The sequence below is a fragment of the Curtobacterium sp. PsM8 genome, assembly GCF_030433875.1.
Taxonomy (GTDB): Bacteria; Actinomycetota; Actinomycetes; order Actinomycetales; family Microbacteriaceae; genus Curtobacterium.
Window position 1 is genome coordinate 1 of record NZ_JARUXD010000007.1, and the last position, 57,671, is coordinate 57,671.

At 72.1% G+C, this 57,671-nt stretch carries 54 protein-coding genes and 1 tRNA gene (1 of these 55 running past the window's edge); 34 read left to right on the forward strand and 21 right to left on the reverse strand.

All coding sequences use genetic code 11. The annotated features are described in order from the left end of the window. On the reverse strand, positions 1-539 hold a 539-nt coding region (locus QCD68_RS02535), incomplete at its 3' end, for a DUF998 domain-containing protein (RefSeq protein WP_301221901.1). Between the two features lie 35 nt (positions 540-574). After that, on the reverse strand, positions 575-1,525 hold the full coding sequence (locus QCD68_RS02540; RefSeq protein WP_301221902.1) for an alpha/beta hydrolase family protein: 951 nt from the start codon (positions 1,523-1,525) through the stop codon (positions 575-577). Positions 1,526-1,630: 105 nt separating this feature from the next. Here QCD68_RS02540 and QCD68_RS02545 point away from each other — a divergent pair, with 105 nt between their 5' ends. Beyond that, positions 1,631-2,233, forward strand: coding sequence for a TetR/AcrR family transcriptional regulator (locus QCD68_RS02545; RefSeq protein ID WP_301221903.1), 603 nt, complete (start codon positions 1,631-1,633; stop codon positions 2,231-2,233). An 18-nt stretch (positions 2,234-2,251) separates the two neighbouring features. On the opposite strand, the gene QCD68_RS02550 is transcribed toward QCD68_RS02545, so the two are convergent. Together QCD68_RS02550 and QCD68_RS02555 are read right to left on the reverse strand one after the other, a co-directional pair. Continuing rightward, a complete protein-coding gene (locus QCD68_RS02550; RefSeq protein ID WP_253467915.1) occupies positions 2,252-2,731 on the reverse strand; it encodes a tetratricopeptide repeat protein in 480 nt (159 codons plus the stop codon). A gap of 67 nt (positions 2,732-2,798) precedes the next feature. After that, the gene (locus QCD68_RS02555; RefSeq protein WP_221850356.1) at positions 2,799-4,463 is read right to left on the reverse strand and encodes an ABC-F family ATP-binding cassette domain-containing protein; all 1,665 of its coding nucleotides are present in this window, start codon (positions 4,461-4,463) and stop codon (positions 2,799-2,801) included. A 102-nt stretch (positions 4,464-4,565) separates the two neighbouring features. On the opposite strand from QCD68_RS02555, the gene QCD68_RS02560 reads away from it, so the two are divergent. After that, a complete protein-coding gene (locus tag QCD68_RS02560; RefSeq protein WP_301221904.1) occupies positions 4,566-5,561 on the forward strand; it encodes an NAD-dependent epimerase/dehydratase family protein in 996 nt (331 codons plus the stop codon). Here QCD68_RS02560 and QCD68_RS02565 read toward each other — a convergent pair. After that, a complete protein-coding gene (locus QCD68_RS02565; RefSeq protein ID WP_301221905.1) occupies positions 5,558-6,319 on the reverse strand; it encodes a hypothetical protein in 762 nt (253 codons plus the stop codon). The genes QCD68_RS02560 and QCD68_RS02565 overlap by 4 nt on opposite strands. A gap of 89 nt (positions 6,320-6,408) precedes the next feature. Between QCD68_RS02565 and QCD68_RS02570 the strand changes: the two genes are divergently transcribed. The 3 genes from QCD68_RS02570 to QCD68_RS02580 are packed head-to-tail and all read left to right on the forward strand — an operon-like array spanning position 6,409 to position 8,738. After that, positions 6,409-7,074 carry a hypothetical protein gene (locus QCD68_RS02570; protein ID WP_301221906.1) on the forward strand — a complete coding sequence of 222 codons (666 nt, stop codon included), beginning with the start codon at positions 6,409-6,411 and terminating at the stop codon, positions 7,072-7,074. Further along, positions 7,074-7,289, forward strand: a complete 216-nt coding sequence (locus QCD68_RS02575; RefSeq protein WP_221850352.1) for a helix-turn-helix domain-containing protein — start codon at positions 7,074-7,076, stop codon at positions 7,287-7,289. The genes QCD68_RS02570 and QCD68_RS02575 overlap by 1 nt, the downstream gene beginning before the upstream one ends. A gap of 9 nt (positions 7,290-7,298) precedes the next feature. Beyond that, positions 7,299-8,738, forward strand: a complete 1,440-nt coding sequence (locus QCD68_RS02580; protein WP_301221907.1) for an amidase — start codon at positions 7,299-7,301, stop codon at positions 8,736-8,738. Between the two features lie 157 nt (positions 8,739-8,895). Here the strand turns inward: QCD68_RS02580 and QCD68_RS02585 are convergent, their stop codons facing one another. The 6 genes from QCD68_RS02585 to QCD68_RS02610 form a co-directional block, all read right to left on the reverse strand. Next, complete coding sequence (locus QCD68_RS02585) at positions 8,896-9,696, reverse strand: ABC transporter ATP-binding protein (RefSeq protein WP_301221908.1); 801 nt, start codon at positions 9,694-9,696, stop codon at positions 8,896-8,898. Beyond that, positions 9,693-10,493: an ABC transporter ATP-binding protein gene (locus QCD68_RS02590; protein ID WP_301221909.1), complete on the reverse strand. Its 801-nt coding sequence runs from the start codon at positions 10,491-10,493 to the stop codon at positions 9,693-9,695. The genes QCD68_RS02585 and QCD68_RS02590 overlap by 4 nt, the downstream gene beginning before the upstream one ends. Further along, complete coding sequence (locus QCD68_RS02595; protein WP_301221910.1) at positions 10,490-11,386, reverse strand: ABC transporter permease; 897 nt, start codon at positions 11,384-11,386, stop codon at positions 10,490-10,492. The genes QCD68_RS02590 and QCD68_RS02595 overlap by 4 nt, the downstream gene beginning before the upstream one ends. Further along, positions 11,383-12,336, reverse strand: coding sequence for an ABC transporter permease (locus QCD68_RS02600; RefSeq protein WP_301221911.1), 954 nt, complete (start codon positions 12,334-12,336; stop codon positions 11,383-11,385). The genes QCD68_RS02595 and QCD68_RS02600 overlap by 4 nt, the downstream gene beginning before the upstream one ends. Before the next feature lie 10 nt (positions 12,337-12,346). Then, the gene (locus QCD68_RS02605; RefSeq protein WP_301221912.1) at positions 12,347-13,846 is read right to left on the reverse strand and encodes an ABC transporter substrate-binding protein; all 1,500 of its coding nucleotides are present in this window, start codon (positions 13,844-13,846) and stop codon (positions 12,347-12,349) included. A gap of 132 nt (positions 13,847-13,978) precedes the next feature. Then, positions 13,979-14,929, reverse strand: coding sequence for an alpha/beta fold hydrolase (locus tag QCD68_RS02610; protein ID WP_301221913.1), 951 nt, complete (start codon positions 14,927-14,929; stop codon positions 13,979-13,981). A 63-nt stretch (positions 14,930-14,992) separates the two neighbouring features. On the opposite strand from QCD68_RS02610, the gene QCD68_RS02615 reads away from it, so the two are divergent. Beyond that, a complete protein-coding gene (locus QCD68_RS02615; protein ID WP_301221914.1) occupies positions 14,993-15,904 on the forward strand; it encodes a siderophore-interacting protein in 912 nt (303 codons plus the stop codon). After that, entirely contained in the window at positions 15,901-16,716 is an 816-nt protein-coding gene (locus QCD68_RS02620; RefSeq protein WP_111073639.1) for an ABC transporter ATP-binding protein, read from the forward strand. The genes QCD68_RS02615 and QCD68_RS02620 overlap by 4 nt, the downstream gene beginning before the upstream one ends. Before the next feature lie 171 nt (positions 16,717-16,887). Here the strand turns inward: QCD68_RS02620 and QCD68_RS02625 are convergent, their stop codons facing one another. From QCD68_RS02625 to QCD68_RS02645, 5 genes are all read right to left on the reverse strand, one after another. Beyond that, positions 16,888-17,244: a Fe-S oxidoreductase gene (locus QCD68_RS02625; RefSeq protein WP_301221915.1), complete on the reverse strand. Its 357-nt coding sequence runs from the start codon at positions 17,242-17,244 to the stop codon at positions 16,888-16,890. Positions 17,245-17,247: 3 nt separating this feature from the next. Further along, positions 17,248-18,648, reverse strand: coding sequence for a dihydrolipoyl dehydrogenase family protein (locus QCD68_RS02630; protein ID WP_290158622.1), 1,401 nt, complete (start codon positions 18,646-18,648; stop codon positions 17,248-17,250). Between the two features lie 79 nt (positions 18,649-18,727). Beyond that, positions 18,728-19,549, reverse strand: a complete 822-nt coding sequence (locus tag QCD68_RS02635) for an arginase family protein (RefSeq protein ID WP_111073636.1) — start codon at positions 19,547-19,549, stop codon at positions 18,728-18,730. 47 nt (positions 19,550-19,596) lie between these two features. Then, complete coding sequence (locus tag QCD68_RS02640; RefSeq protein ID WP_111073635.1) at positions 19,597-20,319, reverse strand: PspA/IM30 family protein; 723 nt, start codon at positions 20,317-20,319, stop codon at positions 19,597-19,599. Between the two features lie 49 nt (positions 20,320-20,368). Then, positions 20,369-22,291 (reverse strand): TPM domain-containing protein, encoded by a 1,923-nt coding sequence (locus QCD68_RS02645; protein ID WP_301221916.1) that lies wholly within the window; start codon positions 22,289-22,291, stop codon positions 20,369-20,371. A 276-nt stretch (positions 22,292-22,567) separates the two neighbouring features. Here QCD68_RS02645 and QCD68_RS02650 point away from each other — a divergent pair, with 276 nt between their 5' ends. Together QCD68_RS02650 and QCD68_RS02655 are read left to right on the forward strand one after the other, a co-directional pair. Next, positions 22,568-22,771: a hypothetical protein gene (locus tag QCD68_RS02650; RefSeq protein WP_111043803.1), complete on the forward strand. Its 204-nt coding sequence runs from the start codon at positions 22,568-22,570 to the stop codon at positions 22,769-22,771. 8 nt (positions 22,772-22,779) lie between these two features. Next, positions 22,780-23,496, forward strand: coding sequence for a 4'-phosphopantetheinyl transferase family protein (locus tag QCD68_RS02655; protein WP_301221917.1), 717 nt, complete (start codon positions 22,780-22,782; stop codon positions 23,494-23,496). Here the strand turns inward: QCD68_RS02655 and QCD68_RS02660 are convergent. From QCD68_RS02660 to QCD68_RS02675, 4 genes are all read right to left on the reverse strand, one after another. After that, positions 23,450-24,766, reverse strand: a complete 1,317-nt coding sequence (locus QCD68_RS02660; protein ID WP_301221918.1) for a M1 family metallopeptidase — start codon at positions 24,764-24,766, stop codon at positions 23,450-23,452. The two genes, QCD68_RS02655 and QCD68_RS02660, sit on opposite strands and share 47 nt — an antisense overlap. Before the next feature lie 8 nt (positions 24,767-24,774). Continuing rightward, the gene (locus QCD68_RS02665) at positions 24,775-28,764 is read right to left on the reverse strand and encodes a Pls/PosA family non-ribosomal peptide synthetase (protein ID WP_301221919.1); all 3,990 of its coding nucleotides are present in this window, start codon (positions 28,762-28,764) and stop codon (positions 24,775-24,777) included. 247 nt (positions 28,765-29,011) lie between these two features. Next, positions 29,012-29,083 (reverse strand) — tRNA-Arg (locus tag QCD68_RS02670). 232 nt (positions 29,084-29,315) lie between these two features. Next, positions 29,316-29,906 carry a hypothetical protein gene (locus QCD68_RS02675; RefSeq protein ID WP_301221920.1) on the reverse strand — a complete coding sequence of 197 codons (591 nt, stop codon included), beginning with the start codon at positions 29,904-29,906 and terminating at the stop codon, positions 29,316-29,318. A gap of 73 nt (positions 29,907-29,979) precedes the next feature. On the opposite strand from QCD68_RS02675, the gene argS reads away from it, so the two are divergent. The 9 genes from argS (at position 29,980) to prmC (ending at position 41,872) form a co-directional block, all read left to right on the forward strand. Further along, complete coding sequence (gene argS / locus QCD68_RS02680) at positions 29,980-31,650, forward strand: arginine--tRNA ligase (RefSeq protein ID WP_221850338.1); 1,671 nt, start codon at positions 29,980-29,982, stop codon at positions 31,648-31,650. A gap of 2 nt (positions 31,651-31,652) precedes the next feature. Next, positions 31,653-32,423 carry an LmeA family phospholipid-binding protein gene (locus tag QCD68_RS02685; RefSeq protein WP_301221921.1) on the forward strand — a complete coding sequence of 257 codons (771 nt, stop codon included), beginning with the start codon at positions 31,653-31,655 and terminating at the stop codon, positions 32,421-32,423. Positions 32,424-32,512: 89 nt separating this feature from the next. Then, complete coding sequence (lysA, locus tag QCD68_RS02690) at positions 32,513-33,934, forward strand: diaminopimelate decarboxylase (RefSeq protein ID WP_301221922.1); 1,422 nt, start codon at positions 32,513-32,515, stop codon at positions 33,932-33,934. Between the two features lie 28 nt (positions 33,935-33,962). Then, positions 33,963-35,270 (forward strand): homoserine dehydrogenase, encoded by a 1,308-nt coding sequence (locus QCD68_RS02695; protein WP_221850335.1) that lies wholly within the window; start codon positions 33,963-33,965, stop codon positions 35,268-35,270. A gap of 134 nt (positions 35,271-35,404) precedes the next feature. Next, positions 35,405-36,484 (forward strand): threonine synthase, encoded by a 1,080-nt coding sequence (gene thrC, locus QCD68_RS02700; RefSeq protein ID WP_221850334.1) that lies wholly within the window; start codon positions 35,405-35,407, stop codon positions 36,482-36,484. A 32-nt stretch (positions 36,485-36,516) separates the two neighbouring features. Next, positions 36,517-37,506 (forward strand): homoserine kinase, encoded by a 990-nt coding sequence (gene thrB / locus QCD68_RS02705; RefSeq protein WP_253463292.1) that lies wholly within the window; start codon positions 36,517-36,519, stop codon positions 37,504-37,506. Between the two features lie 164 nt (positions 37,507-37,670). Then, a complete protein-coding gene (rho, locus tag QCD68_RS02710; RefSeq protein WP_301221923.1) occupies positions 37,671-39,908 on the forward strand; it encodes a transcription termination factor Rho in 2,238 nt (745 codons plus the stop codon). 3 nt (positions 39,909-39,911) lie between these two features. After that, positions 39,912-40,994, forward strand: a complete 1,083-nt coding sequence (gene prfA, locus QCD68_RS02715; protein WP_290158527.1) for a peptide chain release factor 1 — start codon at positions 39,912-39,914, stop codon at positions 40,992-40,994. A gap of 5 nt (positions 40,995-40,999) precedes the next feature. After that, positions 41,000-41,872, forward strand: coding sequence for a peptide chain release factor N(5)-glutamine methyltransferase (prmC, locus tag QCD68_RS02720; RefSeq protein WP_301221924.1), 873 nt, complete (start codon positions 41,000-41,002; stop codon positions 41,870-41,872). A gap of 31 nt (positions 41,873-41,903) precedes the next feature. Here the strand turns inward: prmC and QCD68_RS02725 are convergent, their stop codons facing one another. Then, on the reverse strand, positions 41,904-42,572 hold the full coding sequence (locus QCD68_RS02725) for an HAD family hydrolase (RefSeq protein WP_301221925.1): 669 nt from the start codon (positions 42,570-42,572) through the stop codon (positions 41,904-41,906). A 26-nt stretch (positions 42,573-42,598) separates the two neighbouring features. Between QCD68_RS02725 and QCD68_RS02730 the strand changes: the two genes are divergently transcribed. The 16 genes from QCD68_RS02730 to QCD68_RS02805 all read left to right on the forward strand — a co-directional run. After that, positions 42,599-43,273, forward strand: coding sequence for an L-threonylcarbamoyladenylate synthase (locus tag QCD68_RS02730; RefSeq protein ID WP_111073721.1), 675 nt, complete (start codon positions 42,599-42,601; stop codon positions 43,271-43,273). Beyond that, positions 43,270-44,523, forward strand: coding sequence for an MraY family glycosyltransferase (locus tag QCD68_RS02735; RefSeq protein WP_301221926.1), 1,254 nt, complete (start codon positions 43,270-43,272; stop codon positions 44,521-44,523). Before QCD68_RS02730 ends, QCD68_RS02735 begins: the two co-directional genes overlap by 4 nt. Continuing rightward, complete coding sequence (locus QCD68_RS02740) at positions 44,520-44,999, forward strand: hypothetical protein (RefSeq protein ID WP_301221927.1); 480 nt, start codon at positions 44,520-44,522, stop codon at positions 44,997-44,999. Before QCD68_RS02735 ends, QCD68_RS02740 begins: the two co-directional genes overlap by 4 nt. Before the next feature lie 104 nt (positions 45,000-45,103). Next, a complete protein-coding gene (gene atpB / locus QCD68_RS02745; RefSeq protein ID WP_221850328.1) occupies positions 45,104-45,964 on the forward strand; it encodes a F0F1 ATP synthase subunit A in 861 nt (286 codons plus the stop codon). Positions 45,965-46,025: 61 nt separating this feature from the next. Then, entirely contained in the window at positions 46,026-46,262 is a 237-nt protein-coding gene (gene atpE / locus QCD68_RS02750; protein ID WP_027465781.1) for an ATP synthase F0 subunit C, read from the forward strand. A 9-nt stretch (positions 46,263-46,271) separates the two neighbouring features. Next, positions 46,272-46,835, forward strand: coding sequence for a F0F1 ATP synthase subunit B (locus QCD68_RS02755; RefSeq protein ID WP_221850327.1), 564 nt, complete (start codon positions 46,272-46,274; stop codon positions 46,833-46,835). 2 nt (positions 46,836-46,837) lie between these two features. Then, positions 46,838-47,632: a F0F1 ATP synthase subunit delta gene (locus QCD68_RS02760; protein WP_111073619.1), complete on the forward strand. Its 795-nt coding sequence runs from the start codon at positions 46,838-46,840 to the stop codon at positions 47,630-47,632. Positions 47,633-47,738: 106 nt separating this feature from the next. Continuing rightward, complete coding sequence (atpA, locus tag QCD68_RS02765; protein ID WP_111073618.1) at positions 47,739-49,367, forward strand: F0F1 ATP synthase subunit alpha; 1,629 nt, start codon at positions 47,739-47,741, stop codon at positions 49,365-49,367. Beyond that, positions 49,368-50,270: a F0F1 ATP synthase subunit gamma gene (locus tag QCD68_RS02770; protein ID WP_111043790.1), complete on the forward strand. Its 903-nt coding sequence runs from the start codon at positions 49,368-49,370 to the stop codon at positions 50,268-50,270. It abuts the gene before it with no gap. Positions 50,271-50,316: 46 nt separating this feature from the next. Beyond that, positions 50,317-51,771: a F0F1 ATP synthase subunit beta gene (atpD, locus tag QCD68_RS02775; RefSeq protein WP_111073617.1), complete on the forward strand. Its 1,455-nt coding sequence runs from the start codon at positions 50,317-50,319 to the stop codon at positions 51,769-51,771. 1 nt (position 51,772) lies between these two features. After that, positions 51,773-52,036 carry a F0F1 ATP synthase subunit epsilon gene (locus QCD68_RS02780; RefSeq protein ID WP_110902146.1) on the forward strand — a complete coding sequence of 88 codons (264 nt, stop codon included), beginning with the start codon at positions 51,773-51,775 and terminating at the stop codon, positions 52,034-52,036. A gap of 5 nt (positions 52,037-52,041) precedes the next feature. Then, positions 52,042-52,803, forward strand: a complete 762-nt coding sequence (locus QCD68_RS02785) for a YaaA family protein (RefSeq protein WP_301221940.1) — start codon at positions 52,042-52,044, stop codon at positions 52,801-52,803. A 95-nt stretch (positions 52,804-52,898) separates the two neighbouring features. Continuing rightward, a complete protein-coding gene (locus tag QCD68_RS02790) occupies positions 52,899-53,519 on the forward strand; it encodes a hypothetical protein (protein WP_301221928.1) in 621 nt (206 codons plus the stop codon). Between the two features lie 779 nt (positions 53,520-54,298). Continuing rightward, positions 54,299-55,126: a PP2C family protein-serine/threonine phosphatase gene (locus QCD68_RS02795; RefSeq protein ID WP_301221929.1), complete on the forward strand. Its 828-nt coding sequence runs from the start codon at positions 54,299-54,301 to the stop codon at positions 55,124-55,126. Positions 55,127-55,230: 104 nt separating this feature from the next. Beyond that, positions 55,231-56,658 (forward strand): serine/threonine-protein kinase, encoded by a 1,428-nt coding sequence (locus tag QCD68_RS02800; RefSeq protein ID WP_301221930.1) that lies wholly within the window; start codon positions 55,231-55,233, stop codon positions 56,656-56,658. Continuing rightward, positions 56,655-57,671 carry the 5' end (the start) of an Ig-like domain-containing protein gene (locus QCD68_RS02805; protein ID WP_301221931.1) on the forward strand. The gene runs 4,917 nt beyond the window's last position, so 1,017 of the gene's 5,934 nt are visible here — the first part of the coding sequence; the start codon lies at positions 56,655-56,657; the stop codon falls past the right edge of the window. Before QCD68_RS02800 ends, QCD68_RS02805 begins: the two co-directional genes overlap by 4 nt.

Sequence of the window (57,671 nt, forward strand, 5' to 3'; positions counted from 1 at the left end):
CCCCCCCCCCCCCCCCCCCCCCCCCCCCCCCCCCCCCCCCCCCCCCCCGCCCCGCGGGGGGCGGGCGGCCGCGGCGCCCCCCCCCCCCCCACGGCACCGGCGACGACGGCCGCGGTGTTGCCCGCGGTGATCGCCACCGCGGCCCCCAGGACGTGCAGGACCACGAGACCGTTCTCGACCGAGGCCTGGCTGCCGTGGAAGAGGCCGACCAGGACGATGCCGACGCCGTGCGCCACCGCCAGGACGGTGAACCACCGTCGCGCAGCTGGTCGCCCCGCCGCCAGGCTCCGGGCAGCGAGCGCGGCCACGACGAACAGCACGCCGTGCAGCACGAAGGCGGTGTTCATGAGCAGGTGGAGTGGCGAGTCGATCGCGCGCCCCTGGAACACCTCCGTGTCCGGTACGCCGAGGTCGCTGATGTAGTTCGTCGCGTACGAGTACCCCGGGAACGCGCTGGCGCTGACGGCCTCGGCGACCAGGTAGAGCGCCGCCGCCGCGATCCAGCAGGAAGCAGCAATGGCAGACTGATGTGGTCGCATGCCGACCAATCTAGTCGGTCGGTGACACGCGGTGGTCACCGACCCCGGTGCTCGATCGTCGCCGACGCGTCCGGACCCGTCGGCAGGGAGGCCCGGGCCTGCTCCCACACGTCGTCACCGGCATCGAGTGCAGAGCGGAGGTACGCCGTGGTCAGACGCTGCACCAGGGCGACGCGCTCCGGGTCCTCGTCGGTGGTCTCGGCTGCCTCGTAGCCCGAGATCCCGCCGAGGCCGTGCTCCCCACCGTGGAGGACGAGCAGGTCGGTGGCGCCGGGGCTCTGCGTGTAGGCGTCGGTGAACCAGTCCGGGCCGCGGGTCGACATCTGCGACTGGTCGTGGTCGCCGGCCACGACGAGCGTCGGGGTCGTCAGTTCGGCGAAGGACGGCCGCATGAAGGGGAAGTGCTCGGCTGCGAACGGGACGAGGTCGTCGCCGGCCACGCCGGTGGCCGCGAGCAGGACGCCGGCGGTGATCCGGGCCTCCCGTCGGTCCTCGCCGGGCTGTCCGTCGTCGTCGAGGACCCGCGCGCCGAGCAGGCTCTGCACGCTCTGGCCGCCCCAGGAGTGCCCGGAGGCGGCGATCCGGCTGTGGTCGACGCGTCCGCTCAGGCCGGGCAGGGCGGCCTCGACGGTGTCGAGTTGGTCGAGCACGCGGACCAGGTCCGTGGTGCGCTCGGACCAGATCGTCGGGAAGAGCGGGTGGTCGAAGCCGATGCCGTTGCGACGGGAGTCGAGGTGTGTCGGCTGCACCACGACGAACCCGTGCGCCGCCCAGAACGAGACGAGGGGTGCGTACGCGTCGAGGTGTTGGCCGTTGCCGTGCGAGAAGAGCACGACGGGCAGGTCCGTGCCGGTCGCCGGGGCGGACACGCGGAGCTGCAGGGGGAGCGGGCGGCCCGGTGCGTCGAGGGTGACGGGGGCGACGGAGAGGACGGGGGTGCCGTCGCCGAGCAGGTGGTCCAGGGCGGGGGTGGTCGAGGTGGGCACGGGGTTCCTTCCACAGGGGTGCCCGCTGCCGTACGATGAAACGGAGCGGTGTTCCGGACAGTACCGGAACGCTGTTCCGTTTGCAACGACCATCGAGGAGACGACATGCCCGAGCCCGGTTCCGCCGCGTCCGATCCGGTGCAGCGCAGCGACGCGCGCCGGAACCAGGAGACCCTGCTCGAGGCCGCCGCCCGGGTCTTCGTCCGCTCCGGCGTCGACGCTCCGGTGCGGGCGGTGGCGACGGAGGCCGGGGTCGGCGTGGGCACCGTCTACCGGCACTTCCCGACACGAGCCGACCTCGTGCTGGCCGTGTACCGCCACCAGGTGGAGGCGTGTGCGGAAGCGGGCCCGCGCCTCCTGGCCGAGTCGTCCGACCCGGACGTGGCGTTGCGTCGGTGGATCGCCCTGTTCGTCGACTTCCTCGTCACGAAGCACGGGCTGCCCGACGCCCTGCACGGCGACGGCGAGGCGACCGACGCCCTGCACCGGTACTTCGTCGACCGGCTCGTGCCGGTGTGCACCGACCTGCTGACCGCCGCGCGGAGCGCCGTGCCGGGGCGGGCGACCAGCGCGGGGGTCACCGGCTACGAACTGCTCCGCGGGGTCGGGAACCTGTGCATCGGGACGGCGGACGACCCGGAGTTCGACGTCGAGCGGGCCGTGCAGGTCTACGTGTCCGGTGCGCTCGTCGGTGTCCCGGGCGAGTGAGCACCGCGCTCCCGGCGCTCAGTCCTCGGTGAGTGCTGCCGCGTAGGCGCGCACCGACCGGTTGTACCGCGGCAGGGCCGGTTCGATCGTCTCGACGGCCAGCCGCAGCGCCTCGTCGCTCCGTCCGGCACTGTGCAGGGCGAGCGCGAGGAACACCGCCGGAGCGTCGCCGATCGACGGGTGGGCGGGGGCTGCGCGGAGCATCGTGATCGCGTCCTCGACCCGGCCCAGGTTCCGGAGCGTCGACGCGTGCTGGATCACCATCTGAGCGGCACGGATCGGGTCGACCGTCCCCAGCCCCTCCGCGGTGGCCCGGCTGTACTCGACGTCGGCCTCGACCTCGTGCCCGCCGGAGTCGTACGCACCGCCGAGCTCGAAGGCCCCGAGCGCCGGGTGCGGTGCGGCGTCGGCCAGCTCCCGCATCCGGACGATCCGCTGTTCGCCGTCGGCGTCGGGGTCGGCCCAGAGAGCGTCGACGTGCTGCTGCCACTCCGTCATGTCCACCGCGCCAGCCTAGGGGGCGCCCCGATCCCGGACCGTTGGCCCGTCAGCCTTCGGTGCCCCGTCAGCCCTCGGTGACCCGCCCGGCCTCGACCCGCCACTGCCGGTCGAGCTGCACGGTGTCGAGCATCCGCCGGTCGTGGGTCACCAGGAGCAGCGTGCCCTCGTACGTCTCGAGGGCCTGCTCCAGCTGTTCGATCGCGACGAGGTCCAGGTGGTTCGTCGGCTCGTCGAGCACGAGCACGTTCACCCCGCGGGCCTGCAGGAGCGCCAGCCCGGCCCGGGTCCGCTCGCCGGGTGAGAGCTCACCGGCGGCCCGCCCGACGTGGTCCGCCTTCAGCCCGAACTTCGCCAGCAGGGTGCGGACGTCCGCCGTCGTCATCTCGGGGACCAGCCCTTCGAAGACCGCGGCGAGCGGCTCCGTGCCCGTGAAGAGCGAGCGGGCCTGGTCGACCTCGCCCACGGCGACGCTCGACCCGATCGACGCGGTGCCGCTCGTCGGTTCCTGTCGCCCGAGCAGCGCCCGCAGCAGCGTCGACTTGCCGGCACCGTTCGGGCCGGTGATGCCGATCCGGTCGCCGCCGTTCACCTGCAGCGACACCGGGCCGAGCGTGAAGTCGCCCTGCTCGTAGCGGGCGTCGGACAGGGTCGCGACGACGGCGGAGGACCGCGGTGCCTGGCCGATCGTGAACTCGAGCTGCCACTCCTTGCGGGGCTCCTCGACCTCGTCCAGGCGGGCGATCCGCGACTCCATCTGCCGGACCTTCTGCGCCTGTTTCTCGCTCGACTCGCTCGCGGCCTTGCGGCGGATCTTGTCGTTGTCCGGCGCCTTCTTCATCGCGTTGCGCACACCCTGGCTGGACCACTCGCGCTGGGTCCGGGCGCGGGAGACCAGGTCGGCCTTCGTCGAGGCGAACTCGTCGTAAGCGTCGCGCTTGTGCTGCCGAGCGATCTCGCGTTCCTCGAGGTAGGCGTCGTAGCCACCGCCGAACAGCCGGTTCGACGACTGCGCCAGGTCGAGTTCGAGGACCGCCGTCACCGAGCGCGCCAGGAACTCGCGGTCGTGGCTGACCAAAACGACCCCACCGCGGAGGCCGCGCACGAACTCCTCGAGCCGGTCCAGCCCGTCCAGGTCCAGGTCGTTCGTCGGCTCGTCGAGCAGCACGATGTCGAAGCGTGAGAGCAGCAGTGCCGCGAGCCCCACCCGGGCCGCCTGACCACCGGAGAGCGAGGTCATGAGCGAGTCCGCCGTCACGGAGCCGTCGGGGGCGTCGAGGGTCAGGCCGAGGTCGGCGAGCACCACCGGCATCCGCTCGTCGAGGTCGGCGGCCCCCGAGGCGAGCCAGCGTTCGAGTGCGGTCGAGTACCGGTCCGCGGCGGCGTCGCCGGCGTCCGGTTCGCCGAGGGCCAGGGCTGTCGCGTCCATCTCCGCCGCCGCCTCCGCACACCCGGTCCGGCGGGCGACGTACCCGGCGACCGTCTCGCCGGCGACCCGCTCGTGCTCCTGCGGCAGCCAGCCGACGAACGCGTCCGTCGGGGACAGCGACACGGTCCCGGCGAGCGGCTCGTCGACCCCGGCCAGCAGGCGCAGCAGGGTCGACTTGCCGGCGCCGTTCACGCCGACGACGCCGATCACGTCACCGGGCGCGACCGTGAGGTCGAGGGAGTCGAACAGCGTGCGGGCGGCGTAGCCGCCGGCGAGCCCCTTGGCGACGAGCGTGGCGGTCATCCCCACATCGTCCCACCTCGCCGGGCCGGGCACGCACCGGACGGGAGGCACGGTGCGGCCCGGTCCCGTGCCTCCCGCCCGGTGCGCTGCCAGACTGACGGCATGCGACGCGTGCTGGTTCTGGGCGGGACCGGGTGGTTGGGGCGGGCGGTCGCCGAGGCGGCGCTGCGGGACGGCTCCGAGGTGACGTGTCTGGCACGAGGCGAGTCGGGGGAGCCGCCGGCCGGTGCACGGTTCGTCCGGGCCGACCGCTCGGCAGCTGACGCCTACTCCGGCGTGGGCGACGCCTGGGACGACGTCGTCGAGTTGGCGACCGATCCGGCGCACGTGACGGGCGCGCTCGAGGCCCTCTCGGCCCGCACCGCGCACTGGACGTTCGTCTCGACGATCTCCGTGTACGCCCGCACCGACCGGGCCGGTGACGACGAGGACGCGCCGGTCGTCGAGCCCGTCGAGCCGGTCGAGCCGGTCGACCCGGTCGACCCGACGCCGTACGCCGACGCGAAGGTCGCGGGGGAGCGGGCGACCCGGCGGGTGCGGGGGACAGACGCGCTCGTGGTCCGCCCCGGGCTCATCGTCGGACCCGGCGACCCGAGCGACCGGTTCGGCTACTGGGCCGCCCGGCTCGACCGCGGCGGCGACGTCGTGACGCCGGTCCTGGAGGGCCGCGCCGTGCAGGTCGTCGACGTCACGGACCTGGCGGAGTGGATCGTCCGCGCCGGGCGGGCGGGCACGGTCGGGACCGTCGACGCCGTCGGACCGAGCGCGTCGATGCGGGCGTTCCTCGACGAGGTCCGGGCCGCGACCGGGTTCGACGGGAGGCTCGTGGCCGTCGACGACGACACCCTCCTCGAGCAGGGGGTCGCCTACTGGGCAGGCCCCGCCTCGCTGCCGCTGTGGATCCCGGTCGGCGAGGTGGGGTTCGCCCGGCGGGCCGGTCGGGCGTTCCTGGCGGCCGGCGGGACGGTCCGGCCGCTCGCCGAGACGGTGCGGCGTGTCGTCGAGGACGAGCGGGCCCGAGGGGTGGGGCGGGTGCGGCGATCGGGGCTCACCGACGCGGAGGAGCGGCGGGTGCTCGACGTGGTCCGTCCGGGCTAGCGCGCCTCGGGAGTGGGCACAGGGCCTGGGATCGGGTCTGAGTCCGGTGCTGCTCCTGTTCCTGGCTCGAGGGGTGCTGCCGAGTCGAAGGCGACGGTGAGCAGGGGCAGTTCATCGCGGGGGAGCACTGCCGTCACGACCCGCCCGTCGTCGAGCTCGATCGCCAGGCCGAGCACGAAGGGGTCCGTGTCGAGGAGCAGGCCCGGGCGCTCGACGCCGTCGACCAGGACCGGGTGTCCGGACTGGACGCTGCGCTCGTCGACCAGGGTCGGCCACGGGTGCTCGGTCGGGTCCGGGATGCCGTGTTCGTCGCGGTACCGGTTCATCAGGACGTACCGCACGTGCTGCACGAGCTCCTCGGCCGGTGTCGGACGAGTCCCGCCGGGCGCCGTCCAGTGCGTCTGCACGACTTCCCACAGCATCGGGTAGTGCAGCCGCTCGACGCGGGCGACGAGCCAAGCCGGACGGGGCCAGGGCGGCACCTGGTCGAGGGACCGCCGGCGATCGTCGTCCATCGCCGCCAGGTTCACCGGATCGCCGTGGTCCGCGGGGTTCCGCCAGAGCGTGTAGTGGCGAGACGCGGTCGCACGCTCGATCCGGCCGCCGGACTCGCCGGTCATGAGCCCGGCGGCGCCCAGATCCTCGAGGTGCGGCTGCGCGACGAGCCCGGCGACGCCGAACCCCAGTGTCCGGATCGTCTTCAGCCACTCGAGCATCGGATCGGGCGCGTCCGCGCTGAGCCTTCCGCCATGGTCCATGCGCCGAGCCTGGTCCTGACCGGGTAGCCGGTCAACCGCGAACATCGTCAGGGTCGCCGTGGCGCAACGAAAGTCGTTATGCTCGCCGCATGTCGATCCCCGATGAGCGCGCCGCTGCGCTCCGTCAGAAGAGCTCCGTCAGCTTCGTGTTCGTCGTCTCCCTCGGCATGATCGTGGTCGCTGCCGTCCGTGCGTGGTTCATCATCGCCGGGATGATCGACCAGCTCGCGCACCGGACGACCGGCATCGACTGGACCTGGACGCTCGAGATGCCGGTCGCCCGCCCGTCGGGGGCGCCTGTCGACGGGGCAAGGGTCGTGGCCGGGACGACGCCGGCGGTGACCGAGATGGTCGGACGGGTGGAGGACCTCCCGGCCTCGACGATCGTGCTGCACGACCTGAGCGACCTCGTCACCGTCCTCACCGCGGGCGGGATCGCGGTCTGCCTGCTGCTCGTGACCCGCAGCATCGGGGACGGGCGTCCGTTCGCCCGAACCTGCTCACGCGCGCTCACGACGCTCGCGGTCATCGTGTTCGCGGGGTTCGAGGCTGCCTCGGTCCTGCAGACCGCGAGCGAGCTGACGCAGCCGTCGATCGCCGGGGCGCTGCCCGAGTTCCTCGGCACGTACACCGGCCACGGCGGGGACCTGGGCGCCCCGTTCTGGCCGCTCGTCGCCGCAGCCGGACTGTCCGCCCTCGCGGCGGTCTTCCGGACGGCCGCCGGGTACCGGGACGACTCGTCCGGACTGGTCTGATGGCGATCGTCTGCCGACTCGACGAACTGCTGCTGGCGCGTGGGATGACGCTCGTCGACCTCTCCGAACGGGTCGGGGTGAGCACCGTGAACCTCTCGATCCTCAAGAACGGGCACGCGAAGGCGGTCCGCTTCAGCACGCTCGAAGCGATCTGCGTCGCACTCGGCTGCCAGGTCGGGGAGCTCCTCACACAGGTGCCGGACGCGTCGGCCTAGGCTCGGTCCGTGTTCGAACTCCACCACCTGTCGGCGCAGGAACTCTGGGACTGGATCCGCCGCGGCGACACCACCGCCCGCGAGCTCACCGACCACTACCTCGCCCGCATCGAGCGGCTCGACCCCGAGCTCGGCGCGTTCGTGGCCGTCACCGCCGAGGCCGCGCGTGCCCGGGCCGACCACCTCGGCGACCTGGTGCCGACGTCGCGGCCGTTGTGGGGCCTCCCGTCCGCGGACAAGGACCTGACGGACCGTCGCGGGGTGCCCACCCGGTCCGGGACGCTCGCCCTGCCGGGGGACCCGGCGGCGGCCGACCATCCGCTCGTCGCGGCGCTCGACGACGCCGGGGCGATCAGCCTGGGCAAGACGGCGACCCCGGAGTTCGGGATGTCGTCGTCCTCCGAGACACGCTTCGGCACCACCCGGAACCCGTACGACACCACGCGCGCCCCGGGCGGGTCGTCGAGCGGCGCCGCTGTGGCCGTCGCGGCCGGACTGCTGCCGGCGGCCGTCGGGTCGGACGGCGGCGGCTCGGTGCGGATCCCTGCGGCCGCAACCGGCCTGGTGGGACTGAAGCCGAGCCGAGGTCGCGTGCCGTCGATGCCCGGGCGTGCCGGACTGGGCGGACTCGCCGTCGCCGGGCCGCTCACCCGGACCGTCGCCGACGCGGGGATGCTGCTCGATGCACTCGTCGCACCGACCGGGGTGCCGGAGCGGCAGCCGTACGCGCTCGTGACGCCCGACGTCGGCGACGGGCCCTTCACCGCGGCGGCCGTCCGGGGCGAGGGGCGCTTCGTCGTCGGTCTGCTCGAGGGCTCGCCGTGGGACGACTTCGTGGACGTGGTCGTCGACCCGGCCGCGCGGGAGGCCGTGGACACCGCCGTCCGCGTGCTCGGCGAGGTCGGACACGGGGTCGAGGACGTGATGATGCCCCGACTGCCGTACGCCGAGCCGTTCCAGGTGGCATGGGAGTCCTCCGGCGCCGGCATCGCCCGGATCCCGGGGATCGACCTGTCGGCCCTGACACCGCTCGTCGCCTGGCTGGTCGAGCGCGGGCGGTCGCTCACGAGCACGCAGGTGCTCGACGCGATGGCCGGACTCGACGCGTTCTCGGTCGCGCTCATCCGGGCGTTCGACCGGTTCGACGCCGTCCTCACCCCGACGCTCGCGATGACTCCGCGGCCCCTCGGGTGGTACGGCGACGACCCGGAGGAGGACTTCCGCCGTCAGTGCGCGTACTCGCCCTGGACGTCGATGGCGAACGTGTCGGGGTTGCCCGCGATCACCCTGCCCGTCGGGGTCACCGGCGAGGGGCACCCGGACGGCGCGGGACTGCCGATGGGCGTGCAGCTCATCGGACGCCCGGGTGGGGAGCGGGTGCTCCTGGCGATCGGGGCGCAGCTCGAGCGCCGACTGCGCTGGCAGCGGCGCCACCCGGACGGCTGGTAGCGCGGGCGGCCGGACTCCGTCTGTCCGGCGCGCCCGGGTCCTGCCGCCGAGTGGTCACGAGTCGTCGTTCTGGGGCGGCGTTCCCGACGGTTCGTGACCGGTCGGCGGAGGTGAGCGGGGTGTCGTGACCGGTCGCCCGAACCCCGCGCGCCCGGCCCTACGGCAGCGTCGGCGCCGCCGCGACCAGGGCCCGCGTGACCTCGTGCGTCGGCGCGTCGAGCAGGGACACCGGGCCGTGCTCGACGATCCGCCCCGCCGACATCACCGCGACGGTGTCGCACAGCCGCTGCACCACGCCGATGTCGTGCGACACGAGCACGAGCGTCGCCCCGAGGTCGTCGACGAACGAGCGGAACAGGTCGATCACCCGAGCGCGGACCACGACGTCGAGGGCGCTCATCGGCTCGTCCCCGAACAGGATCCGCGGCCGATGCACCACCGCGCGAGCGATCGCGATCCGCTGCCGCTGCCCTCCCGAGAACTCGTGCGGGTACCGGTCGGCGGCGTCCGCGGGCAGGTCCACCCGTTCCAGGACGGCAGCCACCATCGCCCGGTGGTCGCCGGCGACCCGGAGCGCCCGGAGCGGTTCGGCGACGATCGCCCCGACGCGCATCCGCGGGTCGAGTGAGGCGACCGGGTCCTGGAACACGATGCCGGTCTCCCGACGGAACCAGCGCGAGGACGCAGCCGATGCCCGCGCGTCCACGGGGCGGCCCGACGCGTGCACGGTGCCGGTGGTGGGAGCCTCCAGTCCGGCGAGGAGGCGGACGAGCGTCGACTTGCCGGACCCGGACTCGCCGACGATCCCGAGCCGTGATCCGGCCGGGACGGTCAGGTCGACGCCGTCGACGGCGGTGCGGACCGCGCCGGGCTCGAACGGGCTGCGGCGGGGTAGCCGGTACGTGCGGCGGAGGTCCGTGCCGACCAGTGCCGGCGCGGTGGGGTCGGGGTCGGTCACGAGGTCCTCCTGGCGGTGGCGCGCGCCGCCTCGACGAGCGCCGCGGTGGCGGGGTGCCCGGGCGTGGCGAGCAGGTCGGCGACGCGGCCCTGCTCGACGACGCGCCCGGCCTCGAGGACGACCGCCGTGTCCGCGATCCGCGACAGCACCGCCAGGTCGTGCGTCACGAACAGCATGCCGGTACCCCGGGAGGCCGTCAGCGACTCGAACAGGTCGAGGATCCGGGCCTGCGTGGTCACGTCGAGCGCCGTGGTCGGCTCGTCCGCGACCAGGAACGCGGGCTCGCCGGCCATCGCCATCGCGATGCAGATCCGCTGCCGCTGCCCACCGGACAGTTGATGCGGGTACTGCCGGAGCAGCAGTTCCGGGTCGGGCAGGCCGACGTCCCGGGCGAGTCCGACGGCGGCCTCGGCAGCGGCGCGCCGGTCCAGGCCGCGGTGCAGCCGGAGCGGCTCGACGATCTGCTTGCCGACCCGGCGGAGCGGGTCGAGCGCGGTACCCGGCTCCTGGAACACCATCGCTATCGCCGCACCGCGGGTCCGGGCACGTTCGCGGTCGGGCAGCCCGACGAGTTCCCGGCCGTCCAGGCGGATGCTGCCGGTGACCGTCGCCCCGGCGGGCTCCAGGCCCATCAGGGCGAGCGAGGTCATCGACTTCCCCGACCCGGACGCGCCGATCACGCCGACGCGTCGGCCGGGAGGCACGGCGAACGTCACGTCGTCGAGCACCGTCCGCCCCGCGATCCGGACCGTCAACCCGCGGACGTCGAGGCCGGGCGCTGCCGTCTCGTCGCTCATGCGATGCCCTCCGTCCCGGTGACCGTGCCCGTGCCGGTCGCGCTGGCCGCGTCCGGCCACCGCCGGCTCGTCGTCAGCCGCGGGTCGGTGGCGTCCCGGACGGCGTCGCCGAGCAGCGACAGCGCCATCACGACGATCGCGATCGCCGCACCCGGCCAGGTCGCACTCCACGGGTGCACGCCGATGTAGGTCTGCAGGTCGGACAGCAGCCGACCCCACGAGGCCGTCCCCGCGTCGGCGCCGTAGCCCAGGTAGGACAGTCCGGCCTCGGCGAGGACCGCGGTCGCCATCGCGAGCGAGAGCTGCACGGTGAACAGCGGCGCCGCGTTCGGCACCAGGTGGCGGAACAGCACGCCGAGCGGGCCGACCCCGGACGCCCGGGCCGCGACGACGTAGTCACTCCGGGCGATGCGGCGGATCTCACCGCGGGCGACCCGGGCGATGGTGACGCCGAACGCCAGCCCGACGGAGACCACGACGACGCCGAGCGACCCGCCGTACACCGCGGTGAGGAGCATCGCGGTGAGCAGGGTGGGGAAGGCGACCAGGACGTCGAGGAACACCGCGGTGGCTTCGCGGACCCAGCGGGCGGTGAGGGAGCCGATCGCGGTGAGGACGATGCCGACGACGCTCGCGATGACCCCGGCGCCGACCGCGACGACGAGCGTGGTCCGGGTGCCGGCGAGCAGGTAGCTTGCGATGTCGCGGCCGACCCCGTCGGTGCCGAACCAGTGCGCGGCGCTCGGTCGCTCCCACTGGTGGAACGGGTCGGTGCGGAACGGGTTCTCGGGTGTCCAGACGAGCGACACCGCGGCCAGCACGACGAGCAGCCCCAGGACGACGACGGCGAACAGTCCGGTCGGGGTCCGGAGCAGTCGGCGGAGCGCGGTCACGACGCGGCCTCGCGCTGCCGGGGGTCGAGCACACGGTGCAGCACGTCGACGGCGAACCCGACGAGCAGCACGAGTCCGGTGAGCACGAGCAGTTCGGACTGCACCTTCGTGATGTCGCGGCGGCCGACGTCGGTGACGAGCATGCGGCCGACCCCGGGCAGCGAGAACAGCTGCTCGACGACGACCGCGCCCACCAGCAGTCCGGCGATCTGCACCCCGAGGACGGCGAGCACGGTCAGTGCGACGCTCGGCAGGCCGTGGCGGAGGAGGGCACGGTTCTTCGTCAGGCCGATCGCCGCGGCGGTCCGGACGTGGTCGGCGTCCAGGACGGACAGCGTCGCGGACCGGGTGAAGCGGAGGATGACGGCCCCCTCGACCGCACCGATGGTCAACGCGGGGAGCACGAGGGCGGCGAACGCCCGGTCGGGGGTGTCCCAGCCGTCGAGCGGGAAGCCCTGCACGGGCAGCCAGTGCAGCGTCACCGCGAACAGGGCGACGAGCAGCATGCCGGCCCAGACGACCGGGATCGCAGCGACGGCCTGCGCGGCGGCGGAGATCACTGCACCTCCCGGTCGGCGGCGGAGCACTGCGGCCAGGATCCCGAGTGGGACGCCGATGAGCAGTGCGGCGGCCAGGGACATGCCGGCGAGGGGCAGCGTCACCGCGAGCTTCTGCGCGATCTCCGGGGCGACCGGGCCCCGGGTGACCAGGGAGTTGCCGAGGTCACCGCGGAACAGGCCGCCGATCCAGTCGAGGTACTGCAGCACGACGGGACGGTCGAGCCCGAGCTGCTCACGGAGCGCGGCGACCTGGGCGGGCGTCGCCTCGGCGCCGGCGACGACCTGCGCGACGTCGCCGGGGAGCACACGGAGCGTCGCGAAGACGATCAAGCTCGCCACGAGCAGTCCGACGGCGAGCAGGAGCACCCGCCCGACGAGGAATCGGGTCACGAGTCCGATGCTACGAGACGGCGAGGTCCGCCAGGTCCAGGCGGGTCGTGGTGCTGTCGAACGGGAACCCGGTGACGCCGTCGCGGATCGCGGTCGTGGTGGTCGCCGTGTAGAGCCACTCAGCCGCCGCGTCCTCGCTGACGATCTTCGCCGCCTGCTGCAGGGCCCGCACCTTCTCGGTCTGGTCGGTGGTGGCGACCGAGGCCGCGTAGAGCCGCTGGACCTCGGCGTTGTCGTACCCGAAGTAGTAGTCCGGGTTCGCCCAGTTGCCGAAGTCCCGCGCCTCGGTGTGGTTCACCATGCTGAGGTCGAAGTCCTTGTTCTTGAAGACCGAGTCGAGCCAGGTCGCGAAGTCCACGCGCTGCACCTTGAGCGTGATGCCGACGTCGGCCAGCTCGGAGGTCAGGACGTCACCGATCGCCGTCGGGTACACGTTGGCGTAGGTCAGGGTCAGCGTCGGCTTCGTCACGCCGGCCTGCTGCAGGAGCTTCTTCGCCGCTGCGGGGTCGTACGCGTCGACGTCGGTCAGGTCCTGGTAGCCGGGGTCGAGGGCGGGGATCGGACCGCCCTGCTCCACCCCGCCGCCACCGATGGCCTTGATGACGGCCTTCGGGTCGATTGCCTGCCGGATCGCCCGGCGGACGCGGACGTCGGTGAAGGGCGCCTTCTGGTCGTTGAAGGCCAGCGTGTACTTGTCGGTCGTCTTGCCGGTGTGCAGCGTCACGCCGGAGGTGCCCTGCAGCTGGCTCTTCAGCGTGCCGTCGACCGCGGTCTCGACGTCGAGGTCCCCGCCGGCCATCGCGTTGACGGCCGTCGACGGGTCGGTGATGTACCGGAAGACGACCTTCGCCACCTTCGCCTTCGCGCCCCAGTAGTCCGGGTTCCGGCGGAAGGTGAGCGAGTCGCCCTGCTTCCAGCTGGCGACCTCGAAGGGCCCGGTGCCGTTCGCGGTCTTCGTCCGGTCGTTGTCCGCTGCCTGCTCGAGGACCAGCCCGGCCCGGCCGGTGAGGTTCCAGAGCAGGTCCGAGTCCGGCTTCGACAGCGTCAGGGTGACGGTGTCGTCCCCGGTCGCTGCGATGGTCTGCACCGACGCGAGGTCGTCCGCGTCGACGTAGGACTCGTGCGCCTTGACGTCCTCGAGCGACCAGACGACGTCCTTCGCGGTGACCGGCTTGCCGTCCTGGAACGTCGCCCCGTCGCGGAGCGTGAACGTGTAGGTCAGGCCGTCGCCGGAGACCTGGTGTGACGACGCCAGCACGTCACGGACCTCCCCGTCCGCGGTCCGCCCGACGAGCCCCTGGTAGACGTTGTCGATGAGCACCTGGTCCAGGGCGTTCCCGCTCTGGGTGCGGATGTCGAGGCTCGTCGGTTCGAGCACCAGGCCGACCCGGACCGTCGCGTCGGCGCCGCCGCGGGTGTCGTCGGAGCCGCCGGAGCAGCCGGCCAGGGCGACCGAGGTCGCGACGGCGAGGGCTGCCGCGGCGAGGGCGGTGCGGTGGAGCGGACGCATGCTGGGTTCCTTCCCGGAGCCGACCCCGTCGGGGGCCGGATCGATCCGGTGCAGGGCCGGATCGGAGGCGCCGGGACGACGGTCGTCGGCGGCGCTCGGACGAGGCTACCGGGCGCTCGGGCGTCGGCGGTGTCAGGTCTCGGACGAAGTCGCAGGGGGTTCTTCGACGCCATCCAACAACGCGTGCGTGCTCGCCCATTCCCGGATCGCCCGGGCGAGCGGCAACGGAGCCTGCGTCTGCACGGCGTGCCGCGACTCCACGGTGACGATCGTCGCGCTCGGCAACCGCTCGGCGAACGCCTGGTGCAGCTTGGGGGAGACGTACCCCCGGTCACCCCGGACGAGCAGCAGCGGCACGTCGAGCTGCTCGAGGTCCGGCCACGCGTCCGCGAACCGCCCGACGGACGACATCCGGCCGCCGAGGTGCGGGAAGTGGTGTCGCCGGACGAGTCGACCGTCCGCGCCGACCCGCGTGGAGTGCCGTGCTTCGCGGCGGAGCGTCGCCTCGTCCCCGCCGACCCGGGCCGCGATCGCCCGATCGACGACCTCGTCGAGGCTGCCGAACGACTCCTCGGACTCCAGCGCCCGGGCGATCCGGTCGACCGCCCGCTGCGCGAAGTCCGGCGACATGTCGACGAGCACGAGGCCGGTGACCCGCTCCGGCGCGAGGGCAGCCAGTCGTGCCGACAGGATCGCGCCGAGCGAGTGTCCGACGACCAGCCCCGGCGGCACGTCCAGGGCGTCCAGGGCGGCGAGGACGGTCGGTGCCGTCGCGGTCGCCGCGTAGTCCGCGTCCGCCCGCCAGGCCGACCGGCCGTGGCCGGGCAGGTCCAGCGCGACGGCCGGCTGGTCGACCGCGATCGCGGTCTGGTCGAAGCTGTGGGCGTCGATGCCGAGCCCGTGCAGGTAGGTGATCCGGGCCTCCCGTCCGGGAGCCGGCGGAGGGGTCCGCGACCAGCGGATCGCGGAGACCGTCCCACCGTCGGTCGGGACCTCCTGCCGGGAGGCGCGCAGCGGCTCGGTCACGCCGCTCGCGGCCGCCAGGGCGGGGACGTCGGCGAATTCGTCATCGTGCTCGGACACCCGACCAGTGTCGCAGTGCGACGCGCCCTGTTCTCCTTAGGTAAGGCATGCCATACTCGAGGGGTGGCAGCCCGGTACCGCGTCTTCTCCGTCCGTGTGGCAGCCGTCTCGTCGCTCACACCGCACTTCGTCCGGGTGACGCTGACCGGCGACGAGCTCGCGGACTTCTCGGCCGTCGGTCTCGACCAGCGCATCAAGGTGCTGCTGCCGCTCGACGGGCACGGGTTCTCCGACCTGCCCGAGGGCGAGGACTGGTTCGCGGCGTGGCGTGCCCTGCCGGACGCAACGCGCAACCCGATCCGCACCTACACGGTCCGCTCGTTCCGGCCGGACGCCCACGAGCTCGACATCGACTTCGTGGCCCACGGCGACGCCGGCCCGGCGTCCCGCTGGGTGTCGGCCTGCCGCGTCGGCGACGAGCTGCGGATCGTCGGCCCGAGCATGCCGGAGTCGCCGGCCGACCTGCCCTCCGGTGCCGCCGAGTTCTCGCCGGGGTCCGCGAACCGGATCCTCCTCGCGGGGGACGAGACCGCCGCTCCCGCGATCTGCGCCATCCTCGAAGCGCTCGACGTCAGCGCCGTCGGCCACGTGTTCATCGAGGTCCCGACGGACGCCGACCGGCTGCCGGTCTCCGCGCCCGCCGGGGTGCAGGTCCGCTGGATCGCCCGGAACGGTGCGACGCACGGAGCCCGGATGACGGACCACGTGCACGCCTGGGCCTCCACCGTCGCCCCGGACCCGCTCGTCGTCGCCCGCCGTGCTGCCGCCGGGGCCGAACTGGTGGACGTGGACGTCGACCAGCAGGTGCTCTGGGACGTCCCGCGCGAGGACGACGACCTGCCGGTGTACGCCTGGATCGCGGGGGAGGCCGGCTGCGTCAAGGAACTCCGCCGCCACCTCGTGCGGAGCGTCGGGCTCGACCGCAAGCAGGTCGCGTTCATGGGGTACTGGCGGCACGGCAAGGCGGAGTGTTGAGCCCTGCCTCGGTCCTCACGCCGGAGGCCCCCGTCACGGCGCTCGGTGCCCGCGGACTCCGGCTCGGCTACGACGACCGCGTGGTCGTGCACGACCTCGACGTGGACGTCCCGGACGGCGAACTGACCGTCATCGTCGGGCCGAACGCGTGCGGCAAGTCGACGCTGCTCAAGGCCCTGGCGCGGACGCTCAAGCCGTCGGCCGGCACCGTGTACCTGGACGGCCGACCGATCACGTCGTACCGCCCGAAGGCCGTCGCCCGGCGGGTCGCGATGCTGCCGCAGACGCCGATCGCCCCGGACGGCATCACCGTGCGGGACCTGGTGTCGCGCGGACGGTTCCCGCACCAGGACCTGCTGCACCCCTCGAGCGGGACCGATCGGCAGGTCGTGCAGGCGGCCCTGGCGCAGACCGACATCGTGGGGCTCGCCGACCGTGGCGTCGACGAACTCTCGGGCGGGCAGCGGCAGCGGGTCTGGATCGCCATGGTGCTCGCGCAGCAGACCGACATCGTGCTGCTCGACGAGCCGACGACGTTCCTCGACATCGCGCACCAGTACGACGTGCTCGAACTGGCCTCGACGCTGCACGCCGCCGGGCGGACGGTCGTCGCGGTGCTGCACGACCTGAACCAGGCGGCCCGGTACGCGACGCACATGATCGCGATGCGGGACGGCGTCATCGTGGCGCAGGGGACGCCGGAGTCGGTGGTCACCGAGGAGCTCGTCGCCGACGTCTTCGGGCTGCCGTGCGTGGTCGTCCCCGACCCGGAGACCGGCACGCCGCTGGTCGTCCCGCGCCGCGCGCGCTGAGCCGGGCGGCGGCGCGCGCTCGGCGGCGCGCATCGGCCCCGCAGGTCGGCCGGCGCGCATCGGCGTCGCACAACGGAAGCCGGCCCGAACCACGGGATGCCGTGGTTCGGGCCGGTTCCCGTTGTGCGTGGCCGGGCGGCGCCGCGCGACGGGCCGCGCCGGCAGCTCGGCTCAGCGGTAGCCGCCGTCCTCCAGGCCGGCCTCGACCTCGAAGCGGTTGCGCAGCGGGTCCCGCCCGGCGACGCCGTACAGCAGCGGCATGAGCATGCCGTACCGGCGCCACTGCTCGACGTGCACGCGCTCGTGCCGCAGGACCCGGTCGCCGTCGTTGTCCCGCGTCAGGTAGACCGAGCCGACGCAGGTGCCGCCGCGCCGGAACACCCAGCGGGGCAGCCCCCGGCAGACGATCAACCCGTCGACGACCCGGACCGGGCCGGTCGACAGGGGCAGGCCGATCGCCAGGCCGACGGCCGTCGCGAAGAGCCACCCGGCACGGGACACCGGCGAGGCGACGAGCGGGTTCCGCACGGGCTACTCGGGACGGCCGTAGGTCTCGAGCAGGCGGAGCCAGATCTCGTTCATGGTCGGGTAGGCGGGGACGGCGTGCCAGAGGCGCTCGAGCGGGACCTCGCCCACGACGGCGACGGTGGCCGCGTGCAGCATCTCGGCGACGTCCTGCCCGACGAAGGTGACCCCGACGACGACCCCGCGGGACTCGTCGACGACCATCTTCGCGCGGCCGGTGTAGCCGTCCGCCTGCAGTGCCGAGCCGGCGATGCTGCCCAGGTCGTACTCGACCGCGCGGACGTCGATGCCCTGCTGACGGGCCTGCTCCTCCGTGAGGCCGACGCTCGCCACCTCGGGGTCGGTGAAGGTGACCTGGGGGACCGCCGCGTGGTCGGCGGTGGCGACGTGCGCGCCCCACGGCTCGGCGTGCACCGGACGGCCCTGGACGCGTGCCGCGATGACCTCGCCGGCCGCACGGGCCTGGTACTTGCCCTGGTGGGTGAGCAGTGCGCGGTGGTTGACGTCGCCGACGGCGTACAGCCAGTCGGTGCCGGTGACGAGCATGGTGTCGTCGACGTCGAGCCACTCGCCGTCGGTCAGCCCGACCGAGGACAGACCGAGGTGCTCGGTGCCGGGTGCGCGGCCGGTGGCGGCGAGGACCTCGCTGGTGACGAGGGTCGTGCCGTCGTCGAAGGTGGTGGTGACGAGGCCGTGCTCGTCACGGTCGACGCGGGTGGGGTTCACGCCGGTGCGGACGTCGATGCCCAGCTCGCGCATGCCGTCGGCGACGAGTTCGCCCGCGAAGGGCTCCATCCCGCCGAGCAGACCGTGGCGGGCGGCCAGGGTGACCTTCGCGCCGAGGGCGGCCCAGGCGGTCGCGAGCTCGGAGCCGGCGACGCCGCCACCGATGACGAGCAGGCTCTCCGGGACCTCCTGCGCGCTGGTGCCCTCTCGGGTGCCCCACGGCTTCGCCTCGGCGAGGCCCGGGACCGGCGGCAGGGTGTGCACCGAGCCGGTGACCAGGGCGATCGCGTGCGCCGTGTACGCGGTGCCGTCGACCTCGATGGTCTTCTCACCGGTGATCGTGGCACGGCCGCGGATCAGGGCGATGTCGGCGGACTCGAGCCACTGCACCTGCGAGGCGTCGTCCCAGTTGCTCGTGAACGAGTTGCGGCGGGCGAGCACGGCGGCGGCGTCGACGTCACCGGTCACGGCTTCCTTCGCTCCACCCAGGCGCTTGGCGGCCGCGACTGCGTGGCTGCTGCGCAGCAGGGCCTTCGACGGCATGCAGGCCCAGTAGGAGCACTCACCGCCCACGAGTTCGGCTTCCACCACGGCGACCGACAGGCCGCGCTTGTGGGCGTAGTCCGCCACGTTCTCGCCGACAGCGCCGGCTCCGATCACGATGAGGTCGTAGTCCGTCATGTGGCCGAGCGTAGCCGCCGATGGGCGGGCATCAGCCGGGAGCGGTGCGCTGCGTGGAGGACCCGTCGCGTCGGACCGGTCAGGCCGTGCGTGCCGCGGTGGACAGGGCGCCGACGACCCGCAGGATGACGCCCATGTCCTCGACCGCGCGGCTCGGGTCGACCGGGGCGAACCCGGTCAGGGCAGCGCCGACCAGGCGTCGTCCGGCCGTGGCCGCCTGCACGAGGGCGACGAGGGCGGCGCCGTCGATGCCGAAGGGGACCGGCTCGAGCAGCCCGTCGACCTCCGACGGGTCGAGCACGTCGAGGTCGACGTGCACGAACACGCTGTCGGCGCCGGTGCGCTCGACCGCTCCGCGCAGGGCGTCCGGCGTCGCAGCGTCGACGTCGAGGTGCGTGATGCCGGCGCGGTCCAGGGCCGCGGCCTCGGCGGACTCGGTGCCGCGGGTGCCCGCGACCACCACCGAGGCGGCCCGGACGACGGGCAGGTCCGGGAACAGGTCGGCGGGGCGGTCGACCAGGAGGCGCAGGGCGGCCGTCTCCGCAGCCACCGGTTGGGCCCGGTTCAGCGCCCGGAACCCGCTGGACCCGGAGAGCCGCACGACGGCCGTGTCCGGTCCGACGAGGACGGAAGCACCGAGCACGCTGGACCCGTCGCCGCCGATCACCAGGACCGGTTCGGTCGCGACCGCGGCTTCCTCGGCGACGGAACCCGAGACGGTGAGCACCGAGGTGTACCGAGCGACCGCCGTGTCCAGTCGGTCGCCAGCACCGGTCGGGACGTCGATCGTGGTGGTCGCCGTCCGGGGCAGGTCCGCTGCGACGGCGGCTGCTCCGTCCGCGAGCCGCATCGCACGGGACGACGCCGAACCCTGCCACTGACCGACCACGATGAAGCGCATCGTGTCAGTCTGTCAGGCGGGTCCGACGTCGTCCGGGGCAGTCGTCGTCAGACCGTCGGGCCGCCGGACTTCAGCGCGGCGAGACGGGCCTCGACCTCGGCGTCACGGCCGACGTCCTCGAGGCTCTCGAACTGCGCGTCGAGGCTCGACGCCTGCAGTTCCTGCTGCCCGATGACCTTGGCCTCTTCACGACGGACCTTCTCCTCGAAGCGGGCCAGGTCGCTCGTCGGGTCGGTGATGTCGATGTTGCCGAGGGCGTCGTTGACCTTCGACTGGGCCTCCGCCGTCTTGGCACGGGCGACCAGGGTGTTCCGCTTCGAACGGAGCTCTTCGAGCTTCTGCTCCATGCCGGCGAGACCCTGCTTGAGCTTCTCGACCTGCTCGTTCTGGGTGGCGAGCGGTGCGGCGTTGTCCTTGACCTCTTGCTCGGCGGCGATCTGCTTGCCGATTGCGATCTTGGCGAGGTTGTCGAACTTGTCCGCGTCGGCGGCCTTGCCCTCGGCGCGGTACCGGTCCGCCGCGGTGGAGGCGTTCGCGGCCTTCTGGCCCCACTCCTGGGCGGCGCGGACGTCTTCGTCGTTGTCCTGTTCGAGCAGGCGGAGGTTGCCGATGGTCTGCGCGATGGCGCTCTTGGCGTCCGCGATGTTGTTCGAGTAGTCGCGGACGAGCTGGTCGAGCATCAGCTGCGGGTCCTCGGCGTTGTCGATGAGCTGGTTGATGTTCGCCCGGACGAGCGTGGAGATGCGGCCGAAGATGGACTGCTTTGCCATTGCTGGTTCCCTTTCGTGGATGGATCGCTGGTGCGTTCGAGTGGTCTGGTCAGAAGCGTCCGCCGCCGGAGAAGCCTCCGCCGCCCCCGCCCCCGGAGAAGCCCCCGCCGCCACCGCCGAAACCGCCACCGCCGAAGCTGCCGCCGCCGTAGCTGCCGCCGCGCCCGCCGAGCAGGCCGCCCAGGACGATGCCGGTGACGAGGCCGCCGAGCTGGGCACCACCGCGCCCGCCGCCCATGCCGCCGCCGGCCCCCGGCCAGCCGCCCATGTCGTCGTTCGCTTCGTCGATGGCTGCGGCGGCGTACTGCTCGGCCGCACGGGCTGCCTGCAGGGCACGCTGCGGGTCGGTCGTGGCGAGGTCGAGGGCGTCGTCGAGAGCCCGTTCGGCCTCGGACAGGCGGGTCCGTGCGGTCGAACCGATGCCGCCGCGGTGCGCGGTGACGTACTGCCGTGCCTGGGTGATCCGGCTGCGGGCGTCCCGCAGGGCGGCGTCGAGGGCCTGGGTCGCGCGGCGGTGCTGCTCCTCGGCGGTGCGGGCACTGGCGAGGGCGGCGTCGATGTCGGTGTTCGCCTTCGTCAGGGCGTCGACGGCCCCGACCGGGTCGCGCGGGTCGACGTCGGCGCGGAGGACCCGCTGTGCCCGGGCGACCGCGGCGGCCAGGTCGGGCCCACCGGTGCGCAGCGTGCCCGCGGCGGCGAGGTCGCCCTCGATGTCGGCGCGCATCGCCTCGGCACGGGTGGCGGCGTCGGCGAAGGTGGTCTCGGCTGCCGTGACGGCACCGGTGAGCTGCTGGACCTGGGCGAGTGCGTGTTGACCGTCCCGCACGGCGACGACCGCTTCGCCGCGGTCACCGGCGGCGAGGGCCGTCCGGGCTGCGGCGGCACGCTCGTCGGCGTACTGCAGGACCTCGGCCGCCTGGTCGACGTTGTCCGCCACGGTCGCCAGCGTCCGCCCGGTGTAGGCGCTCCGGACACGCTCGAGGGCAGCGCGCGCGGCGTCGACGGCAGCCGGGGCCGCGGCGAGCGAGGTCGTCAGCTCGGCGGAGGCGGTGTCCACCGTGTCCTCGAGGGCGCGGAGCTGGTCGAACGCCTCCGTCTGTGCCTCGAGCGCCGCGTGGGCCTGCTCGCACGTCGTGATGATCTGGTTCGACCAGTCGACGCGCTGCTGCGGGGTGTCCGGGACCTCGTCGTCGAGCTGCTGCTGCAGCGCGAAGGCCTTGCGGACCTCCCGCTTGGCGATCGCGACGGTGTCGGCGAACGGCTTCGCGGCGTCCTCGCCGAACTGCGCCGAGGCGAACCCGACCTCCTGCTCGGCGGTGCGGATCTCGTCGTCGATCGTGACGAGGGCGCCGCCGGCTCGACGTTCGAGTTCGGCGAGGGTCTGTTCCTGCTGCGCGCGCGTGGCGGCGGCCCGACGCTTGTTGCGGCTGCGGATCACCAGGACCGCGATGACGGCGGCCAGCACGGCGAGGCCGAGCAGGATCCACAGCCAGGTCAGGTCGGCGGGCTGCTGGCTCTGCTGCAGGCCGCTCGCGAACCCCGTCGCTGCCCCGGCCCAGTCACCCTGCTTGAGACGGGGGAGCAGGGCGTTGTCCACGGCGTTCTCGACGTCGCTGGAGCTGATCGCGGTCTCGTTCGTCTGCTGGACGTCGTAGTTCCGCTCGTCCACCGCGACGGAGAGCAGGATGCCGTCCGTCTCGATCTGGTTGCGCTGCATCGTCGCTGCACCCCAGGCCGTGTGGTCGCTCGGGTCCGTGAACGACGGCACGAACACGACGTAGAGCTGGGTCTTGGTGTCCGTGTACAGCTGCTGGACGGCCCGTTCGACCTCGGCCTGCTGGGCTCCGGTGAGCGCACCGGCGTCGTCGACGACGTAGGCGCTGCCGATGTCGACCGGGGCGGTGGCCTGCGCTCCGGCTGCGGGGAGCACGACGAGCGCCACTGCCACCACTGCCGCGACGATCCCCGACACCAGGCGTGCCAGCCTCGTCGTCCCGGGGTCAGTCCTGCCGTCGACCGCGCGCATCCGTCCTCTTTCCGTGGTCCTGTCGACCGGGTCCGTGGCCGTCGCCCGGAGTCTATCCAGGGGTCCGCTGGGTGGACCGGGGCTGTGGACGACCCGATCGGCTGTGGACGGGATGTACCCCGTCCGGCTGCGGTCGACCCACGCAGGAAGCGGACAAGCCGAGAGGGGTGTCCCCCGAAGCGGGGTATGGTGAGTCCACGTCAACGAGGAAGGGGTCCAGCAATGGAGCGAGCGACCACTGCAGAAGTCGTCCCACTGGAGGACGGGTACCACCGCGTGTCGACACCGCTGAGCGGTGTGATCGGGTTCGTCCGTGAGAGCGACGGCCGGTACGAGGTCCTCCGTGGCCGCGTCCGCCAGGCGACCCGGTCCGAGGGCAAGTACGCGACCATGAACGTCGCGCTCATCGCCCTGACGCACGCCTGAACGCCGCCGTGTCGGACGGTGTCGTCGTCCGTGTCCTGTCCGGACGCGGGTCACGCGCCGCCGACCGGGAGGCGCTGGTCGCCGTCGTCGCGGACGTCACCGACACCGCCCCCGCGCTGGTGCGCGTCGTCCGTCGCTGCCCGCACTGCGGAGCGGCCGACCACGGCCGGCCGACAGCCGTCGCGGACGGTCACGACCTCGGTGTCAGCCTGTCGCGGACGACGGGGGTCCTGGCACTCGCCGTCGGCCCTGGCCCGGACATGATCGGCGTCGACGTCGAACGTCCCTCCCGCGTCGCCGCCGCCGAGCTCGGCGCGTTCACCCCGGGGGAGCGTGAGCGAGCCGCACGCTCCGGGTCCGCAGACGTCCACCGCACGGCGTGCTGGGCGATGAAGGAAGCCGTCCTGAAACGCGACGGTCGGGGTCTCCGCGTCGACCCGACCGCGGTTGACGCCGTGCTCGACCACGGGAAACTCGACCACACGTTGCTCGACCACCTGGACCTCCACCACGGCGCGTCCGAACCTGCCCGGCACACCGCTCGACTCGACGGGCTCGTGCACCCGGTGACGGTCCTCCGGCTCGACGACGACCTCGTGCTCGCCGTCGCGGCCGACGGCGCCCCGGTCACCGTCCAGGACCGACGCCACCGGACCGACGGAGCCCGACCGACAGGCCCTACGGCAGCGCCGGCACCCCGGGCTCGTCGATCCACGGTCCGGTGACGAGCAGCACGTCGCCCGGGGTGCTCCCCGCGGCGGCGGCGAACGCGTCGACGACGTCCGGTGTCGTGACCGTGGCGTGCCGGTGCCGCTCGGTGACGGTCCGGAGCCCGGCGGTGAAGGCGTCGTCGCCGATCGTGCGACGGAGGGCGTGCAGGGCGAGGGCTCCGCGCTTGTAGACGCGGTCGTCGAACATGTCCCGGGCGCCGGGGTCGGCGACGACCAGGTCCTGCGGCTGGTCGAGCAGCCCGGCGCGGTACTGCGCGGCCAGGTCGTCCGCCGAGTCACCGCCGCGGTGCTCGGACCACAGCCACTCGGCGTAGCAGGCGAACCCCTCGTGCAGCCAGATGTCCCGCCACTGCCCGAGGGTCACCGAGTTGCCGAACCACTGGTGGGCGAGTTCGTGGGCGATGAGCCGGTCGGTGCCGTGTTCGCCGTCGACGTGGTTCCGGCCGAAGACCGCCAGGCCGTGCGCCTCGAGCGGGATCTCCAGCTCGTCGTCGGTGACCACGACGCCGTACTCGGCGAACGGGTACGGGCCGAAGCGGTCGGCGAACAGGGCGAGCATCTCCGGCACGCGTCCGAAGTCGGTCTTCGCGGCCGCGGTCAGGTCGGCCGGGTGGTGCAGGGTCACCGGGACGGCGCCGCCCCGGATCGTCGTGGTGCGGTAGCGGCCGATCTGCACGGTCGCCAGGTAGGTCGCCATCGGTTCGGTGACGGCGTAGGTCCACCGGGTGCCGCGGGCGGTCCGTTCGCGGCCGAGGAGTTCCCCGTTCGCGACGACGTCGTAGCCGGCCTCGCAGGTGAGCTCGATGCGGTAGGTGGCCTTGTCGTCGGGCCGGTCGTTGCAGGGGAACCAGGACGGGGCGCCGATCGGCTGGCTGGCGACGATGACGCCGTCGGTGAGTTCCTCCCACCCGAGCGTTCCCCACGGGCTCCGGAGCGGCCGGGGTGCGCCGCGGTAGCGGACGTGCACGGCGAACTCGGCGCCGGCAGCGATCGGGGTCGCGGGCGTGACGGTGGTCTTGTGCGTGCCGACCGAGACCTTCTTCGCGCGCACGCCGTCGACGTCGACCCGGTCGACCGACAGCCCGTGCAGGTCGAGGACGACCTTGTCGAGCGGTTCGTTCGCCACCGCGGTCAGGGTGGCGGTCGCGTCGAGACGGTTCGTGGAGACCCGGTAGTCCAGGTGCAGGTCGTGGTGGCGGCTCGACCAGCGCCGGTCGCCGCTGTGCGGGGTGTACGGGTCGGTGGCGGGGTCGGTCTGCTTCACGGTGCCGGTCAGTCTGTCACGGCCCCGACGGGGGCCTGGGCGTCGGCGCGCTTCCCGTCCACGGTCCCGGTGGTGCCGTCCGGCCGGGAGGCACCATCAGGCTCCGACACGTCACCCGCCGCCGCCTCGACCACGTCCCGCCACGGCGGGTGCTCCCACGGCGAGATCGGGTTGCCGGCCCAGAGCGTGCCCGCGGGGACCTGCTCGCCGCGCATCACGAGGGAGGCCGGCCCGACGGTCGCACCGGGGCCGATACCGGCGGCCGGCAGGACGACGCCGTGCGGACCGAGCGTCGCCCCCGCGTCGAGGGTGACCGTGTCGAGCTGCATGACGCGGTCGTGGAACAGGTGCGTCTGGACGACGGTGCCGCGGGCGATCGTCGCACCGTCGCCGATCGTGACCAGGTCCGCCTCGGGCAGCCAGTACGTCTCGCACCAGACGCCGCGGCCGATCGTCGCGCCGAGGCTCCGCAGCCACGCGGACAGGGCGGGCGTGCCGATGGCCTGCTCGGCGAACCAGGGGCGTGCGACGGTCTCGACGAAGGTGTCCTGCACCTCGTTCCGCCACACGAACGAGGACCACAGCGGGTGCTCGGTCGCGGTGATGCGTCCGACGAAGGCCCACTTCGCCAGGGTCGACACCGCGGCGGCGACCGCTCCGGCGACGATGAGCACCGGGCCGGCGAGCAGCACGGTCCACCCGATGCCGACCGTGCTCCAGAGCGCCAGGAGGGTCGTCGCGACACCGAGGCCGATGACGGCGGAGACCATCGGGGCGACCAGGCGCAGCAACTCCCACGCGCCGCGGGCGACCTTGAGCCGGGTCGGTGGCCGGAAGGTGCGTTCCTCGTCGAACTGCGCGGCGGCGCGGCGCAGGCGGACCGGCGGGCTGCCGAGCCAGGACGAGCCGCGCTTGGCCTTCTTCGGCACGGCGGACAGCACGGCGACGAGCGCCTCGCGGGGGACCGAACGGCCGGCACCGGTCATGCCGGAGTTGCCGAGGAACGCCCGACGCCCGACCTTCGAGCGACCGATCTTCACGCGGCCGCCGCCGAGCTCGTACGTGGCGACCATCGTGTCGTCGGCCAGGAACGCCCCCGAAGCGATCTGCGTCAGCGCGGGGATGAGCAGCACGGTCGAGATCTCGGTGTCCCGGCCGACCTTCGCGCCGAGCAGCCGGAGCCACAGCGGGGTCACCAGGCTGGCGTACAGCGGGAACAGCAGCGTCCGCGCGGCGTCGAGGATCCGCTCCGTGCTCCACACCTGCCACCCGGTCCGGGAACGCACCGGGTGCCGGCCCTCGACCAGGCGGAGGCCGAGCAGCCGGACCGCGGCGACGACGAGCCCCGCGTACACGACCCCGGCGACGACGGTGGCGAGCGGCACGGCGAGCAGGGCCGGTCCCACCGCAGCACCGAGCGACCCCGGGCGGCCGACCACCGCGGCGGCGACGGCGAGCCCGGCCGCGACCCCGACGACGGGGAGCCCGGCGACAGCGACCGAGCCGACCCCGTACGCGAACAGCCAGCGCTTCGGGGAGGCAGGACGTGCCTCCCGGCCGTGGCGTGCCGAGCCGACGCGTTCGGCGGGCGATCCGGCCCACCGTTGCCCGTCGGGGACGCGCCCGGCGACGGCGGAGCCGGCCTCGACCTCGGCGCCGTCACCGACGTGCGCGCCGGGCATGAGTGTCGAGCGGCTGTGCACGACCGCGTCCGCACCGACGTGCACCGGACCGAGCCGGAAGACGTCGCCGTCCACCCAGTGCCCGGCCAGGTCGACCTCGGGCTCGATCGAGGCGCGCTTGCCGATCGTCAGCATCCCGGTGACGGGCGGCAGGGTGTGCAGGTCGACGTCACGGCCGATCGTCGCCCCAAGGGCCCGCGCGTAGTAGCTGATCCACGGCGCCCCCGCGGTGGAGGGGCCGTCGACCGCTTCGGCGATGCGCTCGGCCAGCCAGACCCGCACGTGCACCGACCCGCCACGGGGGTGGTCACCGGCACGGACACCGGCCAGCAGCAGCCGGGCAGCGACGACGGTGAGCGTCATCTTCCCCGCGGGGCTGACGAACAGCAGCAGGCCGACCACGAGCGCCGGCCAGGGCAGCACCGGCAGGAACGGCATCGTCGTGGTGTGCAGGACCTGCGCGACCAACGCCGTCCAGCTGAGCAGCCGGAGCCCGCGGATCACCTGGAGCGGCAGCCCGAGGAGTGTCAGCAGCGCCCCGGTCGCCGGTGGCACGGGCACCACGTGCCGGGAGGCCGCAGCCACCGGACCGGACTCGTCCAACGCGTCGGCGAGGGCGCCGATGCGCGGGTGGTCGTACACGTCAGCCACCGTCGTCGTCGGGTACCGCTCCCGGATCGCCGAGACCAGTTGCGCGGCGGTCAACGAACCACCACCGTGCTCGAAGAAGTCGTCGTCGACGTCCGCCACCGGTACCCCGAGGATCGCCGACCACCGCTCCGCGATCCACGCCACCGTCGGGGGCAGGTCCGTGCCCGTCGCACCGGCGAGCGGCCAGGGGAGCGCCGCACGGTCGACCTTGCCGGAGGTGCGGGTCGGCAACACGTCGACGACGGCGAGGAGCGGCACCAGGGCGGCGGGCAGCTCCTGCCGGAGACGCTCGTTCGCGGCCGACGTGTCGATGGTCGCACCCGCCACCGGGGCCACGTAGCCCACGAGGACCTGGTTGCCGGCCGGGGTCCGCTGCACGACCGCGGCACCACCGGCGACGCCGTCCAGCGCCTGCAGCGCAGCGTCGATCTCACCCAGCTCGATGCGACGGCCGCCGAGCTTCACCTGGTCGTCCGCACGCCCCTGGAAGACGAGGCCCTCCGGGTCGTACCGCACCAGGTCACCGCTCCGGTACGCCCGCTCCCACCCGAGGGTCGGGAACGGCGCGTACTTCTCGGCGTCCTTCGCCGGGTCCAGGTAGCGGCCCAGCCCGACACCACCGATCACCAGCTCACCGACCTGGCCCGGGGCGACCCGCTGCCCCTCGGCGTCGACGACGGCCAGGTCCCACCCGTCGAGCGGCAGCCCGATCCGGATCGGCGTGCTGCCGTCGAGCAGGGCCCCGCACGCCACGACCGTGGCCTCGGTCGGCCCGTAGGTGTTCCAGACCTCCCGGTCGCGCGACGCGATGCGGGCGGCGAGCTCGGGCGGGCAGGCCTCACCGCCGAAGATGACCAGACGCACCGACTCCAGCGCGTCGTCCGGCCACAGCGCCGCGAGCGTCGGCACCGTCGACACGACGGTGATCCCGTGCGCGATGAGCCACGGCCCGAGGTCCACACCGCTCTTCACCAGCGACCGGGGAGCGGGGACCAGGCAGGCACCGTGCCCCCACGCGAGCCACATCTCCTCGCACGAGGCGTCGAACGCGACACTGAGGCCGGCGAGCACCCGGTCGGTCGGCCCGAGCGGTGCCGACTGCAGGAACATCCGCGCCTCGGCGTCGACGAACGCGGCCGCGGAGCGGTGGGTGACGGCGACGCCCTTCGGCACCCCGGTGGACCCGGACGTGAAGATGATCCAGGCGTCGTCGTCGATCGTCGGGGGCTCGGCGCTCGCCGCTGGGTCGGTGACCGGCAGGGCGGTGCCGTCGCGGCTCCGGAGGACCCCGCCGGCACCGATGACGCCGACGACGTCCGCTTCGCCGAAGACGAGGGTGGCGCGTTCCTCGGGGTCGTCGGCGTCGACGGGGACGTAGGCGGCGCCGGCGGCGAGGACGGCGAGGATCGAGACGGACAGGTCGCGGCCGCCGGAGGGGATGCGGATCCCGACCCGGGCGCCGCGGCGGACGCCGTGCCGGGCGAGGTCGTCGGCGCGGTCGTGCACGAGGGCGAGGAGGGCCCGGTAGTCGAGTGGCCCGTCGGGGGTCTCGAGGGCGAGGGCGTCGGGGTGCGTCTCAGCGGTGGCGGTGAGGACGTCGAGCAGGGTCCTGGCGGGCGTCGCGTGGCTGCCCCGGTCGAGTTCCTGCTGCGTGGAGTGCGTCACGCCGCGTGATCCTAGAGCCCCCAGGTGTCCACCCCGGAAACCCCGCCGCCGCTCACCCACCTGCGTCATCACGACGAGTCGCCCCGACCTGCCGGAGTCTCATGGCTTCAGTCGCCGACGTACCGGAGTCTCACGACGAGCCGCAAGGTCCCACCGGAGTCGCCACGGGGGATCAGTCGGCGAAGCCGACATCGCGCGCTGCCGACCGAGCGCAGCGAGGACGACAGCTTGCGAGGGAATGTCCTTGTGCCCCCAGGAGGATTCGAACCTCCGCCCCTGCCTCCGGAGGGCAGTGCTCTATCCCCTGAGCTATGGGGGCCCGGGGTGTCACCAACCGTAGCAGGTCCGGACCGGCCCCCTGTACGCGTGTCGGGCCTCCCGGGCGTGCCGTCGCCGGACGGGAGGCGCGTGCCGGCCCCGCCCCGCGCCTCCCGTCCGCTGACGGTCCGCTCACGGTCCGCTGATGGTCCGTCGACGGTCCGGTGACGGCCCAGCGACGCTCCCGGCGACGGTCCGGCCGCCACGCCGGCGACCGGTCCCCGGCAACGTCCTCAGGGTGTCGGTGCGCTGCTCTCGGGGGCGCGGGCGTCGGGCGCGACCGCGGCGCGGACCGCGTCGACGACGGGCTGCGCGGCTCCGGGTTCGGTGAAGAGGGTGGACGAGGTGTGGATCCAGTAGGGGTCGGCGAACGCGTCGGCGCGGCCGGTCTTCCCGCTCAGGGTGAAGTACCCCTCGACCGTGTAGGTGGGGACGGAGCCGCCCTGTTCGAAGAGGGCGTCCTTGAGCTGGGTGAGCTGCTTCCCCGGCAGGTGTGCGACGGCGACGGTCACGGTGACGTCGTCGTCTGCGGTGGAGCGCCAGGTGCAGACGCGGCCGTCCTGGGCGGCGATCTGGGCGACGGGGGAGCCCTTGGTCGGCTTCGGGGAGCGGACCCGTTCGAACTGCTGCCCGTAGACGCTGAACGTGTCGGTGGGGACGAGTTCGGCGCAGGTCTGGCTGACCGGCCGTCCGACGACGCCGGCGGTGGCCGTGGCGGAGGCGGTCGCGCCGTCGCCGCCACCGCCGGAGCAGCCGGCGAGGACGAGGGCGGCGGGGACGACGAGGGCGGCGATGCTGATCGCCCGGAGGCTGCGGGAGGTCATGACCGACCATCCTGGTGCATCGGCCCCGGCGTGGTCCGGGCGGTTGCTGGGTGTCCCGGTAGACTCGTGCGCCGTGACTCCTGCCGAACTCTCCGAAGCGTACCTGTCGATCCTCACGGGCATCGTCGAGCGACGCGGTGCTGCCGACACGGTGACGATCGAGCAGTCGCACGTGGCGTTGGAGCGGCCGAAGAACCGTGCACACGGTGACTGGGCGTCGAACGCGGCGATGCAGCTCGCGAAGCGCCTGGGCACGAACCCGCGCGAGCTGGCGACGGAGATCGCCGGCGAGCTGACCGAGCTCGACGGTGTGGCGTCGGTGGACGTCGCGGGCCCGGGCTTCATCAACATCACGCTCGAGGCGGCTGCGGCCGGCGAGGTCGCACGCACCATCGTCGACCAGGGCGAGTCGTTCGGCCACGGCGACCTGTACGACGGCGTCCGCATCGACCTGGAGTTCGTCTCGGCGAACCCGACCGGTCCGATCCACATGGGCGGTGTCCGCTGGGCCGCGGTCGGCGACAGCCTGGCCCGTGTGTTCCAGGCGCAGGGCGGCCTGGTCACCCGCGAGTACTACTTCAACGACCACGGCAACCAGATCGACCGGTTCGCCCGGTCCCTGCTGGCGTCCGCGCTGGGCGAGCCGACGCCGGAGGACGGCTACGGCGGTGCCTACATCGGCGAGATCGCGGCCCGGGTGCTCGCGACGCTCGAGCCGGGTCTCGACGTGACGGACATGCCGCGCGACGAGGCGCAGGAGCTGTTCCGCCGCGAGGGCGTCGAGTTCATGTTCACGGACATCAAGCGCTCGCTGCACGACTTCGGCGTGGACTTCGACGTCTTCTTCCACGAGAACTCGCTGCACGAGTCGAAGGCCGTCGACCGCGCCATCGCCCGGCTGCAGGAGCAGGGCCGGATGTACGAGGCGGACGGCGCGCTGTGGCTCCGGACGACGGACTTCGGTGACGACCGTGACCGCGTGGTCATCAAGTCAGACGGCGAGCCCGCGTACATCGCCGGCGACCTGGCGTACTACCTCGACAAGCGCGAGCGCGGCTTCGAGCGGAACCTGATCATGCTCGGCGCGGACCACCACGGCTACGTCGGCCGCATGATGGCGATGTGTGCCGCGTTCGGTGACGAGCCGGGCAAGAACCTCGAGATCCTCATCGGGCAGCTGGTGAACCTGCTCAAGGACGGCCAGCCGCTCCGGATGTCGAAGCGCAACGGCACGGTCGTGACGATGGAGGACCTGGTCGACGCGGTCGGTGTCGACGCCGGTCGGTACGCCCTGGTCCGCTTCGCGAGCGACACTGCGATCGACATCGACCTCGACCTGCTCACCAAGCGGACGAACGACAACCCCGTCTTCTACGTGCAGTACGCCCACGCCCGCACGCAGTCCGTCGCGCGGAACGCCGCCGCGTCGGGTGTCGACCGTTCGGTGTTCGACGCGTCGCTGCTGACGCACGAGTCGGAGAGCTCGCTCCTCGGTGCCCTCGCCGAGTACCCGCGGGTGCTCCGTCAGGCCGCCGAGCTCCGTGAGCCGCACCGCATCGCGCGCTTCATCGAGCAGCTCGCCGGGCTGTACCACCGCTGGTACGACTCCTGCCGTGTCACCCCGCTCGGCGACGAGTCGGTGACCGACCTGCACCGCACCCGCCTGTGGCTGAACGACGCCACCGGCCAGGTCGTCCGCAACGGTCTCGGGCTGCTCGGCGTCAGCGCGCCCGAACGGATGTAGCGGTGTCGTCCGCAGCGGCTCCGGCAGCGGGTCGACGCCCGAAGCGCCGCGGCCGGACGGTCACGATCGTCCTGGTCGTCGTCCTCGTGGTGCTGGCCGTGCTGGTCGTCGTGGCGGAGTTCGTGCTCCGCGGCGTGGTCGACCGGACGGTCGCCTCGCAGGTCGAGCAGTCGCTGCCGGACGGCTCGACGGGCACCGTCGACGCGCACGTGTCGGGGGTCGTCATCCCGCAGCTGCTCCGCGGGACCCTCGACGACGTCCGGATCACCTCCGACCGGCTGACGGTGGAGGGCATCCCGCTCGCCGCCGACGTGACGGCGCACGACCTGCCCGTGGACGGCAAGGGTGCGGTGCACGACGTCGACGGCACGGTCCGACTGGCCTCCGGTGCGGTCAAGGACCTGTCGAAGTACTCGCCGCTGTTCGAGCGTGTCCGGCTCATCGACGGCGGGGTCGAACTGCGCGGCAGCGCCACGGTGCTCGGCTTCCGCATCGGGTACGCGGCGGACGGTTCGGTGACCGCGCAGTCCGACGGGCGCGGGGTGACGATCACGCCGAAGACCGTGCGGATCACGAACTCCTCGCTCGGGTTGAAGGTCGACGACATCCCCGGCGTCTCGGACGTCCCGGTGCCGGTCTGCACGGCGCAGTTCCTGCCGGAACAGCTCCGTGTCCGGTCCCTCCGGGTGACCTCGGCGGCGGCGACGGTGCGGATCACGGCCGACGAACTGCCCCTCAACGAGGCGGGTCTGCGCACCACCGGTCGCTGCTGACCGGGCGTGTGGTGCCGTCTCCGACGGCCGTCCACAGGCCTGCGTCACATGGCCGGGAGGCCCGCTCGGGCCGGATAGGATCGGGTCCCGTGAGCGAGAACCCCCTTGCGCCGCCGCGACTGCGGTTCCCGGCGGACGCCTCCGAGCTGGTGAGCCGCATCTGGCCCGCGTCCGCGACGCGGACCGACGAGGGCATGCTCGCCGTCGGCGGGGTCGCTGCCGACGAGCTCGTCGCCCGGTTCGGTTCCCCCCTCTACGTCGTCGACGAGCGGGACGTGCAATCCCGTGCCGTCCGCGTGCGGGACGCCTTCACCGACGCGTTCACCCGGATCGGCATGCGGGCACACGTCTACTACGCCGCGAAGGCCTTCTGGACGACGCACGTCGCCCGGTGGATGGCCGACGCCGACCTCCGTCTCGACGTCTGCACGATGGGCGAGCTCGCCGTCGGGCTGGCTGCCGGCGTCGACCCGGCACGGATGGGCTTCCACGGCAACGACAAGTCCGACGCCGAGATCGAGCGCGCCGTCGCGGTCGGGCTCGGCACGATCGTCCTCGACAGCCACGAGGAGATCGGCCGCGTCGCCCGGATCGCCGCTGCCGCCGGGGTCACCCAGCGGGTCCGCATCCGGATCAACAGCGGGGTGCACGCCTCGACGCACGAGTTCCTGGCGACCGCGCGCGAGGACCAGAAGTTCGGCATCCCCCTGTCCGAGGCGGTGCAGGCCGCGACCGCAGTCCGTTCCGAACCGTCGCTCGCCTTCGTCGGGTTGCACTCGCACATCGGCTCGCAGATCTTCGACGACAGCGGGTTCCGCGAAGCCGCCCGTCGACTCATGGACGTGCACGCCACGCTGGTGCAGTCCGGTCCGGTGCCGGAGCTCAACCTCGGTGGCGGCTGGGGCATCGACTACACCGAGGCCGATTCCGCCCTCGAGCCGGAGGACGTCGCGGACGCCCTCGCCGCGATCATCGCCGACGAGTGCTCCGCGCGGGGCATCCCGGTGCCCGAGATCGCGGTGGAGCCCGGCCGGTACATCGTCGGCCCGCCCGGCATCACGCTGTACCGCGTCGGCACGATCAAGCCCGTCTCGGTGGACTCCGAGGACGGCACCGCGGCGACCCGCACCTACGTCTCGGTCGACGGCGGGATGAGCGACAACGTCCGGCCGGCGCTCTACGGTGCCGACTACACGGCACGGCTCGCCCGGACCTCGGACGCCGACCCGGTGCTGACCCGCGTGGTCGGCAAGCACTGCGAGAGCGGCGACGTGGTCGTCCACGACGAGTACCTGCCCGGCGACGTGCGCCGCGACGACCTGCTCGCCGTGGCCGCGACCGGTGCCTACTGCTGGAGCCTGGCGAGCAACTACAACCACGTCGGTCGTCCGCCGGTCGTCGCGGTCGCCGACGGGGCAGCCCGTATCCTCGTGCGGGGCGAGAGCGTCGACGACCTCCTCGCCCGAGACACGGGCGTCGTGCCGGTTCCCGAGACCGGTCCGGACGCCTGAGAACCCGACCCGGAGAGACCCCCACCAGATGATCGAATACCGCAACGTCCGCGTCGCACTGCTCGGAGCCGGCTCGGTCGGCTCTCAGGTCGCACGACTCCTGCTCGAGCACGGACCGGAGCTCGCCACGCGTGCCGGCGCCGGTCTCGAACTCGTCGGGATCGCCGTGCGCGACGTCGACGCCCAGCGGGACGTCGACCTGCCGCGCGAGCTGTTCACGACGGACGCCGGTTCGCTCATCCTCGGAGCCGACATCGTCGTCGAGCTCATCGGCGGCATCGAGCCCGCCCGCACGCTCGTGCTCCAGGCGCTGCAGTCCGGCGCCGACGTCGTCACCGGCAACAAGGCACTGCTCGCCACGCACGGCCCGGAGCTCTTCGCCGCCGCCGAGCAGGTCGGCGCACAGCTCTACTACGAGGCGGCCGTCGCCGGGGCGATCCCGATCATCCGGCCGCTGCACGACTCGCTGGCGGGTGACCGCATCGAGCGGATCATGGGCATCGTCAACGGCACGACGAACTTCATCCTCGACCTGATGGACCGAGAGGGCGCGACGTTCGCCGACGCCCTGGCCACCGCGACGGAGCTCGGGTACGCCGAGGCCGACCCGACCGCCGACATCGAGGGCTACGACGCCGCGCAGAAGGCCGCGATCCTGGCCTCGATCGCGTTCCACACCTCGGTCCCGCTCGCCGCCGTGCACCGCGAGGGCATCACCTCCGTGACGATCGAGCAGGTCCGAGCCGCGCGCAAAGCCGGCTACGTCGTGAAGATCCTCGCCACGTGCGAGCGGCTCACCGACGCGGACGGCCGCGAGGGCGTCAGCGCCCGGGTCTACCCGGCCCTGGTGCCGGAGTCGCACCCGCTCGCCAGCGTGCACGGCGCGAAGAACGCGGTGTTCGTCGAGGCCGAGGCCGCCGGCGACCTGATGTTCTACGGCGCCGGAGCCGGTGGGGTGGAGACGGCCTCCGCGGTCCTCGGCGACCTGGTGTCCGCCGCCCGACGGCACGTCATCGGTGGCCCGGGTGTCGCCGAGTCGACCCGGTCGGCGCTGCCGGTGTTCCCGATCGGGACCGTCCGCACCCGCTACCAGATCTCCCTGCACGTGTCGGACGCACCGGGTGTGCTCTCGGCCGTCGCCGGGGTGCTCGCGGCCCACGGCGTCAGCGTCGAGACCGTCGAGCAGACCACCACGGGTGCCACCGAGGGGACGGCGACGCTCGTCATCGGGACGCACCTGGCGCGGGAGGCCGACCTGGCCGACACGGTCGCCGCGCTCCGGGGTGAGGACGTGGTCCTGGACGTGACCAGCGTCCTGCGGTTCGTGGGGGCGTAGCGCGACCACGCGCCTCCCGGCACCGCACCGACCACCCGCACGACCCACACCGATCCACCCAGTCCGTTCCACACCGCCCGTTCCACACCGCCCGATCCACCCAGACCGACCCACCGGACAGAGAGAGAAGCCTGATGGCCCACCAGTGGCAGGGAGTCCTGCGCGAGTACGCCGACCGACTCGACGTGACCGACGCGACCCCGATCGTGACGCTCGGTGAGGGCGGCACCCCGCTCATCCCGGCTCGTCGGCTCTCCGAGCGCACCGGCGCGACCGTGTACGTCAAGTACGAGGGCATGAACCCGACCGGTTCCTTCAAGGACCGCGGCATGACGATGGCGATCTCGAAGGCCGTCGAGCACGGCGCGAAGGCCGTCATCTGCGCCTCGACCGGCAACACCAGCGCCTCGGCCGCCGCGTACGCCACGCACGCCGGCATCACCGCCGCGGTGCTCGTGCCCGAGGGCAAGATCGCGATGGGCAAGCTCAGCCAGGCCGTCGCCCACGACGCCCAGCTGCTGCAGGTGCAGGGCAACTTCGACGACTGCCTGGACATCGCCCGCGACCTGTCCGCCAACTACCCGGTGCACCTGGTCAACTCGGTGAACAACGACCGCATCGAGGGGCAGAAGACCGCCGCGTTCGAGGTCGTCGACGTCCTCGGTGACGCGCCGGACTTCCACTTCCTGCCGGTCGGCAACGCGGGCAACTACACCGCGTACTCCCGCGGCTACCGCGAGGACGTCGCCTCGGGGCGCTCCACCAAGATGCCGCGCATGTTCGGCTTCCAGGCCGCAGGCTCGGCCCCGATCGTGCACGGCGAGGTCGTCCGGCACCCGGAGACCATCGCCTCCGCCATCCGCATCGGCAACCCGGCGTCGTGGAAGTACGCACTGGAGGCCCGTGACGAGACCGACGGCTACTTCGGTGCCATCTCGGACGAGGCGATCCTGGCGGCGCACCACCTGCTCTCCGCCGAGGTCGGCGTCTTCGTCGAGCCGGCATCCGCCATCGGTGTCGCCGGGCTGCTCGAGCGCTCCGACGCGGGCGTCATCCCGAAGGGCGCGACGGTCGTCATCACGGTGACCGGCCACGGCCTCAAGGACCCGCAGTGGGCGCTCCGCACCCAGGACGGTGGCGAGGTCACGCCGACGAGCGTCCCGGTCGACACCGCGGCGATCGCGGACGTGCTCGGACTGGTCAGCGCGCGGTGAGCGCCGACCGCTCGTCCGGACCGGGGGAGGGCATGACCGCCCACATCGCTGTACCGGCCGGACGGGCGGTGCGTGTGCGCGTCCCGGCGACGTCGGCGAACCTCGGGCCGGGGTTCGACTCCCTGGGACTCGCGCTCTCGCTCTACGACGAGGTCGTCGTCCGCGTCCGACCGGAGCCCGGCGCGACCGTCACGATCGACGGTGTCGGTGCGGGCGAGGTCCCGACCGACGACACGAACCTGGTGGTCCGGGCCGTGCGCCGGGGCCTCGAACACGCCGGGGTCCCGCAGCCGGGGCTCGAGCTGCACGCCACGAACGCCATCCCGCACGGTCGCGGCATGGGGTCCTCGGCGGCGGCCATCGTCGCCGGGCTGATGGCGGCACGTGGCCTGCTCGAGGGCGTGGTCGACCTCGACGCGGCGACCCTGCTCACCCTCGCCACCGAGATGGAGGGGCACCCGGACAACGTCGCCCCGGCCCTCTTCGGCGGGCTGACGATCGCATGGATGACCCCGGACGGGCCGGCGCACAAGCGACTGCTCGTGCACCGCGGTGTCTCGCCGGTCGTGTTCGTGCCGACGTCGACGCTGTCGACGAAGCTCGCCCGCTCGCTGCAGCCGATGACCGTGCCGCACGAGGACGCCGCGTTCAACGTGTCCCGCTCCGCACTGCTCGTCGCGGCGCTGATCCAGAGCCCGGAACTGCTGCTCGCCGCGACCGAGGACCGGCTCCACCAGGCGTACCGGGCGAGCGCCATGCCCGAGACCGACGCCCTGATCGGCCTGCTCCGTCAACACGGCCTGGCTGCGGTCGTCTCCGGAGCCGGGCCGAGCCTCCTGGTCATGGGCAGCGACCCGGCACAGCGTCTCGACGCCGCCGGACTGGTCGAGCGACACGCCGAATCCACCTGGCGTCCGCTCATGCTGGCCGTCGATCTGGGTGGTGCTACAGTGAAGGCGCTCCCGACGCTCGAAGCCGATCTCGCGCAGGCCTCGACCATCCACGGTCGACCGCCAGCTTGATTCGGTGCGTGGGGCACTTTCTCCAGATCACCGTTCTCGGGCCAGATCACCTGGCTTGGCCAGATCACCGTTCCCGGTCCGTCGTCTGAACGACGGCCGTTGCACGCTGCCACGAGATCGGTGGAAACTCTCCGCGTTCTGCGGTCGGAAGGAACAACAGCATCGTGACCGACGTCACCACCTCCACCTCGGTGGAGATCCCCACTGACCTCCGCGCACTCCGTCTCCCGGAGCTCCAGCGCATCGCCTCGTCCCTCGGCATCACGGGGCTCTCGAAGCTCCGCAAGGGCGACCTGATCGCGTCGATCGAGGACAAGCGTCCGGCCGAGGCACCCGCCTCCGTGACGCCGACCCTCGACGGCGCCGGGACCGGCACGCCGGCTCCCGAGGCCGCTCCGGCAGCGGAGGCACCCGTCACCCAGGCCGCCGCGCAGGCGCCAGCCACCCAGTCACCGGCCACGCAGGCCGACGCCCCCGCCGAGTCCGCCCCGCGCGGTCGTCGCAGCCGTCGCGTCACTTCAGGAGGCACGGTCACCGCCGAGCCGACCGCTGCGGTCACGCACACCAACGCTGGGCACACCGGCACCGAGGACCTCCTCGCCGGCCTCGACCAGGTCCGCGCCGAGAAGGACGCCCAGGAAGCCGCCCAGAGCGGCCAGCGTCGCGGACGCGGTCGTGACCGTCAGGCGCAGCAGGCCGACGCGCAGGAGTCGCGCGGCGCCACCGCCGAGACCCAGGTCCCGGTCGCGGACGCCGTCCAGCAGGGCGACCAGGACGCCACCCAGGACGACACCCAGTCGACCGAGGGCCAGCAGAACGACCAGTCCGACCAGGGCGACCAGTCCGAGGGCGGCGCCCGTCGTGGCCGTCGCAGCCGCGGCCGTGGTCGTGGCCGCGGGCAGAACGCCGACCAGGCCGACCAGGGCGAGCAGAAGCCCGCCCAGCAGCAGGCCGAGCCCGAGCAGAAGCCGGCGCAGCAGCAGAACGGCAAGCAGCAGAACGGTCAGCAGAAGCAGCAGGACCAGCGCGACGCACAGCGCGACCAGAAGCAGCAGGACTCGCAGCGCGAGCAGAAGCAGCAGGACGCCCAGCGTGACCAGCAGCGCGGCGATCAGCAGCGTGGCGAGCAGCAGCGCGCCGCCGAGCAGGAGGCCGAGAACGGTCGCACCCGCCGGCAGCGTGACCGCAAGCGCGGTCGCGGTGGCCAGAACGACGAGTTCGAGCCCGAGGTCACCGAGGACGACGTCCTCATCCCGATCGCCGGCATCCTCGACGTGCTCGACAACTACGCCTTCGTGCGCACCACCGGTTACCTGCCGGGACCGGAGGACGTGTACGTCTCGCTCGGCCAGGTGAAGAAGTACCACCTGCGCAAGGGCGACGCCGTCGTCGGTGCGATCAAGCAGCCGCGTGACAACGAGCAGCAGAGCCGTCAGAAGTACAACGCGCTGGTGAAGATCGACACGGTCAACGGCCAGACCGCCGACGAGGCCGCCGCCCGCGTCGACTTCCAGGACCTCACCCCGTTGTACCCGAACGAGCGCCTGCGCCTCGAGACCGAGCCGGCGAAGCTGTCGACGCGGATCATCGACCTGGTGTCGCCGATCGGCAAGGGCCAGCGCGGTCTCATCGTCTCCCCGCCGAAGGCCGGCAAGACCGTCGTCCTGCAGGCCATCGCGAACGCCGTCTCGAAGAACAACCCCGAGGCGCACCTCATGGTCGTCCTGGTGGACGAGCGTCCCGAAGAGGTCACCGACATGCAGCGCACGGTGCAGGGCGAGGTCATCGCCTCGACCTTCGACCGTCCCGCCGAGGACCACACCACGGTCGCCGAGCTCGCCATCGAGCGCGCCAAGCGCCTGGTCGAGCTGGGCCACGACGTGGTCGTGCTGCTCGACTCGATCACCCGCCTCGGCCGCGCGTACAACCTGGCCACCCCGCCGTCGGGCCGCGTGCTCTCCGGTGGCGTGGACTCGGCCGCGCTCTACCCGGTCAAGCGCTTCTTCGGCGCCGCCCGCAACATCGAGAACGGCGGCTCGCTGACCATCCTCGCCACGGCGCTCGTCGAGACCGGGTCGAAGATGGACGAGGTGATCTTCGAGGAGTTCAAGGGCACCGGCAACATGGAGCTCCGCCTCAACCGGCACCTGGCCGACAAGCGGATCTTCCCCGCCGTCGACATCAACGCCTCCGGGACCCGTCGCGAGGAGCAGCTGCTCTCCGCCGACGAGGTCGCGATCACGTGGCGCCTGCGTCGGGCCCTCGCCGGGCTCGACACCCAGCAGGCACTCGACGTGGTGCTGCGGAACCTCAAGGAGACGCAGTCGAACGTGGAGTTCCTGGTCCAGATCCAGAAGTCCGTGCCGGCGACCAGCGGTCACGGCAACGGCCACCAGGAGTAACGCGTGTTCGAGTCGGTGGCAGGGCTGCTGGCGGAACACGAGGAACTGACGCAGCAGCTGTCGGACCCCGCGCTCCACGCCGACGCGGCCCGTGCGAAGAAGGTCAACCGGCGGTACGCCGAACTCAGCCAGATCAAGGCGGCGTACGAGGCCTGGCAGGCGGCGGGGGACGACCTCGCCGCCGCCCGGGAACTCGCGCGTGAGGACGAGGCGTTCGCGGACGAGGTCCCCGGGCTCGAGGCGCAGCTGGCGGAGCGCCAGGAGCGTCTCCGCCGGCTCCTCATCCCGCGTGACCCCGACGACGGCCGTGACGTGATCATGGAGATCAAGGGCGGCGAGGGCGGCGAGGAATCGGCGCTGTTCGCGGCCGACCTGCTCCGGATGTACTCGCACTACGCCGAGGGCAAGGGCTGGAAGGTCGAGCTCCTCGAGCGCACCGAGTCTGACCTCGGCGGCTACAAGGACGTCCAGGTCGCGATCAAGTCGAACGCGACCGACCCGTCACAGGGCGTGTGGGCGCACCTCAAGTACGAGGGCGGTGTGCACCGTGTCCAGCGGGTGCCGCAGACCGAGTCGCAGGGGCGCATCCACACCTCGACCACCGGCGTGCTCGTCTTCCCCGAGGTCGACGAGCCCGAAGAGGTCGAGATCAACCAGAACGACCTGAAGATCGACGTGTACCGGTCCTCCGGTCCCGGCGGGCAGTCCGTCAACACGACGGACTCCGCGGTGCGCATCACGCACCTCCCGACCGGCATCACGGTCGCGATGCAGAACGAGAAGTCACAGCTGCAGAACCGCGAAGCGGGGATGCGCGTCCTGCGTGCCCGCATCCTCGCGCGCCAGCAGGAGGAACTCGACGCCCTGGCCTCGGACGCGCGCAAGTCCCAGATCCGCGGGATGGACCGGTCGGAGCGCATCCGCACCTACAACTTCCCGGAGAACCGGATCGCGGACCACCGCACCGGGTACAAGGCCTACGACCTCGACCGCGTCATGAACGGCGCGCTCGAGCCGGTCATCCAGTCGGCGATCTCGGCGGACGAAGAGGCACGCCTGGCCGCCATCGGCGACCAGGACGCCTGACCGGCGTGGACCAGCCGCAGCCGACGTACGCCGCGGACCGTCTCCTCCGGGAGGCGGCCGCGGCGTTGTCCGCGGCCGGCGTGCCGACCCCGCAGGTCGATGCGGAACTGCTGCTCGCGTGGGCGACCGACACCTCGCGCGGTGCCGTGCAGGCCCGCGCGATGACGGGAGGCGCGATCGGCGCCGAGCACGTCGAGCGCTTCCGGCACGCGGTGGCCCGGCGCGTCACCCGCGAGCCGTTGCAGCACGTCACCGGTGAAGCTCACTTCCGCGCCCTGACCCTGTCCGTGGGACCCGGCGTCTTCGTGCCGCGTCCCGAGACCGAGTCCGTCGTGCAGTTCGGCATCGACGCGCTCCGGGCGACCGCGGTGCCGGAACCGATCGCCGTCGACCTCGGTACCGGCAGTGGTGCGATCGCCATCGCGATGGACACCGAGGTGCCGAACGCCGTCGTGTACGCCGTCGAACGCTCCGCCGAGGCCCTGCCGTGGACCCGGCGCAACGTCGACGCCCACGGTGGCTCGGTGCGACTCGTCGAGGGCGACCTCGCCGACGCGTTCCCGGAGCTCGACGGACAGGTGTCGGTCGTCGTCTCGAACCCGCCGTACGTGCCCGACGACGCACTGCCGATCGACCCCGAGGTCCGCGACCACGACCCGGCGCTCGCGCTCTACGGCGGACCCGACGGCCTCGACGCCGTGCGGGCCCTCACCGAGACCGCGTGGCGACTGCTCGTGCCCGGCGGACTCCTCGTCGTCGAGCACGCCGAGCAGCAGGGGGCCGGGGTGCGTGCGGTCCTCGCGGCTCGGGGCTTCCGGTCGCCGGAGACGCACGTCGACCTCACCGGACGCGACCGGACGACCACCGCCACGCGCTAGGCGGACGGGGGGCGGGCCTCCCGGCAGGCGGTCAGCCGTCGGTCGGGACCGACGCTGTCTCGTGGGCGGCGATGAACGTCCGGACGGCGTCACGGAGGTCCGTGTCGCGCTCGACCAGGACGGCCGTGATGCCGACACTCCGGGCACCCGCGACGTTCTCCGGCATGTCGTCGGCGAAGAACGTGCGCTCGGCCGGGACGCCGTGGTGCTCGAGCACCCGACGGAAGACGTCCGGTTCCGGCTTGCGGGCACCGAAGTTGCTCGACGTGTCCAGGTGCTCGCCGAACAGCGGGGGCAGCGACGGCACCCACTCGTGCAGCCACCGACCGGCCAGCGGACCGTTGTTCGTGAGGAGCGCCACGCGGCCGTGCTCCTTGGCGATCCGGACCGCCTCGACCCGGTCGGGCAGCTCGGTCATCGCGGCGCCACGGACGCGGGCCCACTCGGCCTCGTCGACCGTGCAGCCCATCGCCTCCTGGAAGGCGGCCAGGTACGCGTCGCCGTCGGCGAAGTGTCCCGCTTCGGCGAGCTGCTCGCTGCCGGTGTCCCACCAGCGGCGACGGAGCTCGGTGAACTCGTGGCCCGTCAGCTCGGAGAGCCCGGCCATGCGGGTCATCCAGTCGTAGCGGACGAGCACGTCGTCCATGTCGAAGAGGAACAGGAGTGGGGGCGCAGCGGTCTCGTTCACGATGTGCACCATCCTCGCGCACTATCATCGTGCAGGTCATGGCTTCCCGATACGACTGCTCCGACCCCGACGGGCTCCTCACCGGGATGCGGCTCGCCCGAGCCGCCCTCGGTCGCGGTGAACTCGTCGTCGTGCCCACCGACACCGTGTACGGCGTCGCCGCGGACGCGTTCAGCGCGCAGGCCGTGCAGCGCCTGCTCGACGCGAAGGGCCGGACCCGGCAGTCGCCGCCGCCCGTGCTCATCCCGGGCGTGGCGACCATGGACGCCCTCGCCAGCGAGGTGCCCGAGCAGGTCCGGCGCCTCGTCGACGAGTTCTGGCCCGGTGGGCTCACGGTGATCCTCCGCGCGCAGCCGTCCCTCGACTGGGACCTCGGCGAGACCCGCGGCACGGTGGCGCTCCGGATGCCGGACTCGCGCATCGCCCTCGAACTCCTGCAGGAAGTCGGACCGCTCGCGGTGTCGTCCGCGAACTCGACCGGCGACCCGGCCGCGATGGACATCGACGACGCCGAACGGATGCTCGGCGACAGCATCGCGGTGTACCTCGACGGGGGAGCGATCCCCGCGCACGAGGGCACCGCCTCCTCGACCGGCTCCACGATCGTCGACGCCACCGGCCTCGCCGCGGGGGAGGGCCTCCGGATCGTGCGCCACGGCGTGATCTCCGACGACGAGATCAGGCGGGTCGTCGGGGACGACCTCGTGCGGTGAAGTTCTACCTGCTCGCGGGCGTCATCTCGGCGGTCGTGAGCTTCCTGGTCAGCTGCGTCGTCTGGAAGCTCGGCGTCAAGTACAAGTGGTACCCGAAGGTCCGCGAACGGGACGTGCACCGCACCCCGACGCCGCGGCTCGGTGGCATCGCGATGTTCCTCGGCGTGATCGTCTCCCTGCTCTGCGCGTGGTTCCTCTTCCCCGCCATCGCCGGGCAGGACTACTTCCGGCTGGTCTTCGCCGAACCAGGACGCGTGTTGGCGGTCCTGGCCGGGGCCACGATCATCGTGGTGCTCGGTGTCGCGGACGACATCTGGGACCTCGACTGGATGACGAAGCTCGCGGGCCAGATCATCGCGGCGGGGATCCTCGCGTGGCAGGGCGTCGCGATCGTGTCCCTGCCGATCGGCAACACGCTCGGCGTCGGCTCGTCCTACATGAGCCTGATCTTCACGGTGCTCGCCGTCGTCCTGGTGATGAACGCGGTGAACTTCATCGACGGACTCGACGGTCTGGTCGCCGGCGTCGCGATCATCGCCGGCGGGGTGTTCTTCCTCTACACGTTCTTCATCAACCGCGTGGTCGTCGAGACCGAGTTCTTCTTCAACCTGCCGTCGCTGCTGACCGCGGTGCTGGTCGGCGCCTGTGCGGGGTTCCTGGTGCTCAACTGGCACCCGGCCAAGCTCTTCATGGGGGACGCCGGAGCGCTGCTCGTCGGGTTCCTCATGGCCACCAGCGCGGTGTCGATCACCGGCAACATCGACCCCGCGGCGGTCCGCACCCGGACCGACCTGCTGCCCGCGTTCATCCCGATCCTGCTGCCGTTCGCGATCCTGGTCGTGCCGATCCTGGACTTCGCCCTCGCCGTGGTCCGTCGAGTCAGCGCCGGCAAGTCGCCGTTCTCGGCCGACCGGAAGCACCTGCACCACCGCCTGCTCGACATGGGGCACTCGCACTTCCACGCGGTGCTCATCTTCTACGCGTGGACGGCCACGGTCGCCTTCGGGTGCCTGCTTTTCCTGTTCGTCAACTGGTGGTGGGTCACGGCCTTCGTCGCGGTCGGGTTCACGGTCTGCGCAATCGCGACGTTCGCGCCGCTCGGCCGGAAGCGCGTCGAGATCGCCGCCCAGTCGACCGCGCGACGCGGGGGAGCGGTGGACGCCAGTCTCGACCCGCTCGACCGTGCCGCGGCCGTCCGCGACCCGCACGCCAGCCACCCGACCCGACCGATCCCTGGAGACCCCTCGTGACCACCCCGAACGGCCTCGACCACGTCCGGCCGGTCTTCCGGCGCATCCTGCTGCAGGGGGCCGTCCTCGCCGGGGCCCTCGCCGTCGTCGGGGGTGTCGTCGGGTGGTTCGTCGCCGGCGGTCCCGGACTGACCGGTGGGCTGATCGGCGCCGTGATGAGCGTCGTGTTCTGCGGACTCACCGCGGTCAGCGTCCTGCTGGCGATCCGGTTCTCGGGCGGTCAGATGATCTCCGGGGCCTTCTTCGGCACGATCATGGGGACCTTCCTGGTGAAGTTCGTCGTGTTCATCGTCGTGCTCGTGGCGTTGAAGGACCGCGACTGGGTGAACACGCCGGTGCTCGCGATCGCGATCATCATCGGGGTCATCGGTTCGCTCGTGATCGACGTCACCGTGATCGCCCGTGCCCGGGTCCCGATCGGCGTCGAACTGCCCGGAGGCCGGACGGACGCTGAGGATCGCGACCCCGCTGCCTGAGAGCCCGAGAAGCCGCACACACCTGATAGGCTTCTGGAGCCCGCTGCCGGAGCATGAGCTCGGACGGGCAAGCCTCCACATCAGTCCACCTCCGCGTGCCATGCGTGCGCGCCCCGACACAGGAGACAGCGCTGCTATCCCACGCTCTTCCCCTGTCCCTCATCGCTGCGGGTAACCCCGTCGCGGCGGGGAGCAGCAAGGCCGCCGAGTTCCATGGTCCGTCGATCAACGAGTTCTTCCCGGACCCGATCTTCTTCGCCGGTACTGCGTTCGAGATGGACCGCATCGTCCTCATCCGCTTCTTCGCGGTGGCCGTGCTCCTCGTCTTCGCATTCGCCGGAACCCGCGCGCTCAAGCTGGTCCCCAACCGTGGACAGGCATTCATCGAGTACGCCTTCGACGTCGTCCGTCGGAACACCTTCGACAACCTGGGTGAGAAGGACGGCAAGCGGTTCCTGCCGCTCCTCGCGACGATCTTCTTCGGCGTCCTGTTCATGAACCTCACGGGCCTGGTCCCGTTCATGAACATCGCCGGAACCAGCCGCATCGCGATGCCGATGATCCTGGCGATCGTCGCCTACATCGCGTTCATCTACGCCGGCCTGCGCAAGCACCCGGGCACGTTCCTCCGGAACTCGCTCTTCCCGCCCGGGGTGCCGTGGCCGCTGTACATCATCGTGACGCCGATCGAGCTCGTCTCCACCTTCGTGCTCCGTCCGATCACGCTGACGCTGCGACTGCTGATGAACATGGTCGTGGGGCACCTGCTCCTCGTCCTGTTCTTCTCGGCGACGTGGTTCTTCTTCTTCGACGCGGAGAGCCTCTTCAAGTTGTTCGGTGTCGGGACGCTCGCGTTCGGCATCGCCTTCAGCTTCTTCGAAGTCCTCGTCGGGTTGCTCCAGGCGTACGTCTTCATGTTGCTGACGGCCGTCTACATCCAGCTCGCGCTGGCTGACGAGCACTGACACCCTTCTGACCCCCTACGGGACCGACACTCGTCGGACCCGCACCTCGAAAGGAAAACACGTGGACGCAACGACCGTTCTCGCGGAGATCAACGGCAACATCGCGACGGTTGGCTACGGCCTCGCTGCGATCGGCCCGGCCATCGGCGTCGGCATCGTCGTCGGCAAGACCATCGAGTCCGTGGCCCGCCAGCCCGAACTGCAGGGTCGCCTCACCACCCTCATGTACATCGGTATCGCCTTCACCGAGGCCCTTGCCTTCATCGGCATCGCGACGTACTTCATCTTCACCAACTAAGGCCCCTCGATGCAGACTGCACTCATCATCGCGGCGGAGGAGACCCACAATCCTCTGATCCCACCGGTGTACGACATCGTGTGGTCGCTGGTTGCCTTCGTCATCATCTTCATCGTGATGTGGCGTGTCGTCACGCCGCGGATCACGAAGATGCTCGATGAGCGCACCGAGGCCATCGAAGGCGGCATCAAGAAGGCCGAAGCCGCCCAGGAACAGGCCGCTGCTGCGCTCGACGAGTACAACAAGCAGCTGGCTGATGCACGTGCCGAGGCATCGCGCATCCGTGAGCAGGCCCGTGCCGACGCCACCGCGATCGGCAACGAGGTCCGCGAGCAGGCCAGCGCCGACGCCGCACGCATCACCGCGAACGCCCAGGCGCAGATCGAGGCAGAGCGCCAGAGCGCGCTCCAGTCGCTCCGCTCCGAGGTCGGCACGCTCGCACTCGGCCTCGCGTCGGGTGTCATCGGCGAGTCCCTCCAGGACGACGCCAAGGCGACCGCCGTCGTCGACCGCTTCCTCGCCGACCTCGAGTCGTCGCAGGGTGCCCAGACGGCGGCCGGAACGGAGCACTGAGCATGCGCAGCGCCACCCGCGAAGCGATGACGTCCACCAGGGCGGTGCTCGCCGAACTCGGCGGTGCCGTCGACCTGGGCGTCGGCGCAGAGATCTTCGCCTCCGGGCGAGCGATCGCCCGGGCGTCGCAGCTGCTCAACCTGCTCGCCGACCCGACCGCCGACACCGCTGGCAAGAAGGTCCTCATCGACCGCGTCTTCGCCGGACAGAGCGACGCCACGCGCGCCGTCCTGACCGCCGTCGCCGGCTCGCGCTGGTCGTCGCAGGGTGACCTGCTCGCCGGCATCGAGGACGCAGCAGTGCGTGCCGTGGCCGCGACGGCCGACCAGTCGACCTCGATCGAGGCCGAACTGTTCGCCTTCGAGACCGCAGTGCGTTCGGACGCCGGACTCGAGCTCGCGCTCGGGACCAAGCTCGGCAGCGCCGACCAGAAGGGCTCCCTCGCGGAGCGCCTGCTGGCCGGCAAGGTGTCGCAGCAGACGATCACCATCGTGTCGAACCTCGTGCAGCAGCCCCGTGGCCGCCGCATCGGCGAGATCGTGCGTGACGCCTCCCGGATCGTCGCAGACCAGGCGGACAAGCTCGTCGCCACGGTCATCACGGCGACGCCGCTGTCCGACGACCAGGCGGCTCGTGTCGCCCACGGGATCGCGCAGCGCTACGGACGGGACATCACCGTGAACCGCGTCGTCGACCCCTCGGTCATCGGCGGGGTCCGCGTGCAGGTCGGCGGCGACGTCATCGACGGCACCGTCGCGACGCGGCTCGCAGACCTCCGTCTGCAGCTCGCCGGCTGAGCGTACGGTCGGACTCGTCCCTCCAAGTCCACAACGGGAACTGCCCCGCCCGGCAGCATCACCCTCTCGGAGCCGAAGGGCCCCGGAAACCAACAAGGAAAATCCCATGGCAGACATCACCATCAGCCCCGATGAGATCCGTGATGCCCTGAAGGACTTCGTCTCGAACTACGAGCCGACGAAGGCCTCCACGGCCGAGGTCGGGCACGTCACCGACGCCGGTGACGGCATCGCCCACGTCGAAGGCCTCCCCGGCGTCATGGCCAACGAGCTGATCCGCTTCGCGGACGGCACGCTCGGCCTCGCCCAGAACCTCGACGAGGACTCGATCGGTGCCATCGTGCTCGGCGAGTTCTCCGGCGTCGAAGAGGGCCAGGAAGTCACCCGGACGGGCGAGGTCCTCTCGGCCCCGGTCGGCGACGCCTTCCTCGGCCGGGTCGTCGACCCGCTCGGCGCCCCGATCGACGGTCTCGGTGAGATCGCAGCCGAGGGCCGTCGCGCCCTCGAGCTGCAGGCACCGGGCGTCATGTCCCGCAAGTCGGTCCACGAGCCGATGCAGACCGGCATCAAGGCGATCGACGCGATGATCCCCGTCGGCCGCGGCCAGCGTCAGCTGATCATCGGCGACCGCCAGACCGGCAAGACGGCCATCGCGATCGACACGATCATCAACCAGAAGGCCAACTGGGAGTCGGGCGACGAGAACAAGCAGGTCCGCTGCATCTACGTCGCCATCGGTCAGAAGGGCTCCACGATCGCCTCCGTCAAGGGCGCGCTCGAGGACGCCGGTGCGATGGAGTACACGACCATTGTCGCGGCCCCCGCCTCCGACCCGGCCGGCTTCAAGTACCTCGCCCCGTACACCGGTTCGGCCATCGGCCAGCACTGGATGTACCAGGGCAAGCACGTCCTGATCATCTTCGACGACCTGTCGAAGCAGGCCGAGGCCTACCGTGCGGTGTCGCTCCTCCTGCGTCGTCCGCCGGGACGCGAGGCCTACCCGGGTGACGTCTTCTACCTGCACTCCCGTCTGCTGGAGCGTTGCGCGAAGTTGTCCGACGAGCTCGGCGCCGGATCGATGACGGGCCTCCCGATCATCGAGACCAAGGCGAACGACGTCTCGGCGTACATCCCGACCAACGTGATCTCGATCACCGACGGCCAGATCTTCCTGCAGTCCGACCTCTTCAACGCGAACCAGCGTCCGGCCGTCGACGTGGGCATCTCGGTGTCCCGCGTCGGTGGTGACGCCCAGGTGAAGTCGATCAAGAAGGTCTCCGGCACGCTGAAGCTCGAACTGGCGCAGTACCGCTCGCTCGAGGCGTTCGCGATGTTCGCGTCCGACCTCGACCAGGCGTCGCGTCGTCAGCTCGACCGTGGTGCGCGTCTGACGGAGCTGCTCAAGCAGCCGCAGTACTCGCCGTACCCGGTGGAGGAGCAGGTCGTCTCGATCTGGGCCGGTACCAACGGCAAGCTCGACACGGTCCCCGTGCCGGACGTGCTGCGCTTCGAGTCCGAGCTGCTCGACCACCTGCGTCGCAACTCCGACGTGCTCACGACCCTCCGCGAGACGAACCAGCTCAGCGACGACACCGTCGCCGCGATGTCCAAGGAGATCGACGAGTTCACGAAGAGCTTCCAGACGAGCGACGGCAAGACGCTCGGCTCGGAGCAGTTCGACGCCGCGGACTCCGAGGACGTCGACCAGGAGCAGATCGTCAAGGGTCGTCGCTAGATGGCAGCGCAGGTCCGGGTCTATCGTCAGCGGATCAAGTCCGCGAAGACCACGAAGAAGGTCACGCGCGCCATGGAGCTGATCTCGGCGTCGCGGATCCAGAAGGCGCAAGCCCGCATGGCCGCGTCCGGTCCGTACTCCCGTGCGGTGACCCGGGCCGTGTCGGCCGTGGCGACGTTCTCGAACGTCGACCACGTGCTGACCACCGAGCCGGCGACGTCGACCCGCGCGGCCGTGGTGCTGTTCACCTCGGACCGCGGTCTCAACGGCGCGTTCAGCACCAACGTCCTCAAGCAGGGCGAGGAGCTCGCCTCCCTGCTCCGCAGCGAGGGCAAGGACATCGTGTACTACCTGGTGGGGCGCAAGTCCGTCGGGTACTTCACGTTCCGTGAGCGTGCGTCGGAGCAGCAGTGGGTCGGCAACACCGACCAGCCGGAGTTCTCGACCGCCAAGGAGATCGGCGACGCCGTCGTGGCGAAGTTCCTGCAGGACACGGCAGAGGGTGGCGTGGACGAGATCCACATCGTCTTCAACCGGTTCCTCAGCCTCGCCACGCAGGAGCCGCAGGTCGTCCGCCTGCTGCCGCTCGAGGTCGTGGACGGAGTGGACGAGCCCCAGGGCGACGAGCCGCTGCCGCTGTACGAGTTCGAGCCGGACGCCGATGCAGTGCTCGACTCGCTGCTGCCGGTCTACATCGAGAGCCGCATCTTCAACGCCATGCTGCAGTCGGCTGCTTCCGAGCACGCCGCCCGTCAGAAGGCCATGAAGGCGGCGAGCGACAACGCCGACTCCCTGATCCGTGACTTCACCCGTCTCGCCAACAACGCGCGACAGGCTGAGATCACGCAGCAGATCTCCGAGATCGTCGGCGGCGCCGACGCCCTCTCGTCGAAGAAGAAGTAGTCCGCCGCGTGCGCGGACAGACACCCACCCCAGGAAGGCACCAGCCATGACCGACACCGCAACCACCGCGGTCGAGACGTCGTCGGCGCCCGGTGTCGGCCGGATCGCCCGTGTCACGGGTCCCGTCGTCGACATCGAGTTCCCGCATGACGCGATCCCGGAGATGTACAACCTCCTGTTCACGACGATCACCATCGGTGACTCGTCGCAGGAGATCGGCCTCGAGGTCGCCCAGCACCTCGGCGACGACCTCGTCCGTGCCATCTCCCTGAAGCCGACCGACGGCCTCGTCCGTGGTCAGGAAGTCCGTGACTCGGGCGCCCCGATCTCGGTCCCCGTCGGCGACGTCACCAAGGGCAAGGTCTTCGACGTCCTCGGCAACGTGCTCAACTCCGACGAGAAGATCGAGATCACCGAGCGCTGGCCGATCCACCGCAAGGCCCCGGCCTTCGACCAGCTCGAGTCCAAGACCTCGATGTTCGAGACCGGCATCAAGTCGATCGACCTCCTCACCCCGTACGTGCAGGGTGGCAAGATCGGCCTCTTCGGTGGTGCGGGCGTCGGCAAGACCGTCCTCATCCAGGAGATGATCCAGCGCGTCGCGCAGGACCACGGCGGTGTGTCGGTGTTCGCCGGTGTCGGTGAGCGCACCCGTGAGGGCAACGACCTCATCGGTGAGATGGAAGAGGCGGGGGTCTTCGACAAGACGGCCCTCGTGTTCGGCCAGATGGACGAGCCGCCGGGGACGCGTCTCCGCGTGGCCCTGTCGGCGCTGACGATGGCGGAGTACTTCCGTGACGTGCAGAAGCAGGACGTCCTGCTCTTCATCGACAACATCTTCCGCTTCACGCAGGCCGGTTCTGAGGTCTCCACGCTGCTCGGTCGCATGCCGTCCGCCGTGGGGTACCAGCCGAACCTCGCCGACGAGATGGGTGTGCTCCAGGAGCGCATCACCTCGACGCGTGGTCACTCGATCACCTCGCTGCAGGCGATCTACGTGCCGGCCGACGACTACACCGACCCGGCTCCGGCGACCACGTTCGCGCACCTCGACGCCACGACCGAGCTCTCCCGCGAGATCGCGTCCCAGGGGCTGTACCCGGCCATCGACCCGCTGACCTCCACGTCGCGGATCATGGACCCCCGGTACCTGGGCGCCGACCACTACGAGACGGCCACGCGCGTCAAGCAGATCCTCCAGAAGAACAAGGAACTGCAGGAGATCATCGCCATCCTCGGTGTCGACGAGCTCTCCGAAGAGGACAAGATCACGGTGGAGCGCGCTCGTCGCATCCAGCAGTTCCTGTCCCAGAACACCTACATGGCGAAGAAGTTCACCGGTGTCGAGGGCTCCACGGTGCCCCTCAAGGACACCATCGAGTCCTTCCGCGCCATCGCCGACGGCGAGTTCGACCACGTCGCGACGCAGGCGTTCTTCAACGTCGGTGGCATCAACGACGTGGAAGAGAAGTGGGCTCAGATCCAGAAGGAGAACCGCTGACATGGCGGGTCTCACCGTGAGCGTCGTCTCGGCTGACCGCGAGGTCTGGTCGGGCGACACCACCATGGTCGTCGCACGCACGACGGAGGGCCAGATCGGCATCCTCGCGGGGCACGAGCCGATGCTCGCGATCCTCGCTCAGGGTCAGGTCCGCATCACGCGGGCCGACGGCTCCACCGTCGCGGTCGACGCTGAGGACGGCTTCCTCTCCGTCGAGCACGACACGGTCACGATCGTGGCGCGGCAGGCCGCGCTGGCGTCCTGACCGGACTGACCGTCCTCCTCCCGCCGTCCGAGACGAAGCGGGAGGGTGGGGACACGGAGCGCACCCTCGACCTGGGTGCACTCTCGTTCCCGGAACTGGCCACAGAGCGGGCCGCGGTGATCACCTCGGCCCGCTCCGTCAGTTCCGAGGAGTCCTCTGCCCGGACGGCGTTGAAGCTCGGGCCGAAGTCGATCGCCGAACGACTCCGCAACCTGGTCCTCGAGACCAGTCCGACGATGCCGGCGATCGAGCGGTACACGGGCGTGCTCTACGACCCGTTGGACGCGCTGGCCGCGGACCCCGCGACCCGTTCCTGGTGGGACGACCACGTCGTGGTGCAGTCCGCGATGTTCGGTCCGGTCGGCGCGGGCGACCTGGTCCCCGCCTACCGGCTGTCGCACGACTCGCGACTGCCCGGGCTGCGACTCGCGTCGCTCTGGCCGGCTCCGGCCGCGAAGGCGTTGTCGACCCGTCCGCCGGGGTTGGTGCTCGACCTCCGCTCCGATGGGTACCGCGCGCTCGGCCCGGTGCCGGACGCCATTCCCCTGCGGGTGGTGAGCGTCGCCGGCGACGGTCGTCGGAAGGCACTCAACCACTGGAACAAGACCGCCAAGGGGCGGCTGGTGTCGCTGCTCGGTCGGACCGGTGCCGCGGTCTCGACGATGGTCGAGCTCAGCGAGTGGGCTGCGGTGCACGGGGTGATCGTCGAGCCGGTGGACGGCGGCTGGGACCTGGTCGCCGAGAGTCTCGAGCCCGTCACGGTCTGACGGCTCTCCCTCCACAGGGCGGTCGCGATGTGCGATCGTCCACGGGTCGTCGTCGCGGCCGTCCTGGAGGCTCGCCCCGCGTCAGGATCGTCGGCATGCGAACCACGGACACGACGACCACAGCGACCACTGCGACCACGATGAACGGCACGGCGACCGGCACGGCGAATGCCACGACGACCGGCACGACGAGCGACACGACCTTCGTCCGGTACAGCCACGAGATCGCTGCGGCGGTCACCCTGCCGAGTGGCGCCCGGGCGCTCGTGGCGCCGGGACCGCTGACGGCTGCCGCCGGCATCGCGCTGACGACGGCCTGCGCGGCACTGTCGACCAGGCTGGCGCTGCTCGCCTTCCTCGCCGATCCCCAGGCGGACGAGCCGATCGGCATCACCGGGCACGACCCGTTCACCGAGCCCACGCCTCCGGCCCTCGTCGGCGCCGGACCGGAACCGGACCGTGAACGCGTGCGTCGAGCGGGGGACCGGTGCGTGGACGCCTGGCGCCTCTGGACGCAGGACCGGGGTTCCGGTCAGTCGGTGGTCGGCGTCGCCGGCGCGCTCGGGCTCGGGGCCTGGTGCGCGTGGGCGGTCCACGCAGAGGCACGCGCGGCGACGCGAGCGCGGTACGCCCTGGATCTCCGGAGCCAGGACCCGCTCGCACGACTGGTGCTCCGGAGCTGCACCCTCGGCGTCCGGGCGGCGTGGCGTGGATGAGACCGGGTGCACCGCATCGTCTACGGTTGTGGTGCCGACGGAAGGAGCCGCACGTGCAGGACGACGAGGACCAGCTCGACGACACCGTGCTGCGCGCGTCGCTCCGGCACCCGGGCGACGCCGACGCGGATCCTCTCGACGACACGGTCCTGCGCCCCGGGCGACACCGAAGCCCTGTGTCGTCACCCCCCGCGTCGACACCTCCTGCGTCGTCACCCCCTGCGTCGTCACCTACCCCTGCTCTGCCGGCTGGTCCTGGTCCTGGTCCTGGTCCTGGTTCCGGTTCTGGCCGCGGGCCGAGCACCAGCCCGAGCCGCGATCACGGGGTCGACGTCCCCGTGCCGGTGCCGTCGGTGCGCATCGGTGGGCGGGTGTACCGCCTCGACCGTCCGGTGGTGGTCGGTCGCCGACCCGGACCCCCGCGTGTCGTCCAGGGCCCCGCCCCGCAGCTCGTGACCGTGCCCTCGCCAAGGGGAGTGGTCTCGTCGTCCCACGTCCTGTTCCACGCTGCCGGATCGACCGCGGTCGTCGACGACCTCCGCGCCACGAACGGCACGGTCGTCCGCGCTCCGGGAGCACCGCCGCACCGGATGCCCGCGGGTGCCTCGATGGTCGTGCTGACCGGTACGGTTGTCGACATCGGGGACGGTGCCACCATCGAGGTGCTGTCGCCGTACCTGCGGTCCGTCCCTCCCGGCGGCCGCGAGTCGTCCGGACCGCTGCCCGTACCACCTCCCACACCCGGTCCGTCCCGAACCCCCAGAGAGCGACCCTGAACCGTGACCGAACTCGGCCGTGCTGCCTCCTCCCACGCCATCGACCTGCCTGACGGCAACGGTGCGACGCTGACCCTGTCCTGGGGGGCCGCGACCGACGTCGGGCGTCGCCGGGACCACAACGAGGACAGCTACATCGTCGATGCCCCGTACTTCGTGGTGGCGGACGGCATGGGCGGGCACCTGGCGGGGGACCGGGCGTCGGACGCCGTCGTCCGTCGGCTCGGCGACTCCACGACGGAGCCGTTCGCCTCGCGCCAGACCATCCAGCGCGCGCTGCTGCTCGCGACCGCCGACATCGAGAAGGCGGCGGGCGGCAACGCGATCGGTGCCGGCACGACGGTCACCGGCGTCGCGCTCGTCGCGTCGCAGGGGCAGCCCTCGGCGCTCGTGTTCAACGTCGGCGACTCGCGTACCTACCGCAGCGACGCGGGCGCTCCGCTGAAGCGCCTGACGATCGACCACTCCGTCGTCCAGGAGATGGTGGACGCCGGCGTCCTGCGGGCCGAGGACGCCGAGTCCCACCCCGACAGCAACGTCATCACCCGCGCCGTGGGGTTCGGTGAGCCGCCGGAGCCGGACTGGTGGACCATCCCCCTCCGCACCGGTGACCGGTACGTCGTCTGCTCCGACGGGCTGACGAAGGAGATCGGCGACGTCGGCATCTCCCGCATCGCTGCGAAGGTCGACAACCCGCAGGAGCTCGCGGAACGCCTGGTCGGCGACGCCGTCATCGCCGGCGGTCGCGACAACGTCACGGTCGTCGTGCTGCAGGTCGACGCGGCCCCGGCAGTGTCGGACGACATCGAGGACACGCTGCCGCGTCGCTGACCTCGGCGGCAGGCGAAGCGCACCGAAGCGCACCGATCCGGACCACCAGGCCCGGGACATCCCCACCGAGGTACCGTGACCCACTCAGCCGGGAAGGAACGTCCATGGCCCGACGACTGCCGTCGACAGCTCCCGTGATCCCGGGCTTCAGCCCGGTGCACGTCCTCGGCTCCGGTGGCTTCGCCGACGTGTTCCTCTACGAGCAGGACATGCCCCGCCGGAAGGTGGCGGTGAAGGTCCTCCTCGACGAGGTCGTCGACGATCGCGTGCGTCAGATGTTCCAGGGTGAGGCGAACCTGATGGCACGCCTCAGCACGCACCCCTCGATCCTCACCGTCTTCCAGGCGAGTGTCGCGGCCGACGGACGTCCCTACCTCGTGATGGAACTGTGCTCGGCGTCGATCAGCGAGCGGTACCGCCGAGAGCCCGTCCCGGTGTCCCAGGTCCTCTCCGTCGGCGTGCGGATCGGATCGGCGCTCGAGACTGCGCACCGCGAAGGCGTCCTGCACCGTGACGTGAAGCCGTCGAACATCCTGCTCACGGCGTACGGCAACCCCGTGCTGTCGGACTTCGGGATCGCAGCGACGCTCGGTGAAGCCGACCCGGACGAGCCCGTCGGCATGTCCATCCCCTGGTCGGCGCCGGAGGTCCTCGCCGACGAGTCGCGCGGCACGATCCAGTCCGAGGTCTACTCGCTCGCTGCGACCGTCTACTCGCTGCTCGCCGGCCGCAGTCCCTTCGAGGTCCCGGGCGGGAAGAACGGCGCCGCGGACCTGATGGCACGGATCGACAAGGGCGGCCCGCGCCCGACCGGACGCCCGGACGTCCCGCCCACACTCGAACGGGTCCTGGGCGCGGCACTGTCCCGTCGGCCGCGCGACCGCCCGTCCACGGTGATGGAACTCGTGCGCGGCTTCCAGCAGGTCGAGGCCGAGTTGGGTCTCCCGCAGACCCCGGCCGAGGTCGCGGTGGAGGCCTGGGCGGTCACCACCCCCTCGCGTCCCGACGAGCAGACCGTCATCGCGGCCGTCGGTGCCGCTGCGGCGGGCGGCGTCGCCCGGTCGGGTCGACGCCGTCGGAACCGCTCCGACCTGCGTGGCGGTTCGGTGGCGAGTGCGTCGCAGAGCGTCGGCACCGTGCACCGGTCGGCCTCGACGGCTCGGGCACGCCGCGGGTCCCGCGCTGCACTGGTGTGGGCGACCGTCCTGTCCTCGGTCGTCGTGCTCGCGCTGGCCGTGACGACCGTCGCCGTCCTGACCCGCGGCGGTGACGACGCCGTCCCGGTGGTGTCGGACCTCAGCGCCACGGCCGGAGCGTCCACCGTCACGTTCCGGTGGACCGATCCGGGCCTCCGGCAGGGGGACACCTTCGTCGTGACGGCGGACGGAACGACGAGCCAGCAGACGGGGACGACGTTCGTCGCGACCGGACGACCGGGCGTCGAGCAGTGCATCCGGGTCGCGGTGAACCGGGACGGCCGCACGGGCGTGGACAGCGCCGAGCGGTGCGGCACGATCGGCGGAGCCCGGTGATCCGGCGGCTGCTCGCCGCCCGGCGTTCCGCGACCGTGACGACCGTGGTGGCCGTCGTGGTCGGGGCGGTCGTCGCCGGCACCGCTCTCGTGTCGAACGGGTACCACGCCCAGCGGGTCGACCTCGGCGACGGCACGGTGTGGGTGCCCTCGGCGCAGTACGGTGCCGTCGGCCGCGCCAACCCCCAGGTGCTCGAACTGAACACCGCGGTGGAGACCTCCTCGGACGCCACGTCCGTGCTGCAGCACGGGTCGATGGTCTACGCCGTCGACCAGACGAAGGGCACCGTCGCCCGCGTCGACGTCGCCGACGCCACCCTCGGCGACGCGGTGACCCTCCCCACCGGCTCGCCGACCGTCCTGTTCGCCGGTGACACCGCGGTCGTCGGCAACACGGACACCGGCGGGCTCTGGACCACCCCGACCCGCTCCCTCGACGAGTTCGACGCGTCGACCGACCCGCAGCTGACCCTCGGTGCCGACGCGGTCTTCGACGCCTCGACGGACCACGTCGCCGTCTACTCGCCCCGGACCGCTACCGCCTCGCTCGTCACCCTCGGGACGACGCCGACCGTCGAACGCCGTGTGACCGTCCGGATGGACCTCACACACGACTTCCAGGTCGCGACCGTCGGCGACCACCTCGCCGTCCTCGACCGCACCGACGGCGTGCTCTCGGTCGACGGCCGCACCGTCGACCTCGGGGCCCGCGTCGGCTCCGCACCGGCCCTCCAGCAGTCCACCGACGTCGGCGCCGACGTCACGGTGGCGGGGACGGCCGGCCTGGTCCGGGTGTCGGCGTCGGGGGCCGTGCAGCAGTCCGCCCTCGCCGTGTCCGGCCGGGCGGCCCGACCGTGGACCGACGACGGCTGCACGTTCGGCGCCTGGAGCGGTGGGCAGGCGGTCGACACGTGCGACGGTCGTGCGATGCAGGACCTGGACCGGGTGCCGGGAGGCGCCGCCCTCCAGGTCGTCCACAACGGTCGCACCGTGGTGGCGAACGACCCGGAGAGC

Excerpts from the sequence above, each read along its gene's own strand:
- QCD68_RS02755 (WP_221850327.1), top strand. The coding sequence starts at position 46,272 with ATGCAGACTGCACTCATCATCGCGGCGGAGGAGACCCACAATCCTCTG.
- QCD68_RS02790 (WP_301221928.1), top strand. The coding sequence starts at position 52,899 with ATGCGAACCACGGACACGACGACCACAGCGACCACTGCGACCACGATG.
- QCD68_RS02800 (WP_301221930.1), top strand. The coding sequence starts at position 55,231 with ATGGCCCGACGACTGCCGTCGACAGCTCCCGTGATCCCGGGCTTCAGC.
- QCD68_RS02570 (WP_301221906.1), top strand. The coding sequence starts at position 6,409 with ATGTCGATCCCCGATGAGCGCGCCGCTGCGCTCCGTCAGAAGAGCTCC.
- QCD68_RS02695 (WP_221850335.1), top strand. The coding sequence starts at position 33,963 with ATGATCGAATACCGCAACGTCCGCGTCGCACTGCTCGGAGCCGGCTCG.
- QCD68_RS02630 (WP_290158622.1), bottom strand. The coding sequence starts at position 18,648 with ATGACGGACTACGACCTCATCGTGATCGGAGCCGGCGCTGTCGGCGAG.
- QCD68_RS02675 (WP_301221920.1), bottom strand. The coding sequence starts at position 29,906 with ATGACCTCCCGCAGCCTCCGGGCGATCAGCATCGCCGCCCTCGTCGTC.
- QCD68_RS02545 (WP_301221903.1), top strand. The coding sequence starts at position 1,631 with ATGCCCGAGCCCGGTTCCGCCGCGTCCGATCCGGTGCAGCGCAGCGAC.
- QCD68_RS02780 (WP_110902146.1), top strand. The coding sequence starts at position 51,773 with ATGGCGGGTCTCACCGTGAGCGTCGTCTCGGCTGACCGCGAGGTCTGG.
- atpA (WP_111073618.1), top strand. The coding sequence starts at position 47,739 with ATGGCAGACATCACCATCAGCCCCGATGAGATCCGTGATGCCCTGAAG.
- QCD68_RS02770 (WP_111043790.1), top strand. The coding sequence starts at position 49,368 with ATGGCAGCGCAGGTCCGGGTCTATCGTCAGCGGATCAAGTCCGCGAAG.
- QCD68_RS02605 (WP_301221912.1), bottom strand. The coding sequence starts at position 13,846 with ATGCGTCCGCTCCACCGCACCGCCCTCGCCGCGGCAGCCCTCGCCGTC.
- QCD68_RS02760 (WP_111073619.1), top strand. The coding sequence starts at position 46,838 with ATGCGCAGCGCCACCCGCGAAGCGATGACGTCCACCAGGGCGGTGCTC.
- QCD68_RS02550 (WP_253467915.1), bottom strand. The coding sequence starts at position 2,731 with ATGACGGAGTGGCAGCAGCACGTCGACGCTCTCTGGGCCGACCCCGAC.
- QCD68_RS02575 (WP_221850352.1), top strand. The coding sequence starts at position 7,074 with ATGGCGATCGTCTGCCGACTCGACGAACTGCTGCTGGCGCGTGGGATG.
- atpD (WP_111073617.1), top strand. The coding sequence starts at position 50,317 with ATGACCGACACCGCAACCACCGCGGTCGAGACGTCGTCGGCGCCCGGT.
- QCD68_RS02560 (WP_301221904.1), top strand. The coding sequence starts at position 4,566 with ATGCGACGCGTGCTGGTTCTGGGCGGGACCGGGTGGTTGGGGCGGGCG.
- QCD68_RS02640 (WP_111073635.1), bottom strand. The coding sequence starts at position 20,319 with ATGGCAAAGCAGTCCATCTTCGGCCGCATCTCCACGCTCGTCCGGGCG.
- QCD68_RS02650 (WP_111043803.1), top strand. The coding sequence starts at position 22,568 with ATGGAGCGAGCGACCACTGCAGAAGTCGTCCCACTGGAGGACGGGTAC.
- QCD68_RS02555 (WP_221850356.1), bottom strand. The coding sequence starts at position 4,463 with ATGACCGCCACGCTCGTCGCCAAGGGGCTCGCCGGCGGCTACGCCGCC.
- QCD68_RS02590 (WP_301221909.1), bottom strand. The coding sequence starts at position 10,493 with ATGAGCGACGAGACGGCAGCGCCCGGCCTCGACGTCCGCGGGTTGACG.
- QCD68_RS02635 (WP_111073636.1), bottom strand. The coding sequence starts at position 19,549 with ATGCGCTTCATCGTGGTCGGTCAGTGGCAGGGTTCGGCGTCGTCCCGT.
- thrB (WP_253463292.1), top strand. The coding sequence starts at position 36,517 with ATGACCGCCCACATCGCTGTACCGGCCGGACGGGCGGTGCGTGTGCGC.
- QCD68_RS02565 (WP_301221905.1), bottom strand. The coding sequence starts at position 6,319 with ATGGACCATGGCGGAAGGCTCAGCGCGGACGCGCCCGATCCGATGCTC.
- QCD68_RS02725 (WP_301221925.1), bottom strand. The coding sequence starts at position 42,572 with ATGGTGCACATCGTGAACGAGACCGCTGCGCCCCCACTCCTGTTCCTC.
- thrC (WP_221850334.1), top strand. The coding sequence starts at position 35,405 with ATGGCCCACCAGTGGCAGGGAGTCCTGCGCGAGTACGCCGACCGACTC.
- QCD68_RS02730 (WP_111073721.1), top strand. The coding sequence starts at position 42,599 with ATGGCTTCCCGATACGACTGCTCCGACCCCGACGGGCTCCTCACCGGG.